Origin of the sequence: Nitrosospira briensis C-128, from assembly GCF_000619905.2 — a bacterium.
GTDB classification, from domain to species: domain Bacteria; phylum Pseudomonadota; class Gammaproteobacteria; order Burkholderiales; family Nitrosomonadaceae; genus Nitrosospira; species Nitrosospira briensis.
The window spans coordinates 1,382,663-1,440,333 of the sequence record NZ_CP012371.1 but is presented as its reverse complement, the minus strand read 5'-3'; the positions used below and the strand labels follow the sequence as shown (position 1 = coordinate 1,440,333).

At 52.1% G+C, this 57,671-nt stretch carries 43 protein-coding genes (2 of these 43 running past the window's edge); 21 read left to right on the top strand and 22 right to left on the bottom strand.

Annotation, left to right across the window (positions count from 1 at the left end; all coding sequences use genetic code 11):
- Nucleotides 1-956, bottom strand: partial view of an NAD(P)/FAD-dependent oxidoreductase gene (locus F822_RS06500; RefSeq protein WP_025041278.1) — the 5' portion only. It extends 223 nt beyond the left edge of the window; 956 of the gene's 1,179 nt are visible here — the first part of the coding sequence; it begins with the start codon at nucleotides 954-956; its stop codon lies beyond the left edge, outside the window.
- Between the two features lie 333 nt (nucleotides 957-1,289).
- Between F822_RS06500 and F822_RS06495 the strand changes: the two genes are divergently transcribed.
- The 9 genes from F822_RS06495 (at nucleotide 1,290) to rng (ending at nucleotide 11,389) form a co-directional block, all read left to right on the top strand.
- Nucleotides 1,290-1,946: a hypothetical protein gene (locus F822_RS06495; protein ID WP_025041277.1), complete on the top strand. Its 657-nt coding sequence runs from the start codon at nucleotides 1,290-1,292 to the stop codon at nucleotides 1,944-1,946.
- A gap of 201 nt (nucleotides 1,947-2,147) precedes the next feature.
- Nucleotides 2,148-3,005, top strand: a complete 858-nt coding sequence (gene folD / locus F822_RS06490; RefSeq protein ID WP_025041276.1) for a bifunctional methylenetetrahydrofolate dehydrogenase/methenyltetrahydrofolate cyclohydrolase FolD — start codon at nucleotides 2,148-2,150, stop codon at nucleotides 3,003-3,005.
- 50 nt (nucleotides 3,006-3,055) lie between these two features.
- Nucleotides 3,056-5,722, top strand: coding sequence for a pyruvate dehydrogenase (acetyl-transferring), homodimeric type (gene aceE / locus F822_RS06485; protein ID WP_025041275.1), 2,667 nt, complete (start codon nucleotides 3,056-3,058; stop codon nucleotides 5,720-5,722).
- 228 nt (nucleotides 5,723-5,950) lie between these two features.
- The gene (gene aceF, locus F822_RS06480; protein WP_025041274.1) at nucleotides 5,951-7,324 is read left to right on the top strand and encodes a dihydrolipoyllysine-residue acetyltransferase; all 1,374 of its coding nucleotides are present in this window, start codon (nucleotides 5,951-5,953) and stop codon (nucleotides 7,322-7,324) included.
- A 239-nt stretch (nucleotides 7,325-7,563) separates the two neighbouring features.
- Entirely contained in the window at nucleotides 7,564-8,238 is a 675-nt protein-coding gene (gene nadD, locus F822_RS06475) for a nicotinate-nucleotide adenylyltransferase (RefSeq protein WP_025041273.1), read from the top strand.
- On the top strand, nucleotides 8,235-8,717 hold the full coding sequence (rsfS, locus tag F822_RS06470; RefSeq protein WP_025041272.1) for a ribosome silencing factor: 483 nt from the start codon (nucleotides 8,235-8,237) through the stop codon (nucleotides 8,715-8,717). The genes nadD and rsfS overlap by 4 nt, the downstream gene beginning before the upstream one ends.
- A gap of 12 nt (nucleotides 8,718-8,729) precedes the next feature.
- Entirely contained in the window at nucleotides 8,730-9,200 is a 471-nt protein-coding gene (rlmH, locus tag F822_RS06465; protein WP_025041271.1) for a 23S rRNA (pseudouridine(1915)-N(3))-methyltransferase RlmH, read from the top strand.
- A gap of 61 nt (nucleotides 9,201-9,261) precedes the next feature.
- On the top strand, nucleotides 9,262-9,906 hold the full coding sequence (locus F822_RS06460; RefSeq protein ID WP_231623588.1) for a Maf family protein: 645 nt from the start codon (nucleotides 9,262-9,264) through the stop codon (nucleotides 9,904-9,906).
- A gap of 31 nt (nucleotides 9,907-9,937) precedes the next feature.
- The gene (gene rng / locus F822_RS06455; protein ID WP_025041269.1) at nucleotides 9,938-11,389 is read left to right on the top strand and encodes a ribonuclease G; all 1,452 of its coding nucleotides are present in this window, start codon (nucleotides 9,938-9,940) and stop codon (nucleotides 11,387-11,389) included.
- Between the two features lie 50 nt (nucleotides 11,390-11,439).
- Here rng and F822_RS06450 read toward each other — a convergent pair whose 3' ends face one another.
- On the bottom strand, nucleotides 11,440-12,654 hold the full coding sequence (locus F822_RS06450; RefSeq protein ID WP_025041268.1) for an ammonium transporter: 1,215 nt from the start codon (nucleotides 12,652-12,654) through the stop codon (nucleotides 11,440-11,442).
- Nucleotides 12,655-12,879: 225 nt separating this feature from the next.
- On the bottom strand, nucleotides 12,880-13,620 hold the full coding sequence (locus F822_RS06445) for a PEP-CTERM/exosortase system-associated acyltransferase (protein WP_025041267.1): 741 nt from the start codon (nucleotides 13,618-13,620) through the stop codon (nucleotides 12,880-12,882).
- A gap of 308 nt (nucleotides 13,621-13,928) precedes the next feature.
- Between F822_RS06445 and F822_RS06440 the strand changes: the two genes are divergently transcribed.
- Entirely contained in the window at nucleotides 13,929-14,804 is an 876-nt protein-coding gene (locus F822_RS06440; protein WP_036576084.1) for a ThiF family adenylyltransferase, read from the top strand.
- 186 nt (nucleotides 14,805-14,990) lie between these two features.
- Here the strand turns inward: F822_RS06440 and F822_RS06435 are convergent, their stop codons facing one another.
- Both F822_RS06435 and F822_RS06430 read right to left on the bottom strand, forming a co-directional pair.
- The gene (locus tag F822_RS06435) at nucleotides 14,991-15,992 is read right to left on the bottom strand and encodes a fatty acid desaturase (protein ID WP_025041265.1); all 1,002 of its coding nucleotides are present in this window, start codon (nucleotides 15,990-15,992) and stop codon (nucleotides 14,991-14,993) included.
- 281 nt (nucleotides 15,993-16,273) lie between these two features.
- A complete protein-coding gene (locus F822_RS06430; RefSeq protein WP_231623597.1) occupies nucleotides 16,274-16,987 on the bottom strand; it encodes an outer membrane lipoprotein-sorting protein in 714 nt (237 codons plus the stop codon).
- Nucleotides 16,988-17,092: 105 nt separating this feature from the next.
- On the opposite strand from F822_RS06430, the gene F822_RS06425 reads away from it, so the two are divergent.
- The gene (locus F822_RS06425; protein WP_025041263.1) at nucleotides 17,093-17,878 is read left to right on the top strand and encodes an ABC transporter ATP-binding protein; all 786 of its coding nucleotides are present in this window, start codon (nucleotides 17,093-17,095) and stop codon (nucleotides 17,876-17,878) included.
- A 220-nt stretch (nucleotides 17,879-18,098) separates the two neighbouring features.
- Nucleotides 18,099-19,517 (top strand): DUF1302 family protein, encoded by a 1,419-nt coding sequence (locus F822_RS06420; RefSeq protein WP_231623587.1) that lies wholly within the window; start codon nucleotides 18,099-18,101, stop codon nucleotides 19,515-19,517.
- 42 nt (nucleotides 19,518-19,559) lie between these two features.
- Here the strand turns inward: F822_RS06420 and F822_RS06415 are convergent, their stop codons facing one another.
- Together F822_RS06415 and F822_RS06410 are read right to left on the bottom strand one after the other, a co-directional pair.
- Entirely contained in the window at nucleotides 19,560-20,771 is a 1,212-nt protein-coding gene (locus tag F822_RS06415; RefSeq protein ID WP_025041261.1) for an ABC transporter permease, read from the bottom strand.
- A gap of 14 nt (nucleotides 20,772-20,785) precedes the next feature.
- The gene (locus F822_RS06410) at nucleotides 20,786-21,943 is read right to left on the bottom strand and encodes an ABC transporter permease (RefSeq protein ID WP_082204686.1); all 1,158 of its coding nucleotides are present in this window, start codon (nucleotides 21,941-21,943) and stop codon (nucleotides 20,786-20,788) included.
- Nucleotides 21,944-22,467: 524 nt separating this feature from the next.
- On the opposite strand from F822_RS06410, the gene F822_RS06405 reads away from it, so the two are divergent.
- The gene (locus F822_RS06405; protein WP_025041259.1) at nucleotides 22,468-23,541 is read left to right on the top strand and encodes a nitroreductase family protein; all 1,074 of its coding nucleotides are present in this window, start codon (nucleotides 22,468-22,470) and stop codon (nucleotides 23,539-23,541) included.
- Between the two features lie 562 nt (nucleotides 23,542-24,103).
- The gene (gene pepA / locus F822_RS06400) at nucleotides 24,104-24,976 is read left to right on the top strand and encodes a flocculation-associated PEP-CTERM protein PepA (RefSeq protein WP_025041258.1); all 873 of its coding nucleotides are present in this window, start codon (nucleotides 24,104-24,106) and stop codon (nucleotides 24,974-24,976) included.
- Nucleotides 24,977-25,752: 776 nt separating this feature from the next.
- On the opposite strand, the gene F822_RS06395 is transcribed toward pepA, so the two are convergent.
- From F822_RS06395 to F822_RS06370, 4 genes are all read right to left on the bottom strand, one after another.
- Nucleotides 25,753-26,538, bottom strand: a complete 786-nt coding sequence (locus F822_RS06395; RefSeq protein WP_407938231.1) for an N-acyl amino acid synthase FeeM domain-containing protein — start codon at nucleotides 26,536-26,538, stop codon at nucleotides 25,753-25,755.
- A 1,180-nt stretch (nucleotides 26,539-27,718) separates the two neighbouring features.
- Nucleotides 27,719-30,511, bottom strand: coding sequence for an XrtA/PEP-CTERM system TPR-repeat protein PrsT (gene prsT, locus F822_RS06380; protein WP_025041254.1), 2,793 nt, complete (start codon nucleotides 30,509-30,511; stop codon nucleotides 27,719-27,721).
- A 537-nt stretch (nucleotides 30,512-31,048) separates the two neighbouring features.
- Entirely contained in the window at nucleotides 31,049-31,831 is a 783-nt protein-coding gene (locus tag F822_RS06375; RefSeq protein WP_025041253.1) for an inositol monophosphatase family protein, read from the bottom strand.
- A gap of 3 nt (nucleotides 31,832-31,834) precedes the next feature.
- Complete coding sequence (locus F822_RS06370; RefSeq protein WP_025041252.1) at nucleotides 31,835-32,392, bottom strand: thioredoxin family protein; 558 nt, start codon at nucleotides 32,390-32,392, stop codon at nucleotides 31,835-31,837.
- Nucleotides 32,393-32,614: 222 nt separating this feature from the next.
- Here F822_RS06370 and F822_RS06365 point away from each other — a divergent pair, with 222 nt between their 5' ends.
- The 5 genes from F822_RS06365 (at nucleotide 32,615) to F822_RS06345 (ending at nucleotide 39,413) form a co-directional block, all read left to right on the top strand.
- The gene (locus F822_RS06365; protein ID WP_025041251.1) at nucleotides 32,615-33,382 is read left to right on the top strand and encodes a 16S rRNA (uracil(1498)-N(3))-methyltransferase; all 768 of its coding nucleotides are present in this window, start codon (nucleotides 32,615-32,617) and stop codon (nucleotides 33,380-33,382) included.
- A 129-nt stretch (nucleotides 33,383-33,511) separates the two neighbouring features.
- Complete coding sequence (argA, locus tag F822_RS06360; RefSeq protein WP_025041250.1) at nucleotides 33,512-34,852, top strand: amino-acid N-acetyltransferase; 1,341 nt, start codon at nucleotides 33,512-33,514, stop codon at nucleotides 34,850-34,852.
- 132 nt (nucleotides 34,853-34,984) lie between these two features.
- Nucleotides 34,985-35,257: an oxidative damage protection protein gene (locus F822_RS06355; RefSeq protein WP_025041249.1), complete on the top strand. Its 273-nt coding sequence runs from the start codon at nucleotides 34,985-34,987 to the stop codon at nucleotides 35,255-35,257.
- Between the two features lie 468 nt (nucleotides 35,258-35,725).
- Complete coding sequence (gene ppk1 / locus F822_RS06350) at nucleotides 35,726-37,807, top strand: polyphosphate kinase 1 (protein WP_025041248.1); 2,082 nt, start codon at nucleotides 35,726-35,728, stop codon at nucleotides 37,805-37,807.
- 34 nt (nucleotides 37,808-37,841) lie between these two features.
- Entirely contained in the window at nucleotides 37,842-39,413 is a 1,572-nt protein-coding gene (locus F822_RS06345; protein ID WP_025041247.1) for a CYTH and CHAD domain-containing protein, read from the top strand.
- Nucleotides 39,414-39,610: 197 nt separating this feature from the next.
- Here F822_RS06345 and fba read toward each other — a convergent pair whose 3' ends face one another.
- The 11 genes from fba to def all read right to left on the bottom strand — a co-directional run bounded on the left by fba (nucleotide 39,611) and on the right by def (nucleotide 54,385).
- A complete protein-coding gene (fba, locus tag F822_RS06340) occupies nucleotides 39,611-40,675 on the bottom strand; it encodes a class II fructose-bisphosphate aldolase (protein ID WP_025041246.1) in 1,065 nt (354 codons plus the stop codon).
- A 93-nt stretch (nucleotides 40,676-40,768) separates the two neighbouring features.
- The gene (pyk, locus tag F822_RS06335; RefSeq protein ID WP_025041245.1) at nucleotides 40,769-42,223 is read right to left on the bottom strand and encodes a pyruvate kinase; all 1,455 of its coding nucleotides are present in this window, start codon (nucleotides 42,221-42,223) and stop codon (nucleotides 40,769-40,771) included.
- 42 nt (nucleotides 42,224-42,265) lie between these two features.
- Complete coding sequence (locus tag F822_RS06330; protein WP_025041244.1) at nucleotides 42,266-43,444, bottom strand: phosphoglycerate kinase; 1,179 nt, start codon at nucleotides 43,442-43,444, stop codon at nucleotides 42,266-42,268.
- Nucleotides 43,445-43,581: 137 nt separating this feature from the next.
- Nucleotides 43,582-44,583, bottom strand: coding sequence for a type I glyceraldehyde-3-phosphate dehydrogenase (gene gap, locus F822_RS06325; RefSeq protein WP_025041243.1), 1,002 nt, complete (start codon nucleotides 44,581-44,583; stop codon nucleotides 43,582-43,584).
- 81 nt (nucleotides 44,584-44,664) lie between these two features.
- Nucleotides 44,665-46,680, bottom strand: a complete 2,016-nt coding sequence (gene tkt, locus F822_RS06320; protein WP_025041242.1) for a transketolase — start codon at nucleotides 46,678-46,680, stop codon at nucleotides 44,665-44,667.
- A 607-nt stretch (nucleotides 46,681-47,287) separates the two neighbouring features.
- A complete protein-coding gene (locus tag F822_RS06315) occupies nucleotides 47,288-48,538 on the bottom strand; it encodes a sigma-54-dependent transcriptional regulator (RefSeq protein WP_025041241.1) in 1,251 nt (416 codons plus the stop codon).
- Nucleotides 48,539-48,790: 252 nt separating this feature from the next.
- On the bottom strand, nucleotides 48,791-50,962 hold the full coding sequence (locus F822_RS06310) for a sensor histidine kinase (RefSeq protein WP_025041240.1): 2,172 nt from the start codon (nucleotides 50,960-50,962) through the stop codon (nucleotides 48,791-48,793).
- Nucleotides 50,959-51,585 (bottom strand): DUF4390 domain-containing protein, encoded by a 627-nt coding sequence (locus tag F822_RS06305; RefSeq protein WP_025041239.1) that lies wholly within the window; start codon nucleotides 51,583-51,585, stop codon nucleotides 50,959-50,961. Before F822_RS06305 ends, F822_RS06310 begins: the two co-directional genes overlap by 4 nt.
- A complete protein-coding gene (rsmB, locus tag F822_RS06300; RefSeq protein ID WP_025041238.1) occupies nucleotides 51,563-52,846 on the bottom strand; it encodes a 16S rRNA (cytosine(967)-C(5))-methyltransferase RsmB in 1,284 nt (427 codons plus the stop codon). Before rsmB ends, F822_RS06305 begins: the two co-directional genes overlap by 23 nt.
- Nucleotides 52,843-53,778 (bottom strand): methionyl-tRNA formyltransferase, encoded by a 936-nt coding sequence (gene fmt, locus F822_RS06295; protein ID WP_025041237.1) that lies wholly within the window; start codon nucleotides 53,776-53,778, stop codon nucleotides 52,843-52,845. The genes rsmB and fmt overlap by 4 nt, the downstream gene beginning before the upstream one ends.
- A 103-nt stretch (nucleotides 53,779-53,881) precedes the next feature.
- A complete protein-coding gene (def, locus tag F822_RS06290; protein ID WP_025041236.1) occupies nucleotides 53,882-54,385 on the bottom strand; it encodes a peptide deformylase in 504 nt (167 codons plus the stop codon).
- Between the two features lie 516 nt (nucleotides 54,386-54,901).
- On the opposite strand from def, the gene dprA reads away from it, so the two are divergent.
- Both dprA and F822_RS06280 read left to right on the top strand, forming a co-directional pair.
- A complete protein-coding gene (dprA, locus tag F822_RS06285) occupies nucleotides 54,902-55,984 on the top strand; it encodes a DNA-processing protein DprA (protein WP_025041235.1) in 1,083 nt (360 codons plus the stop codon).
- A 254-nt stretch (nucleotides 55,985-56,238) separates the two neighbouring features.
- Nucleotides 56,239-57,671: the 5' portion of a DNA topoisomerase III gene (locus F822_RS06280; protein WP_025041234.1), read on the top strand. Its footprint extends 1,108 nt past the window's final position; 1,433 of the gene's 2,541 nt are visible here — the first part of the coding sequence; its start codon is at nucleotides 56,239-56,241; its stop codon lies off the right edge, out of view.

Here is a 57,671-nt window from a genome sequence, read left to right as displayed (position 1 = left end):
AACAGGTCGGAATAAAAGAAAGGCTGATGACGATAGGTATCTGATTGCCCCGCCATATTCCGGCCTGCCATTTCACCCATCACATTAGCGTTATCCTCATGCTCCACGCGCATACGCTTATCCAATAGCGTGCTATGGAAGTTCGCCACGTCCCCCGCCGCGTAAATGTCCGGATTGCTCGTGCGCAACTGATCGTCCACGACAATGCCGTTATCCACCGCCAGTCCGGCCTGCGTGGCCAAGTCGGTGTTGGGTGATATCCCCAGTCCCGCAACGACGCCATCGGCGGAGATATCTGTACCGTTTGCCGTGGTTACAATTGTTTTGGCGCCCTCGGTCCTCACCGATTTAATCGTTTCTGACGCAAGCACGGTGACGCCTTTTTCGCGGTAGTATGAATTCAGGAATTCAGCGAGAGGCGGTGCATAAACACGCGCACCAATACCGCTTTCCGGGAAAATCATCGTCACCCGCTTGTTGTTCATCGCAAGCGCGGCGGCAATTTCGGAACCGATGAAGCCGCCTCCGATAACAACGAAGTCCGAACCATGCTGACTCAACTCCCGCAGCTTAAGGTAGTCATCCGCGGTTCTGTAGTAGATCATGCTCTCGCCAAAAGTCGGGAAACGCCGCACCGTGCCGCCAGTGGCAAGCAAGAGCTTTTCATACGTATAGATGTTTCCGGCATCATCCGTTGCGGTTTTTTTTGATGGATCGACGGCCACCACTTTTTTTGCCAGATGCATGGCAACATTCAGGCCGTGCGCGTTTCGCCAGATGGATTCATAAGCCGAGCCCTTCCAGAGAGACTTTGTCAGGGGTGGACGATCATAAGGCAGGTGCCGCTCCTCGCAAATCATGGCAATGGCCCCGTCTTGATCGATCTTGCGGATACCGTGAACAGCGGAATCAGCGGCCATTCCACCGCCGACGATAAGGTATTTATGATGTTTCATAATCTTCCCATTGATATACGCGCGCAAGCGCACATTCAGAATTGACCGGATTACGATATTTCAAAAAACTTTTCTTACTGTTCAGGAAAAAGGCCGCTACCGCATATTGGGGAACTCGGTATGGATCGCCTTATCTAATTGTAGATCAGTCTGAATTCTTTGGTGAATTCCTTTTGTTAGAAGCATGGCAGCACGCCGAATTTATCCGGAACCGGATCGGACAGCTGTCCAGGTGCGGGACGATTCATCCTTCTTCAACGAGCTTTTGCCAGTATATAATGCGTTCCTCTACAAATTCAAAGTTAAGGTTGGGCATGTCCCGTTATTACGACAATGAATGACACGAAAACTGACTCTGAAACGACTGTAACTGAAGTCTGCGTGCTGTGCGCGCGTGAGGTGCTGGAGTCTCAGCTTCCGAAAATTAAAGACAAAGGATATGATTTCGCGCCACAGTTCAGGCAGCTGACGATTCAGCTCTATCTGGTAGGTGTCATGTGGCGCCAGGGTGAGAATCTCGGTTTACCAGCCAATGCTCGCGACCATGCCTTTGCGGCGCTTGAGTCGATGCTCATCAGCGACGGCATGAAAAAAAAGGATGCTCAAAAACGAGTTGCATTTCTGAGTAAAATGTCAAGAGTGGAGGGCGGCGACGACTCGCTTGCCGTAAGCATGGGCTACCAGGCTATGCCCAACGATGACAGCATCGTGGCGGTTTTTGATGAATATCGAAATGAAACGCGCGTTTCCGGCTCATTGTGGCGACTGTATGAGCGTGGTAAAAAGATCATGGTTATCGGCGGCGCGGTGGCTGCTTTCCTGACGGTTTGGGTTGTCACTATTTTTCTTCCAAAAACCGAGGGAATTGACGTGCTGGCGGCTGGGCTCGTGGCTGCTGCCCTGGTTGTCCTTCCAACTTTTCTGGTGGGGCTGCTGATTTATCGAATGAAGATCAGAAAAGCAGACTCGCCGGGCGCGCGCCAATCTTGATCGTGGAGAACATCGGCATGGATAATGCCAGTTTGCGCTGATCACCCCTGGCTGTCTGAATACAGCCCGCCCTCATTTGCCTGCTGGGTGATCCGCTTCCAGTGCCACTACGGATCGGCCTAGCGCTCACACGGGCTTGTTCGCCGGTTCCTTGGCGTATAATTAACCATCCATTATCCGCTTAAGGCGATCCAATAAACGATGAATGCCAAAATTATGGATGGGAACGCGTTTGCCCGCGAACTTCGAGCTGACTGGAAGATTCGCGCCGCGCGCTTGACGGAAAAAGGTATGCAACCTGGGCTGGCGGTGGTTATTGCCGGTGATGATCCGGCTTCACGCATCTACGTGCGGAACAAGGCTAAAGCGTGTAGCGACACGGGGATTTATTCCGAAATACATGAGTTTTCCGAGAACACGAGCCAGGATGAGGTAATGGAGCGTATTCAGGAACTGAACCGGAATCCCAGAATTCACGGTATCCTCGTGCAGCTGCCGTTACCGCGACGCTTCGAAAGCGATAAAGTGATTGCATCCGTTGCAGTGGAAAAAGACGTGGATGGATTCCATCTTTACAATGTAGGATCGCTGGTTACGGGTAATGCGATATACCCGCCTTGCACACCTCATGGGGTGATCAAGATACTGGAAAAATACAGCGTTCCAATTGAAGGGCAGCACGCGGTGGTGGTGGGCCGCAGCAACATCGTCGGCAAGCCCATGGCGTTGATGCTCTTGCAAAGAGGCGCGACGGTTACCATCTGTACCTCAAAGACGCGTGATCTGGCCGAACATACGCGTCGCGCCGATATCCTGGTAGTGGCGACCGGAAAGCCGCATATGATTACCGCCGGCATGGTGAAGGACGGCGCAGCGGTGATAGATGTTGGCATCAACCGCATGCCGGACGGTAAACTGGTGGGTGACGTGGAGTTCGAGTCGGTCAAGGAAAAGGCAGGTTACATCACGCCTGTGCCGGGCGGCGTGGGCCCGGTGACTATCGCGATGTTGCTGTATAACACTATCGAGGCTGCCGAGCGCGCATACGCACGGGCTTAATTGCGACGCAGACCAATCACATCGGTAATCCCAACAATTTCGAGACGAAAATGGAACCCATTCCCGACATAGATCCATCTGAAACACAGGAGTGGCTGGACGCCCTGGAATCCGTGCTGGAGCACGAGGGAACCGAGCGCGCGCATTACCTGCTGGAAAGGTTGGTAGAAAAAGCCCGGCGTTCAGGCGCATACCTTCCTTACAGCGCCACCACGGCCTATATCAATACCATTCCACCAGGCAAGGAGGACCGCTCTCCCGGTAATCATGCGCTGGAACATCGCATTCGCTCTTATGTCCGTTGGAACTCCATGGCAATGGTATTGCACGCCAACAAGAACTCCAATGTCGGTGGCCATATTGCCAGCTTTGCGTCCGCGGCGACGCTCTATGATGTCGGCTACAATCACTTCTGGCACGCTAGATCGGAAAATCATGGGGGAGATCTGATATTCGCGCAAGGCCACTCGTCACCCGGTCTTTATGCCTATGCTTTCATGCTGGGAGAGTTGACGGAGGACCAGCTCAATAATTTCAGGCGCGAGGTGGACGGCAAGGGACTGTCCTCTTATCCGCATCCCTGGCTCATGCCGGACTTTTGGCAGTTCCCCACGGTATCGATGGGGCTCGGGCCACTGATGTCGATTTACCAGGCCCGTTTCATGAAATATCTGGATAGCCGCGGGCTGGTCAAGACCAACGGCCGCAAAGTCTGGGCCTTCATGGGTGACGGCGAAATGGATGAGCCGGAATCGCTGGGCGGCATTTCTCTGGCCACACGCGAGAATCTGGATAATCTGATTTTTGTGATTAACTGCAACCTTCAGCGCCTGGACGGGCCGGTGCGTGGAAATGGCAAGATCATCCAGGAACTTGAAGCCGCCTTTCGCGGTGTCGGCTGGAATGTCATCAAGGTGATATGGGGCTCATACTGGGATCCATTGTTTGCCAAGGATACCAAAGGCCTGCTGCAGAAACGCATGATGGAATGTGTAGACGGCGAATATCAGACTTTCAAGTCGAGAGACGGTGCCTATGTCCGTGAACATTTTTTCGGCAAATATCCGGAGTTGCTGGAAATGGTCGCCAATATGTCGGACGATGACATCTGGCGCTTGAACCGCGGCGGTCATGATCCGCATAAAGTCTTTGCGGCTTATGCAGCCGCGATACGGCATACAGGGCAGCCCACTGTGATTCTTGCCAAAACCATCAAGGGATACGGGATGGGTGAAGCGGGCGAGGCGCAGAACATCACCCATCAGCAAAAAAAGATGGGTACCACTTCGCTGAAAGCGTTTCGCGACCGCTTCGGTCTTCCAATTGCAGACGACAAGATAGACGATATACCGTATCTGACATTTGACAAGGCTTCGCCTGAGTATATGTACATGCATCAGCGGCGTGAGGCGCTGGGCGGTTTCATCCACCGGCGCCAGCGAAAGGCGGAAGCGCTGCGGATTCCACCGCTATCCGCATTCGATGCCCTGCTCAAGGCGGGCGGCGAGGGGCGGGAATCTTCCACCACCATGGCTTTCGTACGCATACTCAACATTCTGGTAAAGGACAAGAGCATTGGTAAGCGAGTGGTGCCCATCGTTGCGGACGAGTCGCGGACTTTCGGTATGGAGGGGATGTTTCGACAACTGGCCATCTGGTCGTCGACGGGGCAGCTCTACAAACCGGAGGATGCCGATCAACTGATGTATTACAAGGAAGACAAGAACGGCCAGATTCTGCAAGAAGGTATCAACGAGGCCGGGGCGATGTGCTCATGGATGGCGGCGGCAACGGCATACAGCAATCACGGCGTGCAGATGATTCCGTTCTATATTTTCTATTCAATGTTCGGTTTTCAGCGTGTGGGAGATCTTGCCTGGGCGGCTGGAGATATGCGTTGCCGTGGATTTCTACTGGGAGGCACCGCCGGACGCACAACGCTTAACGGAGAGGGTCTGCAGCATGAGGATGGCCACAGTCACCTGGCTGCATCCACTATTCCAAATTGCATATCCTATGATCCGACGTTTGCGTATGAGATCGCCGTCATTATCCAGGATGGCATGCGGCGCATGTATGAAGAGCAGGAGGACGTCTATTACTATATAACGGTAATGAACGAAAACTATTCGCATCCGGGGATGCCTGCCAACGCGGAACAAGGGATACTGAAAGGAATGTACCTGTTTCGGGAAGGTAATACGACAGGGGAAAATTCCGGTCTCCGGGTACAATTGCTTGGTTCGGGGACGATATTGCGCGAAGTGATAGCAGCGGCGGAAATACTGGAAAAGGAATATGGCATCGCTGCCGACATCTGGAGCGCCACGAGCTTTACCGAATTGAGACGTGAAGCACTGGATGTTACCCGATGGAACATGCTGCATCCCGCCGAAGCGCCAAGATTGTCCTATGTCGGCACGTGCCTCAAGGATCGGAAGGGGCCGGTGATAGCCGCCACGGACTACATGAAGATTTTTGCCGATCAGATCCGGGAATTTGTGCCGGGGCGGTATAAGGTTTTGGGCACAGACGGGTTTGGCCGCTCTGATACACGTGAGCAACTACGGCGGTTTTTTGAAGTGGACCGTAATTACATTACGGTAGCGGCGCTCAAGTCGCTGGCCGAGGAAGGTCAGATCACGGCAGATAAGGTGGCAAAAGCGATAAGCAAGCTTGGCATCGACCCGGACAAGCCCAATCCGGTAACAGTGTGAGAGACCCGGAAAATGACAAGCGCAAAATGCGCAAGTTGCATTCGAAGCGCAGGCATGAACCGATTCGCGCTTCAGTAATATTTTTTCCACTACATCGGTAAGAAACAGGACGGCGAGGGTGACGGGATGGGAGGTGCGGATATGCCGGACGCCAGAGCCGCAGATGAAGCCGTGCAGTTACCATTTCATTGAAAATATCGCACGTAAAACACGAATTAAGGAAGAGGCGTGGCAGAGACCAAACAGGTATTAATCCCCGACATTGGCGATTTTAAAGATGTCCCCGTGATAGAGGTTCTGGTGAAACCCGGTGATTCTGTCGAGGCGGAAGACCCCTTGATTGCGTTGGAGTCGGATAAGGCAACGATAGAAGTGCCTTCACCATTTGCAGGCATAGTCAAGGATGTATCTGTAAAGGTGGGTGATAAGGTTTCTGAAGGTACGCTCGTTTTGGTAATGGAAGTCTCCGAAACGGATAGTGCGCCACCTGATTCCTCATCTGCCTCAGGCACAGAACCAGCAGCGGCTTCAGTCTCAGTTTCTCAGTCGTCTGCCCAGCCTTCGCCCTCGGAGGCGCCTGCCGAGTCTCAGAGTGTGCCCGACTCTGGAACCCAGCCACCAGAGCCAGCTTTGACACGCCAGCCGGCTCGTTCATCGGTAAATCTTGCCTCCGAAACAGACGAAGCCAACTTTGCAAATGCTCATGCCAGCCCATCGGTCAGGCGATTTGCGCGGGAACTTGGCGTGAATCTCGGTCGGGTAAAGGGCAACGGCCGTAAGCAGCGCATCCTCAAGGAGGATATTCAAGCCTACGTCAAGGCTGAATTATCGAAGCCGCATGGCGGCGCCGGCGCGACACTTGATCTGCTGCCGTGGCCGGAGGTCGATTTCGCAAGATTCGGCCCGGTGGAGTTGAAACCGTTGTCGCGTATTCAAAGAATATCAGGAGCCAACCTGCACCGTAACTGGGTAATGATCCCGCATGTTACGCAGTTCGAAGGGGCTGATATTACGGAACTGGAGGCCTTACGCAAGAAATCCAACGCGGAGATAAAAGAAGAGGGTGTGAAAATAACGGTATTGGCCTTTTTAATGCGGGCATCCGCAGCAGCGCTGAAAAAATTTCCCGAGTTCAATGCATCGCTTGTCAGTGACGGTGGCGAGATGAGCCTGGTCATGAAGAAGTATTGCCACATCGGGTTTGCAGCAGATACACCCAATGGATTGGTGGTGCCGGTGATCCGGGATGTGGACCGAAAAGGCGTGGTTGCCATTGCTAAAGAGATGGCTGATCTGGCGGCGCTTGCACGCAGCGGAAAGCTGAAACCCACCGACATGCAGGGAGCAAGTTTTACTATCAGCAGCCTGGGAGGCATCGGCGGCACCGCATTCACGCCTATTATAAACGCACCCGAGGTTGCCATCCTGGGCGTATCCCGCGCCAGTATGCAGCCGGTTTATCGGGATGGACAGTTTGTTCCCCGTTTTATACTGCCGTTGTCGCTATCCTATGACCACCGCGTGATCGATGGAGCAACCGCCGCGCGCTTCACTTCTTTCCTGGCCGAGGCCTTGGCCGACCTGCGGCGATTATTGCTCTAACCCGGATGTTTCATAAATTGACGCGCGCCCTTGCTGGTCTTTTGTTTCGTATGAAAATTTCGTTCAGTCGGGCGTATGAATAACTACACCACTCTTTCACAAAATCTCCCTACAAAACAAAATCCTGCGCAATCATCACGCGAATTTATGAAACTTCCGGGCTAAAAAACTGCCATGATGAGGACAAAAATATCCTAAACAACTTTTCTCCGCTTCCATGTGTCTGATTTTATCGGCCCATGCATAGTTCCGGGCATTCGCTCATCGGTATTTTCGGCGGAACCTTTGACCCTATCCATTATGGTCATTTGCGGATAGCTGAAGAGATTGCCGAAATGATCGACGTGCGAAAAATGCATTTTATTCCTGCTGGATGTCCTCGCTTGCGCCGCTCTCCCGAGGCATCGCTGCAGCATCGGGCTGCCATGGTCGGTTTGGCAATCCAGAGCAATGCCAGGTTTATTCTGGATGAGCGTGAAATCCGGCGTCCCGGGGTAAGCTATACCGTGGAGTCGTTGCGCGAGCTCAAACAGGAATTGGGGAAGGATGTCGCGCTATGTTTTGTTACCGGAGCAGACGCGTTCATGAATCTTGCCGCCTGGCACAATTGGCGTGAACTGTTCGGGTTATGCCACTTTATTATTGCCGCCCGCCCGGGTCATATGCTTACGGTGAATCCCGATATCCTGCCGCAGGAATTAAACGCAGAGTGCGCGCGGCGCTGGGTATCAAGCGTGGATAGCCTCAAGCACGCAACCAGCGGCATGATTTTTATCGCTCAGACGACTTTGCTGGATATTTCAGCAACGGTCATTCGCGCACGAGTCGCCGCAGGGAAAAGCATTCGTTATTTGATGCCCGACGCCGCGCTCGACTATATTGCAGCAAATCACTTATATTCGGAAAAAGGATGACGCTCACTAAACTGGTGAAAACGATTGTTGCTGCCCTGGAAGAAATTAAGGCACGAGATGTTGAAGTGCTGGATGTGACAAAAATAACAGCATTATTTGATCGTATGATTATTGCCAGCGGGGACTCTACCCGGCAAACGAAAGCGATTGCGAATAATGTGGCGGAGAGCGTCAAGGCAGCCGGAGGTACGGTCTATGGCATGGAAGGCGAACAGAACGGCGAATGGATATTGGTCGACTTAGGCGATGTGTTGGTGCATGTCATGCAGGTGGCTGTGCGCGCGCACTACAACCTGGAAGAATTGTGGGCAGAAGGAATAAAAGTAAACAAGGCTTCCGCAAGGTTGGCCAGGAGCAAGGCTACTGCCGAGCCGCCCGCCGTCAAACGCCGCGCCGCCCCAGCTAAAGCTAAGGCGGTTTCCCCAGTTGAAAAAAATAAAGCCGCCAAGACAAAGCTGGATTCCTCTGACGAGGCCTGAACCTCTACCGTAATGAAGTTCATTATTTGTGCGGTGGGTCATAAAATGCCGCAATGGGTCGCGACGGGGTTCGAAGAATACGCCAAACGGATGCCGCATGAGGCTGCTGTTGAACTGCTTGAAGTCAAGCCGGAAAAACGTGTCGGCGGCAAAAAGGTGGAGCAGTTGCTGGCAGCGGAGGCCATCCGCATCCGGGCGTTGCTGCCGGCCAAGCATTATATCGTCGCATTGGATGAGTGCGGCAGGCAGCAGACCACCATCAAGCTGGCCGATTCTATTAACCGGTGGATGGCGGCTGGGGGAGATATCGTTTTTCTCATTGGTGGCGCGGATGGGTTGGACGCCAGCATCAAAAATTCGGCTGACGAAGTTCTGGCATTGTCCGCGCTGACGCTGCCGCATGGCCTGGCGCGGGTACTGCTGGTGGAACAGTTGTATCGTGCCATGTCGCTTATCAAAGGACATCCCTATCATCGAGCATAGAAAGGCCATGCTCGGGTAAGATCAGGCATTTCCTGGAGGAGGGTAATCCGGCTTATTCCGAATGTCTCTCAGCGCTCCCTACATGACTCTATCAGAAAATCGCATTTATCTTGCTTCCCGCAGTCCACGGCGGCGGGAATTATTGAAGCAGATCGGCGTGAATTTCGGAACCCTGTTGCTGCGTGAGGCCGCGCCGCGGGGAGCGGATATGGCTGAGGTCGTGCTGTCAGGCGAGGCGCCGGCTGATTACACCAGGCGCATCGCCGTAGCAAAGGCTGAAATGGGACGGGCCCGGCTTTTAGAGCGGAGGCTGACGGAGCTTCCCGTGCTGGCGGCGGACACGGCAGTGGTGCTGGGGGAGCGTATTTTCGGTAAACCAGAAAACGTCGCTGATGCAAAAGAGATGCTGCGCGCACTCTCCGGCCAGACTCATCAGGTATTGACCGCAGTAGCGGTAGCTGCACAAAATGGGATACAAGTCAGTATGTCCCGCTCTGTCGTGCGATTCCGCGATATCAGCGAGCACGAAATCCAATGCTATCTCTCTGTGGGCGAGGCGCTCGATAAAGCGGGGGGTTACGCAATTCAAGGGATGGCCGCAGTTTTTATCGCGGAAATTTCCGGCAGCTACAGTGGTGTAATGGGATTGCCGCTATTCGAGACAGCGCAACTGTTACAAGAATCCGGTGTTGAAATATTTCCATGAACTTGAAAAAAAAACGACAGAAAAATCTTTCATGAACAGCGAAATTCTTGTCAACGTTACCCCGCAGGAAACTCGTGTGGCCGTAGTCGAGCATGGGGCGGTGCAAGAACTGCACATAGAGCGCACCAGCAGCCGTGGAATCGTTGGCAACATCTACAATGGCCGCGTTACTAGAGTCCTGCCGGGAATGCAGTCGGCCTTCGTGGATATCGGCTTGGATCGTGCCGCCTTTCTCCATCTCGCAGACATTTGGAGATTGCGCCAGAGCGAGGACGCCGGCAAGCCCATCGAAAAATTGCTGCACGAAGGCAAGAATATTCTCGTCCAGGTAATCAAGGATTCCATTGGTGCCAAGGGGGCGCGGCTGTCTACGCAGGTCAGTATTGCGGGGCGAATGCTGGTTTATCTGCCCCAGGTATCCCATATCGGCATTTCTCAACGGATCGAGGATGAAACCGAGCGAAAGTCGTTGCGCGAAAAATTGAAACACCTGCTGTCCCCGGATGAAAAAGGGGGCTTCATTATCCGCACGATGGCGGAAGCCGCCAGCGACCAGGATTTGCAAACGGATATCGAATATCTGAATAAATTGTGGCACGACATCAAGGAAAAGTCCGCCACTGCTCAGCCCGGGTTGTTGTACCAGGACCTGAACCTCAGCTACCGCGTATTACGCGATTTCGTCAACGACCATACGGCGCGTATTTTGGTGGATTCGCGCGAAACCTCACAAAAAATGATGGCGTTTGCCCAGGTCTACATGACAAATGTTGTGGGACGAATAGATCACTATGCCGGGGTGCGGCCGCTATTCGATCTTTACGGGGTGGAAGATGAAATCGAGAAATCCCTGGCACGACGCGTAAACCTGAAATCCGGTGGATATCTGATTATCGATCAGACGGAGGCGCTCACAACCATAGATGTCAATACGGGAGGCTTCATCGGTATACGCAGCTTTGACGATACCATTTTTAAAACTAACCTCGAAGCAGCCCAGGTCATAGCGCGCCAGTTGCGCCTGCGCAACCTGGGCGGAATTATTATTATTGACTTTATAGACATGGAAAATGTGGAACACAAAAATGCGGTCCTGGCGGAATTCAAGAGATCGCTGATGAAAGACCGGACGCATATGACTGTGAATGGTTTCACGGCGCTTGGGCTTGTGGAAATGACGCGCAAGCGCACAAGGGAAAGTCTTGCTCACATATTATGCGAGACATGTCCCACTTGCCAGGGCCGCAGCAAGGTGAGAACCGCTCAGACGATATGCTACGAAATCCTGCGTGAATTGTTGCGCGAAGCCCGTCAATTCGACGCGCACGAATTCCGTATTCTCGCTTCGCAAGAAGTCATCGATCTATTTCTTGATGAAGAATCGCAAAGTCTTGCACAACTGGCTGATTTCATTGCTAAAACGGTCAGCCTGCAGGTGGAAGCGGCCTATACGCAGGAACAGTATGACCTCATCCTGATGTAGCAGCCTGCTATACGCTACACCAGAAATTTGGCAATTATCCGGCTTGCTCCTCAGGTTCGTGTCTCGACTTCGAGTTCTATATTCTCGATATCCGGCGTTTCACAGTGAGCGAATTCCTCACTATCCTCATAGGCCAGTCGCGTAGTGCCTGTGGCTTTGATCGCCGCACCGGCGATGAGTCCGGTCACGAAGGCGAACACGACACTGAAGATAATGCCGATGAACTGAGCAGCCGCGATACCGGGCATCACCACGATGGCAGTCAATGCACCCAACAATCCAGGCATTCCGTGAAGATTATGGACGCCGCAGGTGTCGATGATTTTGAAGTGTGCTTCCAGCCTGGGCTGGATAAACACATAACCGATGACGCTGACAGCGCCGGCCAGCAGGCCGATTGCGAAAGCGCCTGTCGGTGAGACAATATTGCATGTCGATCCTATGGCTACTCCTCCAGCCAGGGCCGCATTTGCCATGTCGACCATTGACGTTTTTCCCTTGTGAAAATACGTGCTCAGGAAATAGGTGCTGAGGGTGGCGCCGCATAACGCAAGTACCGTGTTGACGACGGTTTGCGGCATCTCTTCAAAAGGAACAATGGCTGTGGCGAAGCTTGGCCAGAAAATCCACAATACCATGGAGCCGAGCATGGCAAAGCGATCAGAGGTGGCGTCTGATTCAATCGGTTGACTGCGTTGTCGCGCGGTGGTCAATGCGAGGGATAATCCCAAGCCAAAATAAGCACCAAAGGCATGGATGATGACTGATCCGGCAGTATCCTGATAACCTTTAGTCAAACCCATCCCATTGTCCAGTACCAGCCATTCGTTCATCAGATACGCCGGAATGAGGAAAAGTGCCAGTAATGCATATTGAAAAACCCGTAGACGTCCCAGTACGGCTCCCATGGCAATGAGCGCGGCAGCCACGGCGAATTCGGCAAACAGGAGCGCCTTGATTGTGTTCGGAGCAATTTCATGCGCAAAAATACCATTTGCGCGCAGGAGCATGTAAAGGGGAAGGCCGACGGCTACCACAAGATAAGTGCCGGTCGTGGCGCCAAACCCGTATCTCCTGACGAATACCATCAGAAAACCGAAACCCACCAGCAACATCGCCAGGATGTGAATAACATAATTATACTGAGCCACTTGCCGAGCCTCATTGAGCTCGAAACCAGCGCCGCTCTCGCTCGCCCAAGCGCTGAAACACAGCAGAAACAGATTAGCTACACCACACAGCGTCAAGCAGAGTTTTTTTTTCATTTTGACTCTCCCCATATTTCGCAATAATCGGTCTACCCACGCAAAGTGTGAACCTCAATAGCCTCGAATACAATAGGGATATTTTGAATAAAATGGAGTCGTTGAAATATGGAAATTGCCGCAACGCAGAACATGCGCGGGATCAATAATTGGCGGCACAGGTGACACACGCCGGATGACAATGAGAGAGAGCCTCTCCGGCCCAAGAAGGCCCTTGGAGTTCTGTTACTGTGACATGTTTCTCTTGATATCCGCCGCTATAGTTTGATAAAGCGGGCGAAAGAAAGTACGCATATTGACGATGATGTCGTTGACATTCATGACGGCGGGCACACGTGGACCTCGATGTTCTACCGGCTTACCCACGACATGAAGTTTGACGCCCAGTTTGCTGAAATGTGTGACCTGCCGCTGCTCCGCCAGGACGAACAGCGTAGTGATTCCGTTGATGCGCGCGAGTTCTGTGGTGCCGAGATATAACCCAACGGGGATAAATGGAAAACGTGGTTGCTTCGACGTGCCAAAGTCGTCATTCGAGATGCTGATTGCCCGGTTTGCTTCATCTTTGCGCCTGCGATAACTGCTTATAACCGCAAGGCGAGACACTTCGGCCATACTGTGACGCTGTAGCTGGATAGGATCCATGATAGATCGATCAAGCATACCTGAACAGGTCACTTCGAAAGGCAAAGGGTGCTGCGGATTTTCAAGACGGGGACGGACAATACGGGTACAACCCACGAACTCGTTTGTCTTTATACTGCGCATCAGCAGATGCAGCGAATAGGAGTCATGTTCATCGACTTCCCGTTTATCCGCTTGAATCGGCTCATATTTCAGATCTTCACAATAAACCTTATGTCGTAATCGATACACTTCATCCTTCAGTTTGCTCGAGTATGCCGGTACAATTTCAAAATACTGTTTGAAAACATTGCCCAGATTGAAAATTTCTGGCAAAAACATAAGAGCTCCTGCAGGATTTTCAGGTAGTTATTAAAGCATTCCCAGAAGGACGGCTTTAAATGAAACATCTATCGAGTTTACTACTAAAACAATCCGTGCGAAAACCTTGAAAATCAACCGATACGATTAATCTCATCTAACTCCGGTACTTCTTATATTACGGCTATTAAGATGATTTCTGAAGCAGGATCTCTATATTAGGTTGATCCTTATTTTTTTAAACAGTTGGGTCGCAATCTGTATCTTTCACGATAGGCCACTCCAAAGATTTGAGATAGTAGTGAGTCCGTTAGAAAGGAGACAACCTCATTTTTGATTACGACGCCGCTTTTAACCGAAATATCGGCTGGGTCACAGAAGCTGAGCAATTACTTCTTCGCCAAAAGCGGGTAGCTATCGCCGGAATGGGAGGTGTGGGTGGCGGGCACTTGCTTACATTGGCAAGGCTGGGGATCGGAACGTTCCATGTTGCCGATTTTGACACTTTTGAAATCGCCAACTTCAACCGGCAAGCAGGTGCGGTGATGTCGTCGCTTGAGCAGCCTAAAGTGCACGTGCTGGCGCAGATGGCACGCGACATCAACCCTGAATTAAACATCGTGCAATTTCCGGAAGGTATAACCTCGTCAAACGTAAATGATTTTCTGAAGGATATCGATATTTATGTAGACGGCCTGGACTTCTTCGCCATGGACGCACGCCGGGCGGTTTTTGCGGCCTGCTTCGATTTGGGTATCCCCGCAGTTACTGCGGCCCCACTTGGCATGGGAGCAGCAGTGCTTGTGTTTTTGCCGGGTGGAATATCTTTCGAACAGTATTTTTGCCTGGAGGGTTGTGACGAAGAAGAGATGGCAGTTCGCTTTCTGCTCGGTCTCTCACCTGCCATGTTACAGCGCGGTTACCTTGCCGACCCGTCTCGAGTAGATTTCAAGAATCGGAAAAGCCCCTCTACTATCGCGGCCTGTCAGATCTGCGCCGGGTGTGCGGCTACTGACGTACTGAAGATTCTACTCGACCGTGGCGGGACCGTTTCCGCTCCACGGGGCTATCACTTCGATGCGTACCGCAATCGATACGTGACAACTTGGCGACCGGGAGGCAATAAAAATATTCTACAGCGTATTGGCCTGTGGATAGCTCGTCGGCATCTCGCACGCATAAAGGCCGGAAAAAGCCCTGCCTGAGTGCAGAATCTCAGTCGATATCTGATGTTTAAGCGAAACGATTATTCGAACGTTTGATCTAAAACATGGAATATTTGTAAAAAAGTAACGATCCCGACTCTGATTCCGCTCAAACTGAATTTCCTGGCAGCTCAGCTCTTACGGTCTTGTCATAGGAAGAAAACATTATGTGAATAACATTTCAAGCTATGCACCGCGGGTGCCGCGACTGGATGATCCAGCTAAAGTTACAGGTTTCTGTTGGGAAGATTGCAGGTATTTCAGGTAGGCCCAGTATCCGTAAAATACATTTGATTCATTTACCAGCTTCTCGCGCTTGAAGATATCATGTATTCTGGGTAAATTGAGCCATGCCACCCCTGGGTAAAAATGGTGATATGCGTGGAATGTAAAATTGAGGTTGGGCAATAAAAGCTTTTCCCACCATTTTTGAATAATTAGTGGCGAGGACTCGATGACACTTGCTCCGGGCATATTGTAAACGTGCTCGCTAATCGCACCCAAGCGGACGATAAGGGGAAAAACCGTGAGTAACGGTACCACCCAGTACATCACAAAAATATTCCACGTTCCCGTATAGGTCAACAATCCCGCTATTACCAAATAAAAGAGGTATCGTAACCATAGGGGAGAAGGATGTGGTCGTTGAAAAAGCTTCGTGCTTTCGTGACGCTTTCCTCTCAGGAGCTTAATAAAGCTCAAGCCCACGATATCGCTTAAAATAAGTTTGGCAAGATGCAGAGAAGACATCGGAAAGGCCCAATCTACCCCGGCCTTCCGCAAGTGATCGGGATCTTTGTTGGTGAAATAAAATTTGTGATGCGACAGATGGACTTTAGCGTAGTTTTTTATCGTAACGCCCAACAACGGATACGCCACTATCAGATCTGCGATGGCGTCTCCATACCGTCCGCGTAAACCTAGAAAATGTACCTGTTCATGGACGAGCAGGCCAAAAATATTAAACCGGGTCGCTATTATTATTATGGCTATAAGATTTATTAATGCGCTATCCATGTAATTGGCGAAAGCAATCATTACAACGATTACCATCCATGCGCGGAACGCCTGTCCTAAGAATGCCAATGGGTGAGCGCCGTTTAGATTAAGTATCTCTAGCCGTGCCTTATCAGATAGGTTACTTTTGTCGCCCAGCAAGGCGTTCGGGAGACGTTCTGGCTGATTCATAAAGACTGACTCCTAACTAAACTAAACCTCTCGATAAGCGGGAGGCGATGACGTGATCTCGGATTTTTGCGCCAAGAGTAATGAATTTACTACTTTCACAGTCGCCCTTGATGTGAAAACAGAATGGATAAGAAGCCGCTTTTTCCAGTATCGCCTCAGGTTGTCGTGAGTTATGCTTAAAAATTGTATATGACATTCGATGAAAAGACAGCGCTCCTGATGGCCGATCAAGATCCAATCTTTTAAGCTGCGGTACAAAAAATTTGGCTATAACTTGGTTGTCATTGATCGAGTTTTTTTAGATAATCCTTGGTAAAAGTCTTGTCGGGCAGGTCGCGCAGTTTCATTCCCGAGTATTCGAGCACGGACTCTTCACCCTGCCGTAGCGCATCTTCCATTACCAGGCGCGTAGGCCGGAGTTTTCCAAGACTCATCTCAAAATTCTCGTAGCGGCTGGTTTTGAGCATGCGATTGGATAGCGAGTAGAATTCCGCGCGATGGGGCCAGAAGTTTGATTGCCGTACCCAGTACAAGACTTTATGATACGTGACGCTTCGATCAACTCCGATGAGTTCCAGTACCCAGTACTTCTCGCCGCCGATGTTGTCGGTGCGCAGAATCGTGGGAATATAGTCACCGGTAAAATTCGCGCGAGCCAGATCGCCATTGGCGACCTGGCCTGTAAGGCGTTGCGACAAGGATAGGCGCACGGGTTGCGAAACGCTGGGCATGAATATCCAGAGATCGCGCCCTTTCATCAATAAGATCTGGCCGCGCTCGGAAGCGGGTTCCGTAGTCATAACCACACTGTTTTCATTGCCTTTGGATAAAACCCGGAACTTATGCATGTCTGCTGGTTGGTCGGGTGCCGTGGTCACAACGGAGACGTCCACCTGGAAGCTTTCGCGCGGAAAGCGTATCTGGTCCGACTGTTCCAATATATCACGGGCTAGCCTCGCGTCATCGGATTGGACGGGAGCAATGGCTCCAAACATGCAAATTATCGTAACCACGCATTGAAGAAATTTTTGCATTCTAGTTTCCATAGACCCTGCTGCGGTTGTTATTCACTCCTGAGATTAAGCCCTTAGTATTTTCCCATGAGCATCGTACGACTTGAGCACGTTTATAAGGAATATACACTCGGTGAGCAGCAGGTGCAGGCGCTCAAAGACATCTCGCTGAGTATTGAAGATGGCGCCTTTGCCGCCATCGCCGGCCCATCCGGCAGCGGCAAATCCACGTTGCTTAATCTGATCGGGTGCATCGATACCCCATCGAGTGGAAAAGTTTTTATAAACGATCAAGATGTCAGCGGGCGAACGCCGGACGAGCTTTCTGATCTACGAGCTCGAACTATAGGTTTTATTTTCCAGACGTTCAACCTGTTTCCGGTGCTTTCCGCTGAAGAAAACGTGGAATACCCCCTGTTGCAATTCAAAGACCTAAGATCAGCGGAGCGCCGCACCCGGATCTCGAAATACCTTGCCATCGTAGGTCTGTCTGCATTTGCCCACCATCGCCCTAACCAGTTGAGCGGGGGGCAACGCCAGCGGGTTGCAATTGCGCGCGCATTAGCGACGCAACCGAAGATCATACTGGCTGACGAACCGACCGCAAATCTGGATCACAAAACGGGTGAAGGTATCTTGCAATTGATGAAAGAAATCAATTGCAATTTCAAGACCACCTTTATTTTCTCTACCCATGATTTGCGAGTCATGGAGATGGCGGATCGATTGATACATATCGATGATGGGCAGATCACGAGGCCTGATTTCAACAAACGGAAAAAACCGGATGTAGTGATTGAGAGACGTTGTGCAAATAATAGCCTATCCGCTCGGGGTGCCGATCAAAGCGAGAAGGATGGAACGCAGACGTAAATTCAAATGTTTGGTTCTAGCGGCGGTATTAATGGTTGTTCTTTCGCCATTGCGTAGCTTTGCTGATGCCGCACCAGCTCAGCTCCCAATCCCCACGATACCAGAATCAACGGATCCGCTGACCGATAAGGCCGAGGGGGACCCTTTGTTTTTGTCCTTGTCATTGTCTATGTCTTCGCGTTCTGTCCACCAACCAGCTGCAGGGATGGAAAAAAATGTCATGATCAAAAATGATGTTCAATTTTTTGAGGCTGAAGATGAACCCTTATACTTACCGATGTCTCTATCCATATCCACATCATTAATCCGATTTGCCGAGCAAAGTGACGAGGATGTCGCTGTTTCCGAAAAATCGAGCGATGAAATTGAAGTCAATTCCCGAGAATCATTATTTGGCGAGGCTGTGGCGCCAACCCCTCCCCCCGAGACCGTCTGGAGCACGCTCATTACCGGCTGGAAGGGGTTTTCGCAGCTCGAAATCGCAGATAACTATAGTAGCCCCCAGCATTTTTCCAAGGCAAAGCTGAGAACCGAGTTATCGCGCACCGGGCGATTCAACGAAAACATAAAATGGAAGATAAGTGGTCGATTTGACTATGATGCCGCCTACGACTTATCGGATTTCTATCCGTCTGCAGTGCGGCACGACCAACGTTATCAATTCTTCGTGCGCGAAAACTATCTTGATGTTTCAGCGGGCGATTTTGATTTTCGCGTCGGCCGACAACACGTAATATGGGGTGAGATGGTGGGCCTGTTTTTCGCGGATGTGGTGTCCGCCAGAGATATGCGTGAATTCCTTCTGCCTACGTTCGATATCATGCGCATCCCGCAATGGGCGGTGCGCGCTGAATACTCGAAGAATGACACGCATGCTGAGGTGCTGTGGATCCCGGCGCCCACTATCGATGAAAGCGGTAAGCCGGGCGCCGATTTCTATCCTGGCCCGCTGCGGGGCATGGCCTCTTTCGTCGGTGAAGACCGTTCGGGACGAAACATCGGCAACTCGAATTATGGGTTCCGCTTATCCCAGCTTATACGTGGTTGGGATATCTCCGCATTCTATTATCACAGCCTTGATGTCGCTCCGACGTTTTATCGTGTCAGCGCACTGACCGAGCCGCTGGTTTTTCAGCCGCGACATGACGAAATCGATCAGGTTGGCGCAACCGTTACGAAGGATTTCGGCACAGTAGTGTTTAAGGGTGAAATGGTTTATACGGATGGGCGCAAATTCAATGTGATGACACCTGCCGCAATAAATGGCCTGGCCAAACAGAATACCCTCGATTACGCGCTCGGCCTGGATTTCAATTTGCCTGCTGAAACCCGTTTGAATCTACAGTTTTATCAGCGTGTTTTCTTTTCGTATAATCCGACGGGTTTTACCGACAGGGTGGAGAACGGGGCCAGCATTCTACTTAATGGAAAGCTCTGGCGCAATGTGGAAGCGCAAGCCTTACTGATACATAGCTTGAATCGTAACGACTGGATGTTCCGGCCACGGTTAACCTGGAATTTCGAGAGAAATTGGCGCGCGGCGGTGGGGGCGGATATTTTTGGAGGGCAATCCACCGGATTCTTTGGCCGTTTTGAACACAATGATCGTGCCTATACGGAGTTGCGTTATTCATTCTGAGGCCTCGCAGAATCAATGATGCGTTTTTGTGATATCTGAAAATCAGAAATTCTGTCTCAGAGCTTCAACGATCGGCGTGCGGGAAACGCGCCGTGCCGGAAGGATGGCAGCCAGAATTGTGGCTCCGATGCCAACGGCACAGGATACCAGTAATACTTGCAGAATAATCTGAATATGGGCCGTATACCCGAGATTGGCGTTCGGCGGTGGCGGCATCGGAATACCAATTGCAGAGATAATAAGCGCCAGCACTATACCGAGTACAAGCCCGACAGCGCTGCCGATTACGCCGAGCAATATGCTTTCGATCATGATCAGCCGAAATATATGACGCCTCCGGTTGCCCAGCGCCATCATGGTACCGAACTCTCCGGTCCGGTCGAAGATGCTCATGTTTACGCTGTTGGCAACGCTCAATAAAACCATGACGAGAATTATCAGTTGCAGAACACCGAACTGACCCTTGTACATTTCTACTGTTTTCTCGTAGAAATCGTTCAGTTCAATCCAGGTTTTGATCTCCAGGCCGGATTGGTCGAGTTGCGCCGCTAGCATGGTCTTTACAAGATCGGTATCCTCTGTTTTATGCACCATTATGACGAATGCGTTCACGCTTTGCGTTCCGAGCAATTCCTGGGCCGCGATGAGAGGGATTTTTATCGCCCGCGCGTCATAATCATTCGAGAAGCTCTGGAATACGCCGACTACTTCCAGATCGATGCTGTTCAATGCGCCCTCGAGCGCATTTGCAAGTAATGTGACATGGTCACCGGGCTTCAATTTCAGCCCCTGAGCCACACCATATCCGAGCATGATTCCGAAAGCATCCTTATCGTTCAATTGGCGCCCAGAGGTAATCGAGACGGAACTCCCAAGTACTGCTTCTGGTCCCGCCTCTACGCCTTCAGCGATGACCGGCAGGTCGCTACGGCCATTGCTGAGCAACCCGGAAAAGTACAACCGGGCCATTACATCGACAACGCCTGTGTTGGTGGCGATCTGTTGCCTGACTGTGTCGGGTTCTTCTATCAGGTATTTTTCCGGTGTGCGCGATCCTGCAGCAAAAAAGCCCTTTTTGTATACCTGCAGATGCCCCGACTGTGAATGGATAAGGGCTTCGGATAGCTGCACGAAAACATCGTTTATCCAGCCACCTGCAACGATCAATCCGGCCACGCCGCATATGATCGCAGCCAAAGTCATGGCAGTGTGTAATTTCTGCCTGAGGATATTACGTAACGCCAATCTGAACATGATAATTTGGCCAGCTACCGGTTATGTCGCAAAGCATCGACAATCTGCATTTGCGACGCCCGCAAGGCTGGGTAGATACTTGCAATCAGTGTGGCGCCGATGGCAAGCGCCAGCGAATCCCGTATGGTCTCCCACGTTACCAGGATCTGTCCTGTGTACCCATGCGTCATGCCGGGTGGCGGCGGCATGGGAATTCCGATACTGGAGATTATGTACGCGAACAAAAGGCCCAGCAGCACACCGAATATGCCGCCTATGCAGCCGATAAGCACTCCTTCACTCACGAACAGGCGCATGACGCCTGCGCGTTTTACGCCGAGCGCCAGCGACGTGCCGATTTCGCCGATCCGCTCCATTACGCTCATAGTCATCGTGTTGGTAATGCTGAGAATGATGATAACGGCAATGATCAATCTGATCCCATGGATTTGCTTGGTGAACAGTGTCACCGTCTTATTGTAGAAGTCTGCCAACGCATACCATGGAACGATCTCCAGGTCCTTTTGCAGCCTGGAGCGTAAGCTTGCAAGCATGCTATCGGTTTGTGCAGTGTCATTCAGCATTACCGCCCAAACATGGGATCCCTCCGTGCGAAGCAAGCGTCGAGCTGTTTCGATGGGTATGCGTAGAGCGGCATCATCATAAGATTTCGTCACGGTGGAGAAGAGGCCGCGAATGGTCACCTCCACCGCGTTTGTTCCTCTTGACGCTGTGGTAGCCAGTAAAACAACCTTATCGCCAACATCGACGCCGAGATTGTGCGCAAGCCCTTCTCCGATGATGATACCCAATGGATCGCCGGCAGAAAGGTTTTTGCCAGCCGAGATTCGCAGGCCATCACCAAAATCCCGCTGTCGCCTGGGATCATCACCGTCACCAATGAATGAGATGGTGGCTTCATCATGGCTGATGAGGCCGCTGAAGGAGATCCGGGGAACAATTGACTTGATTTGATGTGGTTCGCCTGGCGTTTCCAGTTCAGGTACGGCGTCGGGAAGCAGAAAGGCGAAGGGGTTCGCTTTCCCCGAATCGTGATAGCCTGGGCGCACGATCTGCAGATGACCTGATTGCGATTTGATTGTGGATTCCCGAAAATCAAAAAAAATCCATTCAATAAAACCATTCGCCAGGATGAGCGCCATGATGCCAAACGTAACAGCGCCTACCGCCATGGTACTGCGGCGTCTTTGGCGTACAACATTACGAAATGCCAGTTTAAAGTCAAGCCAGAATACATTCACTGTGGCAGCTTCATTTTCATCAGTAACAAATCAGTAACAATCTCATATTTATTGTCCATTTCGCAATGTGCCCTTGCTGGAGGTTGGGCAAACAGCGGGTGAGCGACGCTTCGCAATGATTATCATGACACTATTCGCGTGGCTGCACAAATAGGTCTGTAGTAGCCGCACGAGTTTACATATTGTTTTTTATGGTAAAATTTAAAATCCCGAGAGTTACTGGAAGCTAGGAGCGAGTGAGGCAGCTTCGCCTGATCGCACTTCTGACCTGCATAAATCTATTTGGTTTCGATTGAATAACTCATCCTTGCTATTGAGTGCACATTAAATTGCAGCGAATATCCAATAAATTACGTTAGTGACTGATTTGGTATCGAAAGATAATCCAGTATGCTGAGATACAGCATTTAGTAAACCGCGCGTAGATGTTTCGCGCAAAATATCAGTGACGCATCATGTCTGACCGTGAAACTATCCTGAAGATTCTAGATCTGGCTCGTTGGGCGCCAAGCGGCGATAATGCCCAGCCCTGGCGCTTCGAAATTATCGATAACAATCACATTGCGGTTCACGGCCATGATACACGTGAGTGGTGCTTGTATGATTTTGAGGGCCGGGCCAGCTATATGGCCCATGGGGCGCTTTTAGAAACACTCCGCATTGCAGCAACCGCTCACCACCTCCGCGCAACCTGGATACGGCGATCAGCTACCCCCGACACGGCACCAATTTATGATGTCACGCTCGATTACGACCCGGAGCTGGATGCCGACAGTCTTATATCCTCTATCAAAGCACGTACCGTCCAGCGACGACCAATGCGGATAACCCCGCTGACCAGCGCTCAGCGCGGCGCGCTATCGGTTGCTCCAGGGCACGAGTACGGTGTGCTTTTTTTTGAGTCCTTCGCCAAACGCCGTGAAGTTGCGGGATTGCTTTGGGATAACGCCCACATTCGCCTGACGTGTCCCGAAGCTTATCACGTGCATAAAGAAGCTATCGAATGGGGGGCTCGTTTCAGCAAGGATCGTATTCCAGAGCATGCGGTCGGTGTGGACCCGCTCACTGCGCAATTAATGGGTTGGGTAATGCAGAGCTGGCAGCGGGTGGATTTCTTTAACCGATATATGTTCGGAACAATTATGCCGAGGCTGCAATTGGACCTTTTGCCGGCTGTCTGCTGTGCCGGACATGTTCTGATCTATACTAAAACTCTACCAGAAAACCAGCGCGATTACGTGCTGGCGGGGAGCGCCATGCAGCGTTTGTGGCTGACCGCAGACACAGTTGGCCTACACCTACAACCACAAATGACGCCGGTAATCTTTCATTGGTATGCGCAGATGAATCGGAAAATTTCGGCATTATCACAAATCGATCGAGCTGCGTATGCACTGGCGGAACGATTCAAGAGTCTGGTAGGCGAACGCGCGGACGGTGGATCAATATTTTTCTGTCGCGTTGGCCGATCGGCGAGAGTCAATTCACGTTCGGTTCGCAAGGAGCTTGGTGATTTGCTGGTGCCCTGAAATCGAAATAACATTTCTTCCGTTCCGACGTCATTGGAGTTCGCTTTTGTAAGACGTCAGGCGGAGGTGTCAAAGCTTTTGAACCGAGATGCCTCATTGGCGGGTACCGCGCGAAATTTCGAATCAACAACGGCGTAGACATCAAAGATCAGAGACATTATACGGAAACGGGAATTGGTGCAATTGCATGGTTCTTTGCAGGCTCAGGGTGATTTCATGAAGTCGGAAGCAAGTCCTGTTTACGGCAATCTGTGCTGCATGCATGACGTAGTATCGGATCAGCAGTGCCGCTCGATGCGAGGTCGAATGCGTCTGGTGATTCGGTGGAAGAATTGTATATGGCGAATCGTTTTTGCGTTTACCCACGTGAAATGCCGACGACCTCAGATTTCGTCAACTAAAGAAATTGTCGAATTTTATTACACATTACTTTGCTCCGAATAAGTATTTCATCTAACATATTAAAATATATACGATTTTTTATCTGGCACAGTATATGCTTATATAAAAATACCGAAACTGCCCGGACATAATGGCAGCTAATACAAAGAAGGAGCGGACGATGCACAGATTCAAGAAACTTATAATTGCCGCCAGTGTAATGATGGCGTTCTCCGGCGCTGCGTCAGCGGCTACGGTGCTGAATAACTGGGAATTTGATCCGAATGGCCCCGCCGGAGCCGGACCCGTGACAGTCAATGAATATCTTGATGTCAATGGCAATGGTTTTATCAAGATTACTCCGACTGGTGATGGTAGCATCGGTAGCGCTTATACTTTTACTCAATTCTCGGTATTTAATTCTGTTCAATATGACAGCCTGGGACAGCTGTTCCCTGTAACGCATGGGGTGACAATCACAGCGGTAGCGGAAACGACGGGTACTGGAGTTTTTGGTGGCAGCTTTGTTTTCGATGCCGGGGGTACGTTCAAGATATATTCTGATTCAGGGAATAATTATGGTTCTACCGCAGGGATATTTGGCGCCAATGTTGGTAATCTGATCGGTAGTTTTACTACCCTGGCGGGCGGTGGTGGAGTGGTTGATGGATCTGGTTCACCCACTGGTAATGGGCAGATCACGATAGACGCCATAGCAAAGCCGGGAGATCTGACACCGGGCTATTGGTTTGCGCCTGGTGGATCACCCGATTTAACCGATTCAACAGTGCTGAGTTTTGCGTTTACCAACGCCAACACGACTGGCAGCCCGACTAGTACAATGATAAGTGAAATTATCTGCCAAGGCGCTGGGTTTACCGGTGACGGTTGCGGAGCGGGTACTTACGCTAATGTGGGCGGCGACCATTTTTTTGTAAGTAATAACGGTCAGTTTAAAATAGCCTTGATTCCTGAGCCCGCATCGCTGGCACTACTGGGTGTAGGGCTGCTCGGCATGGGTTTGACAAGCCGTCGCCGCAAGGCAGCTTCATAAGAAATTGAGGTTTACTGTTTTACCAAAGTCCCGCAATCGCGGGACTTTTTTTATGTGCGTCCAGCATAGGCGCACTCTTGTGGGTGAAAATTCCACCGAAAGTTGATCCACAGCAAACGAAGTATAGTGCCATTGTGACGGTGACTGAGCGTGGGGAGGAAGCATGAGCGAACTGATGAACAAGAGCCGGATAGAAGGTGCTGGCGACCACGGCGAGCGGACATGAAACCACGATTTTGTGATTAAGGGGCAGAAACATAGGCCCTGCCCGATTGAGCTGGCCGCGCAGTATACCCGTACCTATAAAGGGTGTCCCAGTTCGGTGCGGACATGAAGTCAAGCTGGTAATAGGCTGCGAAACGAACCAGTCTCAGCATCCGGCATTACCGAGTGACAGTTAAATTATGGGACCGGGTAGTCATTTTTCTGCGCTCAGCAATTCCGCCTTGGTGGGTACGTATTCAGAAAAATCATTCGCAAACAGTCAATCGCCCCTTCTTGGCGTGCAATGCCTTCAAATCAACAAGTCGTTTCCGTCACAGTATCTCCAGCGCCAAACACGCCGGAGTCCATCACTCAGTTGCCGTTTCCACCCGGTAAGCACGTTAGGGTGTACTTCAAGCGTCTGCGCTAGTTCGGTCAGCGCCTTGCCGCCCGCCATTGCTCCAAAAGATATGTCACACACAAATCTATCGGAAGAGTTTCGGGGAGTCAAAAAGAGAATGCTATTTATGCGTAAAACATGCTTCAATTTAATTTTTTATTTCTCTGATCAATCAGTTAATATGCCGTCGAAGCGTGGCGGCTAAACCCTCTTCTTCATGCCGGGGAAAGAAATAGGAATATAGAGATCTATCTTTGTATTCGTGCGTATCTGCCAAAGATGCAATTTTGGCATCGACGTATTCCAGATCCAGATGCATTAGTACAGCAGGCGCATCGACGCGTTCGCAAGTATTAATTCCGCTAATCTGGTGAAACCCCAGCATCCGTTTGTAAAAACTCGCATGGCGCGGATTAACTTCGATAAACGCGTCATCCGCATTATGCAGACTGCGCGCGTAAATATAGGACAGGTGAAATAACGAGGCGAGTACTTCCTTTGATCCATACTGAGAATCAATGGCAAATTTTGACAATTCGCATACCTTTCTCTTTTTTTTCCGAAAGTTGTTGATCTCATCTCTATGAAGCTTATCAGCCAGTAAACCTTCCTCCCCATCAATGCCGAGTGTTAATGTCCCGACCAGTTGCTGCTGGCTGGATACCTCAAACGTCATCCAATTACTATTATTGACAAACATCTCCTCACTCGAAGTGTCATAACCACGCCATGAATACATGCGTTGAAGGAGAGCGCTTACGGCACTACGATGTAAAGATGAATTCACAGACCGAATGCTATAGCCATCACGTCTTAAAATGCACCCCTGATTGTATGTTTCTTCCGATAACCCTATGGATGATCCCGAGCCTGAGGTCTTACATCTGTCAATTTTTTTGGCGTTCGATCGCGCATTACGTTTCTGAGGAAACGATATCTCATCATTGTAGAGTTGCATGTTTAGAGTCCTAATAGTGATTGAACCGATGCCATTACGGTAACTATGATTAAAATGAGAAACAGCAGAACTCCGTTCGTGTTGGCTGAGAACGAGAGAAGAAAGCTGCGGCCGTGCGTGGAATTGATCAATTTGGCAGAACGAAAATGAAAAATTTGCTTGTGTTGTGCCAGCGTAATAACAATGCCGGTGCTGATGAAGTTCCCGATTTAGATCGGGCTTGCTTGCTCCAAAGCAAAATTCATGCCACATTTAACCCGAGTGTAATCATTGAATTGGCGCAGCCGCGATTAAGTGGCTGTCGTCAAACTAGACGGAATATTATTGTTTTTATATAATTCTTTGTTTTTTAAGACTTTATATTGTCGTTAAAAAGCGACGAGTTTGAGGTGTTTTTGTTAATGCAGGCTCTGAATAACTTGCGGGATAGTTTGAAAGCGAAGCGTATCACCATCTCCTCATCCGTATCCATCAGGTGGACGTATACTGCGAGCGTTACCTGGCCTACCAGACGTTTGCCGATGCCGTAAGCGATCAAAGCGTGCTTGAAAGGGTGGCGTCACTGGGCGCCGGGATATGGTTTCCCATTTGGTGAAAAATCGATGATTATTTATTGCCAGGGCTCGGGTGATCAGGTCGGCCTGGCGAAAACTGTTGAAACGATGCTCAGCCAGATATTGGAGGCGCAGGTGACGGAGAGTCTGAGGGCCGATCGATACGAGCGCTCGGCGGCGGTTAGCGCAAATTCAGTGAGCGGTTTCTCAAGACGGCAGCCAAGGCGGTGGCGCGCCTGGAGGCCGGTTTTGAAGATGCGAGCTGTGAGGGTCCTGCCGGAAGAATTCTGCAAGCAACTGCGCACCACGAATATGCAGTAGCGATTGAACGAGGAAATGCGCTGCCGGGGAAAGGGTGATCGCATCTTCCTAATAACGATTCCGCTCCGCGGCTGATAGGCGCCTTGCTGACTGAGCAAAATGAGGTCTGGCAGGAACGCTGCTACCTGGATATGGACGAATTCGCACAGTGGGTTACTGAACGTGTCATCATCCACTGAAACAAAACGTTATTGAACCGACCGAAGTGAATTTACAGCAAAGTTTGGGCTTGATTTTTATTTGTCACGTTGTGCTCCTATCAACATCATTTCATGATCTTCCTATAGAATAATTGTCATCTGCGCCTACTGTATTTGTTTCAGCAATGTTCTGGCGTCATCAATACCAGGAAAATTCTTCCCCGTGCTTAGCAGTTGTTCCAGTTCCTTGCGAGCGCCCGCTTTATTGCCCGATTTGTTAAGTCCAACTGCGAGATGGTAGCGGAATTCGGCTGATTCAGGCACGAGGGAAGTCGCCTTCTCCAGCAGCGGGAGACCTCGGGTAGTATTACCTTGTCCCACCAATACCCATCCGAGCGTATCCATTACCGTCGGATCGTTCGCGGTCACCCCATAGGCCCTCTCTGCATATTCAAGGGCGCGCGGATCTTTTTCCTGCTGGTAGAGCCAAGCCAGATTATTCAGCGCAGGCATAAAATCGGGAGCTTGCTTCAGAATAAGCTGATACTGCTCGATTGCGGCGCTATTATGTCGCTCTGCCATATAGGTTTCGGCAAGATACATGCGGGTAGTCGTGTCGGCAGGGTTTTGCTTTAGCCATTCAGTCAGCCGGGGAGTCGCTTCTTTACCTTTTCCGGCTTGGCTGAAGGCAGCATGCAACTTAATTAATATCGGCCCACTCTTGCCCAGAGCGAAGGCCTGATCATATGCTTTTACAGCAGCAGCGGGTTCTTTCTGCCTCATCAGTAAATCACCTTCCAGAACATAACCTGTGGGAGACTTTCCCTGCTGCTTTTGAATTTGTCTGGCGATAGCGAGAGCTTGCTCATCATTTCCTTTGCGTAGCTCTATCGCAGCTTGCGCCAATTGCGCATCCACATAATCCGGTTTTATAGCGAGCGCTTTTTTCAACGCCTCCGATGCTGCCGACGGATCCTTCAGCGCCACATAAATTGAAGCGAGACGCAATTGAGCGGGAGCGGATTCCGGCTGCACCGCGACAAGTTTTTTATAACTCTCCAGCGCGGCTTTCTTGTCGTCATTTGCGAACTGGGCTTGCGCCAGCATGTCGAGTGCACCGGGATCAGATGGATTTTTACTTTGGAATTTTTGCGCAAGGAGCAGAGACTTTTGTTTTTCTCCTGAACGAATATAATTCTCCACCAGAAGCGCAGCAGCCGGTTGTGATTCCGGGTTCTCCTGGCTTGCCCGTTCCAGCCACGCTGTAGCCTCTTTGCTCTGCTGCCGACTAAGAGCCAGCCGGGATAGCGCGGCCATGGCCTGGATGTTCTTCTTATCCTTCTCCAGGATGGCTTCAAAACGCCTTTTGGCATCGTCCGGTTTCTTTTCCAGCATATCAAGTTGAGCCAGGTTGAACGCCGCCGGATAGTAAGTGGGCTGGAGAGAAAGCGCTTTTTCAAAGCTGGCACGTGCGTTCGCGGCATCGTTTTTGCCCATGTAGATGCCGCCTTTCAGATTTTGAACGAGTGGATTGTCCGGATTTTCCTTTTCAACCATTTTTGTGGCGGCGAGCGCCTTGTCGAATTCCTTGAGACGAAGGTGGGTCATGATCAGCAGGATGCCTGTCTGCGACGATTTAGGGTCGAGTTTCGCCGCTGTTTCCAGCTCGGCCACTGCGCGACCGGTCTCGCCCTGACCCAGTTTGCTCATGCTGAGTGCGGTGTGAAGCCGCGCATTTTTTGGCGCGAGTTGACTGGCTTTTTCAAAATTTTCCGTTGCTTTGACGAAATCTTTGGATTGCATGTAGGCCTCGCCCGCCAAGGCGAGCAATTGGGGATCCGGTTGCCCGCTTTTGAGGGCCGGTGCCAATACGTCGATTGCCCGTTGAGGCTGGCGACTTTTCAAAAAGCTGGAAGCCAACAACTTACGTGCATAAAGGTTTTGCGGGTCCTTCTCCAGGTATTGTTTTAGATGCTGTTCGGCTTGTGGCGCCGAACCCAAAGCCATCTGAACTGCTCCAGCAAGCAATAGGCTGGGCATGTGGTCAGGTGCCTTGCTTAATATTTGCTGCAAAGAGTCTAAGGCGGCGTCGTGTTTGCCCTCGTTGAAATCCAGTAGCGCCTGGGCATAGAAAACCATAAGGCTGCCGGGCGCTACCTTGCGAGCCGCGTCGATATTCAGTTTTGCAACGTCGAATTTTCTGGCGCCGATTTCCAAAAGTGCTTTATCGAGGTAGGCGGTGGGGCTGTCTGGCTTTAGCTTGATAACCTGATCATAGGCAGCTAGCGCTAAATCAACTTTCCCCTGTACGCGCAGCAGGTTGCCTTTATAAAACCAGGCATCGGGGTTGCCCGGGTTTTTGACTACGGCTTGCTCCGCGAATTGGTTTGTTGCTTCGAGATCCTGATTCGCCAATGCGCATTTTGATAAACCGATCAGCGCATCGGAAAAATCAGGTTTGCCCTTGAGCGCGCCTTCGAACAACTCCTTGGCATCGTTAATCTTACCGAGCGCAAGTGATGCGTTTCCCCGCAATGCTAAAATTTCGGGTGAAGGCTTATCTTCGGAAAGCTGTTTCGTCTTGTCTAATACCTGCTGGAACTCACCCAAGCTAAGCAAGGTGTGTCCCAACTCAGGCATTACCGTTGCAGGACTCATTCCCAGGCTTAAAGCCTTCTGCAGCTCTTTCTCAGCCGACCGTAAGTCCCCGGTCTTGTTGTAGGACGTACCCAGAAGGTAGCGCGCTTCGGGATCATCCGGATTTTTCTGCAGCGCGTTCTTGAGCTGGATAATGGCAGCCTTGTCGTCCCCTTGTTCCTGATACTGCCGGGCGTCGGAAATCAGGGTCTGGGCGTTCCCTGATTTATCGCAACCTGCTGTGCCGGCACCAATCAGTGCCGCAGAGACCATAAGCGCCAATAGATTTTTCGTCGCCTTAAACTTGCTTACATTACGCATATAAAATTCCCCTTCTCTGCATTAGCGTTTCTCTTGAGAGCGGATCTTGGTGCAAGCTGATCGCGGCAGGTCTTCAATAAATAAATCAAGAATCCAACGGATATTTCTGTGGGTGGCGTCGAGCCAACAGAGTTGGGAGCCGGCATGGAATACCTCATTTCAGTTAATTACGGCTGGTGCGCAAGAAAGATTAGTCCTTGAAATAAGGGCGTCACGATACTCGAATCACCGAATGGTTATAGGAACGCAGGACGCAAGTGGCAGAGATCGAGTTGCGAGTTGCCCACTATATCCATGATTTGCCACGGCCTCAATATTGTTGTGCAGGAAGAACGTATTAATATATTTAATGGGCTTCTTTGTATCCGCTCGACCGACACAATCAAGCGTGGGCGGACCGCTCGAATAGGCGAGTCCACTTGCCGCAAAAAAATGAGCTGAATCCATTGAGTAAGGAAAACAGATCTCGCAGCCTCGATTTCAACCGGAGTCCGGCGATCCCGGTCGACCGACCCAAGGGTTGGTATATTTGATCAACTAACGATGTGCTCGCACCCAGTCCCGCCACTGGATAAACAGGCCCAAGTCAAGCGCAGCGATGGCCGAGCGTTGCCAGAGCGGCTCGGCCCAGAAATCATCTTTATCAAGACCACACATGTGTCCCCCGGCCTCTTGCAGAATAAGGCTGCCTGCAGCGTAGTCCCACAGTTTTTGTCCACCGTGCAGGTACAGGTCAAACCGGCCGGCAGCGGTGTAGCACCATTCCAGAGAGCAGGCGCCATAATTTCGATAGGAAGAAAAAGGGCGCAAGGTGCAGACGCTTTCCGCAAGTTTGGGTGTAAGCCGCTTGAAATCAACGTTCGCCATCGCGCCGCGCAAAGCTGAGGCATGCTCTTTGATCGGCAGCTTTTCACCGTTCAAGTAGGCGCCTTTGCCTCGCTCGGCATAGAACATTTCGTCTGAAACAGGATTATAAACCACGCCGAGCACACTTCTGCCGTGGCGCATCAGCGCCACCGAAACCGCGAAATAGGGAAGTCCGTTGACAAAATTCGAAGTGCCGTCTATCGGGTCCATGCACCACAGTCCGGCATCACCCGCATGCCAGCGATCGACTTGTTCGCGTTCCGCCATTTCTTCCCCAACCACGGGGCCTGCATAAATCTTTCGTAATTCCCGCGACAATGTTTCCTGCGTGGCGAGATCTGCTTCGGTAAACAGGCTGCCGTCCGCCTTGCGTTGCCGTGCCACCTTCAAATAGCGCGGCAGTATTTCCTGCTGTGCGACCGCTTTGACCGCAACGATGACCGCGTCGAGCACCGGTTATTCCGCCTGCCACTTGATCGAACACCCGATGCTGGGAATCTGTTCGTCAGGCCCCTGACCGGTTCGGGCAACCTGGAGCATACCTTCAAAAAGTTCGCGTCGCGCGCCGGGAGGGGCGGCCTCCTTGCGGGAGGCATCCAGCCGGCCACGGTACTGCAATTCGAGCCGGTCATTCAAGCCGAAGAAGTCGGGCGTGCAAACCGCCCCGTATGCTTTCGCCACTTGCTGGGTCTCGTCCCAAACATAGGGAAAAGAAAAATCGCATTCCCTGGCGATCCGCGCCATGTTGTCGAATGAGTCTTCCGGATACTCGACAGGATCGTTTGACATGATCGCGATGGCGCCTATACCGTGCTGGCGTAACTCCGTCACGTCCCGGACAATGCGATCCCGAATCGCTTTGACATAAGGACAATGGTTGCAGATGAACATCACAAGCAATCCTTTTTCGCCTTTTACGGATGCGAGGTTATACCGTTTTCCGTCCACCCCCGGTAAGTCAAAATCCGCTGCCTTCCAACCGAAATCGCAAACGGGTGTTTCCAGGCTCGCCATATTTTCTCTCCGGAATTAATAACAAAATAAATTGAGGTCTCACCGCACTTCAAAAATCAACGGTCGCAGCACCAATGAATACAACTTCGCATGCCAATATGGATTGATATAAAACGGCAAAAACCTCGAACAATATCGTTCTGCGAAATACAAGTCTGTTGATGCGCCATTATATTATCATGGGTCTGATTATTGGTTCTTCCTGCTCACTCCTCCTAAGCGATGGCACTTCCCCGTTTTTTTTCCCCCGAACGAATCAGTGCAGGCCAGGTCATCGAACTGCCCGCGGTTGCGGCGCATCATGCCTCACGCGTGTTAAGACTCCGGCAAAGTGATGAATTGATTTTATTCAACGGCAACGGTGGCGAATATAGGGCGACTATTGAGCTTATCAATAAAAGCGGCGTTACGGTGGTGGTCGAAAAGTACCTTGATATCGAGCGCGAGTCGCGACTCGACATCACGTTAGCGCAAACAGTGTGCGCCAGCGAGAAAATGGACTGGATTGTCCAGAAGGGGGTAGAGTTGGGAGTAACACGCATTCAGCCTCTGGATACAAAACGGGGAGTGGTGAAACTATCAGATGAGCGTGCCGAAAAACGCATAAGGCACTGGCAACAAGTTATTATTGCCGCTTGTGAGCAGTGCGGTAGAAATCGCGTTCCACCAATGATGCCGTTGATATCGATATCCAGATGGCTGGGCAATCAGGTTAGCGAGCGCAAGAATTCAAGCAGCGATTATCCTACGGGCTCATGTTTCATGCTCTCGCCCGCAGCAAAAAAAGGCTTGCGCGATTTTCCCGCATCTCTTGCCGCCGCTCCGCTAACGCTGCTGGTCGGGCCTGAAGGGGGGTTTACCGCGGAGGAAGAGGCTGCGGCCCAAGTGGCTGGATTTGTCCCGTTACGGATGGGTGAGCGCATACTTCGTACCGAAACCGCTGCATTGGCGGCAGTGGCAGCAATGCAGGCGCTATGGGGTGATTATTGAATTCCGGGATTCAAATGGTAGCATGTGCATGCATATTCGGTTTTGAGGCTTTGATTCAAGCATTGAACCGTAAGATTAGTGCAATACCCGCTTCATTTCTATTACATAATTGAACAGTGCATCTCCAACATGAGGCTAGACACGGATTTTGTAAGCTGGTTCCGCTCGGTAGCGCCCTACGTTAACGCTTTCCGCCATAAAATCTTTGTTGTCGCCTTTGGTGGCGAGGTCGTGGCTGATGGCAAATTTGTCGAGCTTGTTCATGACCTCAATTTACTGGCAAGCCTGGGTGTACGCCTGGTGCTGGTCCATGGTGCGCGCCCGCAGATCGAATCGCGGCTGGATGAAAACAACCTGCAGACGATATATGTCAGGGGCATGCGCGTCACTGACGGCGCGGCGCTGCAGTGCGTAAAGGAATCAATAGGGCGCGTCCGGGTTGAAATCGAGGCGCTATTGTCAATGGGTTTGCCCAATTCGCCTATGGCCAATGCCGCTATTCGCGTTGCCAGCGGAAATTTCGTCACTGCACGCCCGGTTGGCGTAATAGAAGGTATTGACCTGATGCATACCGGTGAAGTGCGGAAGGTGGATACCGCGGCTATCCGTTCGCGGTTGGAGCAAGGGGAGTTGACGCTACTTTCACCACTGGGCTATTCGCCGACGGGCGAGATTTTTAATCTGACACTCGAAAATGTTGCGGCAGAAGCAGCGATTGCGCTCAAAGCAGAAAAACTGATTTTTCTGATGGATGCCGGAAGCATGGAAAAGGAATCTCCTGATACGTCGGAGACATTGCTGCCGCGTGAACTGACTGTGGCCGAAGGCAAGGCGCTCCTGACGCGGTCTGCCGATGAACCCCCCAGGCTATCTGACGATGTCCGGTTGTATCTGCCGTTTGCGGTACGGGCTTGTGAAGGAGGTGTGTCCCGCGTTCACCTCATCAGCCGGCATGTGGATGGCGCTATATTGCAGGAGCTATTCACGCACGGCGGTATAGGAAGCATGATATCGGATGGTCCGTTGCAGAATTTACGGGACGCGAGGATAGAAGATGTCGGCGCTATCCTGCAATTGATCGGACCTCTTGAAGCTGACGGGACACTGGTACGACGGAACCGCGAATTGCTGGAGATGGAAATCGACCGCTTCGTAGTGGTCGAACATGATCGAATGATAGTCGGCTGCGCCGCACTCTATCCTTTTCCGGACGATAAGGCGGACGAGCTTGCCTGTCTCACAGTGCATCCGGACTATCGTAGTGCGGGGTGTGGTGATGCGTTGCTCAAGCGTATTGAAGCCAAGGCCAGGTCTCAGGGAAGTAAAAAATTGTTTGTTCTCACTACCCGAACCGCCCACTGGTTTGTCGAGCGAGGTTTCCTCGAGACTGATGTTCATGAATTACCTAAAGCAAAACAGGGGCTATACAATTACCGACGCCGCTCCAAGGTATTCGAAAAAAATATATAAGCGGTAGTTTGATCGACTGCTGTGCCAATTCACCGTCACGGAACCAGCGCCTTTGATTAATGGGCGAATACGGTTAAGGTTGAGGTACCCGATTACAAATTTATCTGCTGTCATACCTGGAGAAGAGCTCAAATGGCAAAATTCCTTAAATGCATCAAACTCGGGCGTGAAATGGAAGGATTGGATTTTCAACCTTATCCGGGTGAGTTGGGGAAACGCATATTCGATAACGTATCGAAAGAGGCCTGGGCCGGATGGATCAGGCATCAGACTATGCTGGTCAATGAGAACCGCTTGAATCTATCGGACATCAAGGCACGCAAGTATCTGGCTGAACAACTTGAGGCGTATTTCTTTGGGGCAGGGGCCGAGCAACCTGTGGGCTATGTGCCGCAGACGAAATAATAATCCTGAATCCGGTAGTTGACCGCTCATTTAATAGATCAGAGTTATGATTAATAACAATATTTCATATTATTTGACGCTCACCTTCCAGGTGAGGGCGCTACGGGGTGAATTGCACAGTTTTTGGGGCACATGGCTGCGTTGCAACCCCTTGGAATGGAACGGCGCCCCGAAGCGTCGCCCGAGGGACCCCGCGCAGCGGGGATCGGACAGCGCAGGGGATGCCGTGATCGCGTTCCACACGCAAGGGGCACCCTCATCCCGCTTCGGGGTCGCACCTTCCTGCGGAAGGCACTGTTCCGCCCTGCGCGGTCGCATTCCGCGTCGTTGCGCCTTGCCCTGCACCCCAAAAACCGTACACTTCACCTCGTCCAACCACCGGGTTTAGGATAATTCTGAAGTACGTCTTTCGCGAAAGATTCGATTACCCACTACTGCCGAAGCCGTGCAGGCAAAAGCTGTTTTTCCATGACAAATACCCAAACTGTTAGTCCATTTCTCAACCGCGAGCTGGGCCAGATAGAGTTCAACCGGCGAGTTCTTGCTCAAGCTGGAAACAAGGATACGCCGCTTCTGGAACGCTTGAAATTTCTGTGCATAGTCAGCAGTAATCTGGACGAATTTTTTGAGGTGCGCATTGCCGGGCTAAAGGAGCAGATCAAGCTGGATACGCCTGGTTTCGGGCCGGACGGGATGTTGCCGCGCCAGGTATTCAAGCTCGTTTCCGAACAGGCACATGCACTCGTGGCGCGACAGTACCAATTATTGAATCAGGACGTTCTGCCGGGGCTTGCAAGTGAAGGCATCCGCTTTCTACGCCGCGCCGCCTGGAACAAGGTTCAGCGCGAGTGGATCAAGGCGTATTTCTTCCGTGAGATGATGCCAGTTCTGACGCCTATAGGTCTCGATATTTCGCATCCTTTTCCACGCGTGCTCAACAAGAGTTTAAATTTTGCAGTTGAACTGGAAGGCAAAGATGCCTTCGGGCGCGGCTCTGGAACGGCCATCGTGCAAGCGCCGCGTGTGTTGCCGCGCGTGATTCCACTGCCGCCCGAGCTCAGCAGCAGCGAGTATAACTTCGTGTTTCTGTCCTCAATTTTGCATGCGCACGTGGGTGAATTATTTTCCGGTATGAGCGTCCTCGGCTGTTATCAATTCCGCGCAACCCGCAATAGTAATCTGTTTGTGGACGAGGAAGAAGTCAAGAACCTGCGTATCGCGCTGCAAGGCGAGTTGCCGCAGCGACATTTCGGCAACGCGGTACGGCTCGAAGTGGCGGACAATTGCCCGAAACACATGTCGGATTTCTTATTGGAGCAGCTTGGCCTTTCGCAAGACGATTTTTATCGGGTGGAAGGGCCAGTGAATCTGGTACGGCTGATGCAGGTTCCGGATCGGATTGAGCGTCCCGGCCTGAAATACCCACCTTTCATTCCCGGTCTGCCGCTAACGTTGCAAAAGAAAAAAGCTGTGGATATTTTTCAAATGATCCGGAAGAACGATATCCTCCTGCATCATCCGTATCAATCATTTCAACCGGTGATTCATTTCATTCAGCAGGCTGCGACTGATCCTGACGTCGTGGCCATAAAACAGACCGTATATCGTACCGGAACGGATTCGCTGGTCATGACGGCGCTTATCGCTGCCGCCAGTAGCGGCAAGGAAGTTACGGTAGCGGTGGAGTTGCTGGCGCGCTTCGATGAGGAGGCCAACATCAACTGGGCCAGCCGGCTCGAGGAAGTCGGTGCCCATGTCGTGTATGGGGTAGTCGGTTACAAAACTCACACCAAGATGGCAATGGTAGTTCGGCGTGAGGAAGGTAAGCTGCGGCGTTACGTACACCTGGGTACGGGTAATTACCACGCCGGCACTGCCCGTCTCTATACCGATTTCGGGTTATTCACTTCCAATGAGGATGTCTGCGCGGACGTGAACGAAGTATTCACACAGTTGACCGGCCTCGGCAAGGCAGGGAAATTAAGGCATTTGTGGCAATCTCCGTTTAGCTTCCACAGCCAGATGCTGGCGGCCATCAATGGCGAGATTCAAAATGTAAAAGCAGGGAAGCCTGCACGTATCATCGCCAAAATGAATGCCTTGCTCGAGCCGGAAATCATCAAGGCGCTATATGCCGCTTCCGGCGCCGGGGTAAAAATCGATCTAATCGTGCGCGGCGTCTGCGCCCTGCGACCCGGCATCAAGGGGTTATCGGATAACATCCGGGTGCGTTCGGTCATCGGACGGTTTCTCGAGCATACCCGGATTTTCTATTTTCGTAGCGGCGGTGCACAGACCATCTATCTTTCAAGTGGTGACTGGATGGATCGGAATTTTTTTCGCCGGATCGAGATATGCTTTCCGGTTCTGGAGGCGAGACTGAAAAAGCGTGTGCTTGCTGAAGGCCTTAATATATACCTCAAGGACAACAGACAGGCATGGGACATGGACGGTGATGGTAATTATCGCCTCAAAACGACCCGCAGAGGCAAGCGACTTTGCGCTCAGGAGATGCTGCTCGCGGAGTTGGCAACATCAAAACCAGGTTGAGATCAACCATGGAGCAAACCTGCAGGACCACAGTATGGCTACCGAAATCGAGCTGAAATTACGCCTGCCCTCGAACTGCGTTGCTCGAGTGCAGCGGAGTCCGTTATTGAAATCCCTGAGTATTTCGCCTTCCGTTACACAAAATCTTTACACCGTTTATTACGATACTTCTAATTTGGATCTTAGAGGTAATGACGTGGCATTCCGATTGCGTCGTTCCGGTAGACGCTGGATACAGAGCATCAAGGGTGGAGGCAGTGCGGCAGCGGGATTGCATCAGCGATATGAATGGGAAGCGCCAGTGCCGAAGCCACAACCTGATTTCACCAAAATCTCCGATCCCTCTCTTATCAAGTTGTTCGATAACGCCGATCTGCGCGAGCAAATGCGTCCGTTGTTTATCACCGAGTGTAAACGCAGGATCCGTACATTGCGCTTATCGGGTGGTGGTGAAGCAGAACTTTGCCTCGATCAGGGCAGGATCGTCGCTGGCGAGGCCAGCATTCCCTTTTGTGAAATCGAACTGGAATTGAAATCGGGCAGTCCATTACCGTTGTTTCAGCTTGCGCTGGATCTGCTGCATACCATTCCCCTTAGACTGGAAAATGCGAGCAAGGCGGAGCGTGGCTACACGCTTGCTTCCGGCATCAAATCTCCGCCGCTGAAAGCGACATCGGTTCAACTCATTGCCGAAATGAATGTAAATGAAGCATTCAAGGCAATCGCCTGGAACTGCCTTGGCCATTTGCACAGCAACGAAGCCGGCATGTTGCACGGTGGCGATATCGAATATCTGCACCAGATGCGCGTTGCTTTGCGTAGATTGCGTTCGGCTTTGAACGTTTTTTCCAGGGCGTTTTCCAAGGCCGCGTTTGCACCGATGGCACAAGAGTTAAGGTGGCTTGCCGGGCAATTTGGACCAGCCCGGGATTGGGATGTATTCGTGACGGAGACATTAGCCGATATCCTCCCGCATTTTTCCGACCACCCCGGCATCCTGCCGCTACAGGAGAAATGTGAGCAGATACGCCGGCGTCACAACGATGACGCGCGCAGCGCGGTGGAATCGGCGCATTATACGGAGCTGATGCTGAAGCTGGGGGCATGGTTGAGTGCGGATTCCTGGGTTACTCCGTCCGATCTGATGGGTTTGGATAATCGGGCGGGGATTGAGGGGCCTGGTGGTTCTGGCGGGCTCGGCGGGTCGGTGAAAGAATTCGCCGGAAAATTGCTGGCGCATCGGCACCGGCAACTGAAAAAGTACGGTAGAAAACTGGCGAAACTGAGTCCGCCGGAATTGCATGCGGTGCGTATCCTCGCCAAGAAGCAACGGTACGCAAGCGAGTTTTTCGCCGGACTCTATCCCCCAAAAAAAGTGAAAACTTACGTTAAATCCTTAGCCGAACTTCAAGATATTCTGGGCGTGGTGAACGACACGGCAATTATCGAACAATTGCTGAGCGAAGTGCCTGGCACGCGTGATGAAAGAGGTGAGCATGAAGCAGCGGGTATTATCCGGGGCTGGGTCGCGAGCAAGGCACTGGCGAAAAAGCTGGAACTGACCAATGCCTGGGCGAATTTCGATAAAAGCAGCCCGTTCTGGTAAGGGTATTCCCACGGTCCAGGTGGCACCTGAGCCATACCGAAAGGATGGAACGGACGGCGAACTCGCCCCTCTTATCAGCCCCGCTTTTTTTGCCCAACAAAAAAGGCGGTCATTGACCGCCTTTTTAGCCTTGCTATCCATCCACTCATCTTTTATGCCTAAAAGAGAGTGGTGTTTCCGGATCAGGTATTGCTGAGCTACTTGATAACTGCTTTCAAGTCACCTTTAGCATATTTATTGGCCATATTATCCAGCATGATGGGTTTTATCTTGCCTGCCTGACCGGCACAACCAAACGCTTCAAACCGCGCTTTACAAATATCCTTTGCCGCAGCGGTTGCATCCTTGAGGAATTTCCGCGGGTCAAATTCGCTTTTGTTCTTGGCAAGATGACGGCGGATTGCGCCGGTCATGGCGAGGCGAATATCGGTATCGATATTTATCTTCCGCACCCCGTGCTTGATGCCCTCCTGGATTTCCTCTACCGGCACGCCATAAGTTTCCTTCATTTCTCCGCCGTATTCCCGGATGATGTCAAGCCATTCCTGCGGCACGGAGCTGGATCCGTGCATGACAAGATGCGTATTGGGAATGCGCTGGTGGATTTCCTTCACTCGCTCGATGGCGAGAATGTCGCCGGTCGGCTTGCGGGTGAATTTATATGCGCCATGTGAGGTTCCGATGGCAATCGCCAAGGCATCCACCCCTGTTTGCTTGACAAAGTCAGCAGCCTGCTCCGGATCGGTCAGCAATTGATCATGCGATAGCTTACCCTCCGCTCCATGGCCGTCTTCCGCCTCCCCCATGCCCGATTCAAGTGAGCCCAGGCACCCCAGCTCTCCCTCGACAGATACGCCTACCGCGTGCGCCATCTCCACCACCTTGGCGGTGACCGCGACGTTGTATTCGAAGGATGAAGGTGTCTTTGCATCCGCTTCCAGCGAGCCATCCATCATGACGCTGGAGAAGCCGCTGCGGATCGCATTAATACATACCGCCGGGGATGCGCCATGATCCTGATGCATGACGACGGGAATATGCGGATAGGCCTCCACCGCTGCCGCGATGAGGTGGCGCAAAAAAGCTTCGCCCGCATATTTGCGCGCGCCGGCCGAACCCTGCATGATTACCGGGCTGTCGCATTCGTCGGCTGCCTGCATGATGGCCTGAATCTGCTCCAGGTTGTTTACGTTGAAAGCGGGCAGCCCATAGCCATTTTCCGCTGCATGATCCAAAAGTTGACGCAGTGATACGAGTGCCATTTGAGCCTCCTCCAAGTTAAAATCAGTTTATCGTGTATCGTAGTGATGAGCTGTCAGCAATGAAAGGCAGAAAATATCATGCCCGACCCGCGCTCAGGATCCCGGTTTTCGTTCATGTTTTCTGTGTTCTCCTACCTTGACGATCTTCATCGTGTTGGTCCCGCCAGCTTTGCCTACCGGCTCGCCAATGGTCATGATTATCAGATCGCCGTTGCGCACGACGCCGCGCTTGAGCAATTCGTTTTCGGCATGATTCAGGATAATCTCGGGATCGTTCGATCCGCCGCCGAACTTAACGGGATAGACGCCGCGAAACAATGTCATTTTACGGCGGGTATCCTCCTGGGGGCTCAGCGCGAAGATAGGTACGTTGGAGCTTCTGCGCGACATCAACAATACCGTTCTGCCGCTCTGCGTGAGCGCGGCAATGGCCCGAATTTTCAATCCCCCCGCAGTGAACATGGTCGCGCGGGCAATCGCTTCCTCTATCGTTTCCGGAAGGCCGCCCTGAAGCCGGCGGAGTTCGCTGCTCACCAGATACTCTTTTTCTGCCTCGAGACAGACTCTTGCCATGGCTGCGACCGATTCGACGGGATACTGTCCCGCGGCGGATTCCGCCGACAGCATTACCGCATCGGTGCCATCCAGTACCGCATTAGCGACATCGGACACTTCCGCACGGGTTGGAATAGGGCTGTTGATCATGGATTCCATCATCTGCGTAGCAGTCACCACGAGCTTGTTGTTGGCGCGTGCCGTGCGGATCATTCGTTTCTGCAAAGCAGGGACCACTGCGTCGCCCACTTCTACCGCAAGATCACCTCGCGCAACCATGATGGCATCGGAGGCTTCCAAAATATCATCCAACGCCAGAATTGCTTCGGAGCGCTCGATCTTTGCCATTAGCAGGCTTTTACCGCCGGCCTCGCGCATCACGTCTCGTGCCCAGCGCATATCATCACCGGAGCGCGGGAAGGATACGGCAAGATAGTCCGCTTTAAGCGCTGCCGCGGTCTTGATGTCTTCTACGTCCTTTGCAGTCAAGGCGGGTGCACTGAGTCCGCCGCCCTTGCGGTTGATTCCCTTGTTATTGGACAGTATTCCGCCCTGCTCAACCACGCAGTACACCTTGCTGCCCTTGACCTCCGAAACGCCCAGTACGATGCGGCCATCGTCGAGGATAAGCGTCGAGCCCGTTTCCACGTCATTTGGCAGTTCTTTGTAATCCAGACCCACCCGTTCCTGGTTACCCAGTTCACATTCGGCGTCAAGTATGAATTTATCGCCAATTTTGAGCAGAATATTGCCCTTTTCAAATCTGCCGACACGAATCTTCGGCCCTTGCAAGTCCGCCAGAACGCCTACGGCGTGTCCTGCGGCACGTGCCAGCGAACGGGCCAATTCGGCGCTTTCTATATGCTCTTCTCTTGTGCCATGCGAAAAATTGATCCGCACCACATCCACCCCGGCATTTATCATTCGTTCGAGTACCTTGGGGTCTCTGGATGCCGGACCGAGCGTTGCCACAATTTTTGTTCTTCGAATCATTTTGAGGTAGGCGTAGCGTAGTGGTACGTTAAATCGTGTGAATCACTGCGCTCGCTGTTCAAGTATTTCCACGGCAGGTAGTTTTTTACCTTCCAGAAACTCTAGAAAAGCACCGCCAGCGGTGGAAATGTAGGAAACCTTGTCATAGATGTCGTACTTCTGTATGGCGGCGATGGTATCGCCGCCGCCAGCCAGGGTGAAGGCCTTCGTATGGGCAATGGCCATGGCGATGGTCCTGGTGCCGGCGCCAAATTGATCGAATTCAAACACGCCAACTGGCCCGTTCCATACGACAGTACCGGCTTTCATGATAATGTCCGCCAATTCCTGCGCACTCTTCGGGCCAATATCGAAAATCATCTCGTCGTCGGCAACCGTATCGGCATCCTTCACCACCGCAGGCTCGCTGGCGTCGAATTTCTTTCCAACCACGACATCTACGGCAATAGGGATGGAAGCCTGGCGTTCTGCCATTTTATCCATCAGCATTCTGGCGGTAGGGACCAGGTCATCTTCACACAAGGATTTGCCGATATTTTTCCCGGCGGCTTTCAGAAAAGTATTGGCAATGCCGCCGCCAACGACCATTTGATCAACCTTCTCCGAAAGGGATTCCAGTACGGTAAGCTTTGTCGAGACCTTCGAGCCGCCAACGATCGCAACCATAGGACGTGCCGGGTTCAGGAGTGCCTTGGTAAGTGCGTCCAGCTCTTCCGTCAGCAGAATCCCGGCACACGCAACCGGAGCATATCTGGCGATACCATAAGTCGAAGCTTGAGCGCGGTGTGCCGTACCGAAAGCATCCATCACAAACACATCGCATAAACGCGCATATTTCTGGGCGGTTTCGTCCGAATTTTTCTTTTCGCCTTTATTGATGCGGCAGTTTTCCAGAACGACCAGTTCGCCTTCGGCAACCTCAAAATTCTTGTCGACCCAATCCCGGATCAAACGCACGGGTTTGCCCAGGCGTGCGGCAATATTGTCGGCGACCGGCTTGAGCGAATTCTCCTCGGACCAGACGCCTTCCTCCGGCCGGCCCAGATGGGATGTCACCATCACCTTTGCGCCCTGTTCCAGGCAATGGTTAATGGTAGCCATCGAGGCGGTTATTCGTGCATCCGATGTAACTTTGCCGTCCTTTACCGGGACATTGAGGTCGGCGCGGATGAACACGCGCTTGCCTTTGAGATCAAGGTCGGTGACTTTAATGACAGACACTGGGAACTCCAATTTGTGCGATGAAGGGATCGCTCATGAAAATCCCTCCGATGGGCAATCGAAAGGCAGAGCGGAAGGTCGGGGAAGAGTCCTAAAAATGATGCCATATCCAGGACTCTTCATTATGCTGCGACTATTTATTTGCCAGCAACGACACGAGCCATCTCCAGAATCTTGCTGGAGTATCCCCACTCGTTATCGTACCAGGAAACCACTTTAATGAAACTGCCATCCAGGGCCATGCCAGCCTCCGCATCAAAAATGGAGGTGCAACTCTCGCCGCGAAAATCGGTGGAAACGACTTTTTCGTCGGTATAGCCGAGTACACCCTTCATAGCGCCTTCCGATGCTTGCTTCATGGCCGCGCAAATCTCTTCGTAGGTCGCATCCTTATCCAGTTCAACGGTGAGATCGACCACCGAAACGTCAGAAGTCGGCACGCGGAAAGCCATGCCGGTGAGCTTCGTGTTCAGCTCGGGAATCACCTTGCCGACGGCCTTGGCTGCGCCAGTCGAGGACGGAATAATGTTTTCGAGAATGCCGCGACCGCCCCGCCAATCCTTGTTGGAAGGACCATCGACGGTCTTTTGAGTAGCAGTAGCGGCATGTACCGTGGTCATCAAACCACGCTTGATACCCCAGGTATCGTTCAATACTTTTGCGATAGGGGCAAGACAGTTCGTGGTACATGAAGCATTGGAAATGATGGATTGGCCATCATACGTCTTATCGTTCACCCCATATACAAACATGGGTGTATCGTCTTTGGAAGGAGCCGACATGATAACTTTTCCGGCGCCGGCAGCGATGTGTTTCTGGCACGTCTCCTTGGTGAGAAACAGGCCTGTGGACTCGATGACGACTTCGGCGCCGACTTCCCCCCATTTCAGCTCAGCCGGGTCCTTGATGGCCGTCAGCCGAATCCGCTTCCCGTTGACGACCAGCGTATCGCCGTCGATAGAGACGTCTCCCTTGAAGCGGCCGTGCACCGAATCATGCTGCAGCATATAGGCCAGATAGTCCGGCTCAAGCAGATCATTGATGGCGACGACTTCAATATCCGGAAAATTCTGTACTGCCGCACGGAATACCATCCGCCCAATACGGCCAAATCCATTGATACCGACCTTGATTGTCATGTTTTATATACTCCTTGGATAAAAAAAGGGGCCAGGCGAAGGAATTTTCTTCGCCTTGTTGTTCGTCACGACTGATTAGAATTAAATAACGCTGTTCACCGCTTTTACCACGTTCTCGACGGTGAAGCCGAAGTGCTTGAACAGATCGCCCGCGGGAGCGGATTCGCCAAATGTATCCATGCCGACTACTGCGCCTTCGAGTCCGACATATTTACGCCAGTAATCGGTAACGCCCGCCTCCACCGCAACGCGACCCACGCCCTTCGGCAATACGCTGCTTTTGTAGGACGGATCCTGGCGATCAAAAAGATTCGTGCATGGCATCGAGACCACGCGCACGTGGGTACCCGTTTCGGCCAACGCCTTTTGTGCCATCATCGCCAATCCCACTTCGGAGCCGGTAGCGATAATGACTGCCCGTGGCTTGCCGTCCGCAGCCTCGGACAGGATATAACCACCCTTGTCGATCAATTTGATGGTGGCGGCATCACGTTTCTGGAATGGCAGATTCTGGCGGCTGAAAATAAGTATTGATGGACCGTCCCTGCGTTCAATCGCTCGCGCCCAGGATACGGTTGATTCAACTGTATCGCATGGCCGCCATACGTCCATGTTGGGTATATAACGTAACGTCGCCGTCTGCTCTACCGGTTGGTGCGTGGGGCCATCTTCGCCTAACCCGATCGAATCGTGCGTGTATACGAACAGATTGCGAATTTTCATCAGGGCCGCCATGCGGAGTGCATTGCGAGCATATTCCGAAAACATGAGGAAAGTGGCGCCGTAAGGGATGATGCCCCCATGCAGCGACAGTCCGTTCATTATCGCGCTCATGCCGAATTCACGAACGCCGTAATAGATATAGTTGCCTCCGGCATCGCGGCCGATACCTTTCGAATTCGACCAGAGGGTAAGGTTGGATCCGGCCAGATCTGCGGAACCTCCCACCAGTTCGGGCAATTGCGGTGCCAGACCTTCAATGGCATTTTGCGAAGCCTTACGGCTGGCGATAGTTTCTTCCTTGGCATTCACGCGCGCGATCAGCGCGTCCACATGTTTACCCCAATCTTCAGGTAATTGACCCGATATCCGCCGGGTAAACTCGGCTGCCTCGGCAGGGTATTTCTCGGCATACTCGGCAAGCTTGCGATTCCACGCCTCCTCCAGCTTTGCGCCTTTCGCGCGGGCGTCCCACATTTCATAAACATCCTGGGGGATTTCGAATGGCGGATGGTTCCATCCGATATGAGGACGGGCTGCGGCTATTTCCGCGGTCCCCAGTGCGGCGCCGTGAACCTCGTGAGTATCGGCTTTATTGGGGGAACCCATGCCGATCACTGTTTTACAGCAGATCATCGAGGGCCGGTCACCCGCCTGTTTGGCGGCCTCTATGGCGGCCTCTATGGCCACCGGATCGTGACCATTGACGTTGGGAACCACGTGCCAGCCGTAAGCCTCGAACCGCTTCGGCGTGTCATCGGTGAACCAGCCTTCCACATGCCCATCTATGGAAATGCCGTTATCATCGTAAAAACAGATCAGCTTGCCCAGCCCCAGCGTACCGGCCAATGAGCAGGCTTCATGGGAAATACCTTCCATCAGGCAACCATCGCCCAGAAATACGTAGGTGTGGTGGTTGACAATGTCAAAACCGGGGCGGTTGAAATCAGCGGCAAGTATTTTTTCCGCCAGTGCCATCCCCACTGCATTGGTGAGCCCCTGTCCCAGAGGACCGGTGGTGGTTTCCACCCCCGGTGTGTACCCATATTCGGGATGCCCCGGAGTTTTGGAGTGAAGCTGGCGGAAGTGCTTGATTTCCTCCATCGACAGGTCATAGCCGGTGAGGTGCAGCAAGGCGTAAATCAACATCGAGCCGTGCCCGTTGGATAACACAAACCGGTCTCTGTCAGCCCATTTGGGATTCGCAGGATTGTGACGCAGATGATGAATCCATAATACCTCAGCTATTTCAGCCATGCCCATGGGCATGCCAGGGTGGCCCGAATTGGCTTTTTGCACAGCATCCATGGCCAATGCACGGATGGCGCTGGTCAGGTCTTTGAACACCGGCGCGTCAAAATCTCTAAATGCTCCCATGAATACGGACTCCCTCGCTCAACAGATATATGTAGGATACAAAAACACCGCTCCCCTAACCCGGGTAGCGGTGCGGGTCGGCAAAACCAATATTATCGCTTAAGATACGATGTCAGACAACATGACAAATCTCGGGCTGTCCATATCGGATGTGTTCGCGCTCCAGTAATCGGGAAATGAGGCCGGATGATCCTGGTTTTGTCGCATTATCCTAAATCCGGTAGTTGGACGGGGAGAGGTGTACGGTTTTTGGGGTGCAGGGCAAGGCGCTACGACGCGGAATGCGACCCCGAAGCGGAATGCGGGCGCCCCTTTGCGTGTGAAGCGCGATCGCGGCATCCCCTGCGCTGTCCGATCCCCGCTGCGCGGGGTCCCTCGGGCGACGCTTCGGGGCGCCGTTCCATTCCAAGGTGTTGCAACGCAGCCATGTGCCGCAAAAACTGTGCAATTCTCCCCGTAGCGGCCTCACCTGGAAGGTGAGCGTCAAATAATATGAAATATTGTTATTAATCATGACACTGATCTATCAAATGAGCGGTCAACTACCGGATTTAGGATTATCGAGTTGCTGATTACGGAAATACCGGCCCCTCATCATTTTTCGGTATCAGTTATTCCGCAGTTTTATGCCCAGCAGTTTAAGTTTGCGGTAAAGATGCGTGCGCTCCAGTCCGGCTCGCTCGGCAACCCGGGTCATATTGCCATTTTCCTGATCGATGAGTTGTTCAAAATACACTTTCTCGAACATATCGCGTGCTTCCCGTAACGGCATATTCAACGGGACACCAGCGACCGATTGTGCCGGCGATGACGATGCCAGTATTTGCTTCACATCATCCGCCGATATTTCATCGCCGGCGCTGGTCAACGCAAGGGAATGCACTGCGCCGGTCAGTTGCGCAAGATTGCCGGGCCAGTCGTGGTTCCGTAAACAATTGAGCGCAGCGGTGCTGAATTGCCGCAAGGGCACTTCGCCTGATTCAATATAGCGCGAGAGTATCTGGGCCGCGAGCTCGGGGATGTCTTCCCGATGTTCCCTCAGCGCGGGAACATTGATGCAAAGACCGCTCAATTGCTCATACAACCTCGGCTCATAGACACCTTGCGCGGCGAGCCCCGCCAATGGTGTTGTGGTAACGCATACGAGCCGGACACTGTATTTTTCGAGTTTGCCCAACAGTAGAAGCAGTCCTTTTTGCGACAACCTGTTGAGGTCTCCTATCTCCTTGAGAAACAGCAATCCGCCTTTTGCCTGTTCAAGCAAATCCAACGGAGCATTCGCCAGAGCGGAGAGCGTATCGGGCTCCACCCAGGGTGTGTTGGGACGATGCAAAAAGCGGGCGCATAGATCCACCCCAGTTCCGGGTTCACTGGTGAGCAGCAGCGGTGCGCGCAAGTTGACGACCTGTTCCAGCCGTTTTTTCAGATCTGCGATCAAGGGTCCCCTGCCTAAGCTGGCGAGGGGAAGCATTATGCTCGGTTTGACCTGGCCTCCGCGCAGCGCGCGCCCCACTGTGCTCAAAAGTTTTTGCAGCGGCACCGGTTTCTCGAGGTAGCCGGCTGCGCCCATGCGCGTGGCCTCTACCGCGGTGTCTATGGTCCCGTGCCCGGACATCATCACTACCGGCATGGTGAGAAGCCCTCCGCTGGCCCATTCTTTCAGCAGGGTGATCCCATCGGTATCCGGCATCCATATATCCAGCAGTACGAGGTCGGGCCGTGTTTGTTTGCGCCAGTTGCGCGCTTGACCCGCATTTTCCGCGAGGGCCACGCGATAACCTTCGTCCCGTAAAATTTCGGACAAGAGCTCGCGTATGCCGATTTCATCATCAACAACAAGTATGGTGTTATTGCTCATAATTCAGAAAATCAATAATACGTACGATAGTGGTGGAATTCAGAGCTGCCGATATCCAGATTACGAATTATCAATGGATGCTCGCCGGCATGTTCGGTTCCTTTATCCTGAATCTCGTAGTTGGACGGATTCACCCCGTAGCGCTTTCACCCGGAAGGTGAGCGTCAAATAATATGGAATATTGTTATTAATCATAACACTGATCTACTAAATGAGCGGTCAACTACCGGATTCAGGTTTATGGCTGGTTAATCATGTGGCTGTTCGATAAGCCCCCAAATTGTCTTTCCCCGCAATCGGCAGAATCAGTGATATGCATGCCCCATGGGGTCGAATACTTTCAATTTGAATGATGCCGCTGTGTTCCTCGACTATTTTTTTGACAATGGGCAGCCCCAGTCCTGTGCCTTTGGACTTGGTGGTAACGTATGGCTCGAACGCTCGAGCCCTGACTTGTTCGGGAAAGCCCCCGCCGTTATCGCTTACGCTAAACCGTACACCGCCGGATGCGATTTCAGTACGTACCATGATCGCAGGTTCTGCAACACCGATCAGCGTATCCAGCGCGTTCTGCAGCAGATTATGGATAACCTGGCGAAGCCGGGCGGAATCACCTCTCACCATCGGCAAGTCAGGAGCCAGGGCCAGATAAATATGTGGTTGGGGATTATCGGGTGCTGCGGCGCTTGCGGCTTCATAGAGTGCGAGCACTTCCCGTACCAGTCCGTTGAAGTCCAGCAGATGAAATTCCAGTTCGGGCGCTCTCGCATACTCACTGAATTCATTGACCATTTTTTTTAATGCTTCCACCTGGTTGACGATAGTCTCAGTGGATCGCCGCAAGATTTGTGCATCATCGTCATCCAGCTTCCGGGCGAGTTTGTGCTGCATGCGTTCGGCGGAAAGTTGTATCGGCGTCAGCGGGTTTTTGATTTCATGGGCCAGGCGCCGTGCTACTTCTCCCCAAGCGGCCGTGCGCTGGGCCTGTAATAAATTGGTTATGTCGTCAAAGACGACGACACCTCCACCGCCCGAAACAGATGGCAGGCGTGTGCCGCGTAACAGCAGAACCTGGTTGGCCCCATCCCTCGATCGTTCCAGTTGGCACTGCCACTCGCCCTTTTTACCCGAACGAAATCCTTCAAGAATCTCGTTTTTGAAAGAACTTAATTGAGGTTCACGCGTTGCGCATTCTTCAATGGTCAACCCCTCGAGACCCGATAGCGAAACATCCAGGATTTGTCCCGCGCTCAGATTTGCCGTACGCATGCGCAAGTTTTCGTCAAACACCAGAACGCCGGACGAAAGATTGGACAGTACGTTTTCCAGGTAAGCCCTGGCGCTCTCGACTTCTTGTTGATGACGATGAGCGGTCGTGCGGGCTTCTTCCAGCTGCTGAGTCATGAGATTGAACGATTCGGTCAGTACGCCCAATTCATCCCGGCTCTGTACCGGGTGGCGCCTGCTGAAGTCACCCTGGGCCACGGCGCGGGTACCTTCAGCCAGCATGCCCAATGGCGCACTCAGCCGTTCGCTGATAAGAAACGCGGCAGCCAAAGCAGAGAAAAGCGAGAGTAACAGCGCGATTGTAAGCGTTACACCGTATAGACTTTTCAATCCTTCACGAGATAGCAGCAGTTCCTGGTAATCGCGATACGCAGCCTGCACTATTTCCGCATCATCACCCAGTTGTTTCGGTACCTGCTGCAGCAGTTGCAAGATTTGGATATCTCCTTCCATGCCTGGTGCGTCAATCGATACTAGTGCCTTCAAATACAAACCTTTGCCGGAAATAGACTCAACCGTGCCGTACCATTTCTCCGCTTTCACCTGGGACATCACGGCTGCACTAGGCGTTTCGGGAACCAGCTCCGTTCCATCAGCCCGTAAAAAAGCGATCACGCTGCCGTCGTGATTAAACAGCGTCGCTTCCTGCACCTGTGATTGCTTCACGAGGTGGTCTAGCGTCGGCAATGGGGAACCGGGCTGCTCGGATAATGCAAGTGCAGCTGCGTGGGCCCTGCTGCGGAGATCCCCAAGAAGATTGTCGAGGATCGTGCGCCCCAGATTCAAGCCGCCTTCGAGCGCCCGATCCACTTTGACGTCGAACCAGGATTCGATGCTTTTCCCCAGAAATTGTACCGATATGCCATACACCAGCGCACCCGGAAGAATCGCCATCAGCGAGAAAATCAGCAACAGGCGCAGTGCTAATCTGGAGCCGAACACACCGGCGTTAAGCCGGCGCCGGAGTCTCCATAGCAGATACCCCACCACCGCCATGAGAAACAGGAGGAAACCGACATTGAGCCTGATCAGAAGCCGGTATTTGCGGTCAAAAAGCCCGGTATCGGCGCCTGCAGTCGCAAGCAGGAACAGCATGACTGCGCCTAGCGCCGCAGCGATGAAAATAACGTATTTCACGGCCTGCTGTTATCTTGAAGCTTAGGCATGGGCAGTTTCGTATTCCATCGCAGCAGGCCGGAGCTCAGATCCCACTCTCTCGACCCGAGCGTCTCTACCTGAAACGGTTTAGGCAAAGCCGATATGTCGAGCCGCATGCGCAATTCCACTGTATATTCCACATCGTGCCTTAATTCGGAACTGGCAATGATGGGTCGGTCGCGCACTCGACTCAAGGCCTGCAAGGCTTCCCTCAGCGTGCCGAAATTCTGCGATAACGTGCCGCGACTCAAACGGTATTGACGAGTGAGCGCATAATAACTCAGCCCTTCACGAACCCTGCTCTGGGCAATTCGCTCGTCCAGCCAGTACCAGCGTGAATTCACCAGGTTAAGCTCCGTTACAAAATAAAGCACGATGCCTTTCTCGAGTGCATTTTCCAGCTTATGATTGAGCGTTATCTCGAAATCGGCGTCAAACTGATAACCTTCCTCAGTGGCTTCGAGCGTTACCGACGTTATCTGTATGCCACCATCCGCATGCGCTGCAGCCGCCGGCAGCAGCGCCGCGGTCAGCAGTGCCATTGCGGTCACGCACACGCACAGCAGCCGCGCAAATAGATCAGGCTTTGTGAAGCAGGGCATAAAAAAAACCGTCGTGATGGGAATCCGGCAATAATTGCCCGTCAATTGCTTCAACCCCCGAAATAGGTACCAGGCGGGCATCTGCGTGGTGGCGCAAGAAATTTTCTACCTGCAGTTCATTTTCCTCGGTAAATACCGAACAGGTGGCGTAGAGCAATTTACCACCCCTAGCCAGAATCTGCCAAAGGGCATCCAGAATTTCCCTCTGCTTCGCAACAAATTGAAAAAGATCGCTTTCACGCCTCAGCCATTTAATGTCCGGGTGACGTCGCGTCACGCCCGAAGCAGAGCAGGGAACGTCAGCCAGAATGCGGTCGAACAGCTTTTCGTCCCACCACTCCGCCGGCTGAGATGCGTTGCCATGAATGATATGATTGGCCTTGAGATCCAGTCGTGTAAAATTTTGTGTTATGCGCGCGACGCGCACGATGTCATTGTCGACCGCGGTCAATTCTATGTCCGCCAGCTCCAGCAAATGTGCGCTTTTGCCGCCGGGCGCTGCACAGGCATCCAAAACACGCATGCGATCGTGTACATCCAGTAACCGCGCCGCCAGTTGCGCGCCCGCGTCCTGAACCGATATCAAACCCTCGGCAAATCCGGGCAATCGGTCCACCGCCACCGGTTGCCTCAGCTCGAGCGCATCATTTCCTGCCGGACATGCGTCCATGCCACTTTGGCTGAGGAGATCCTGATATTCCGCCATCATGATCCTTCGCCGATTGACTCTCAGAGTCATGGGGGGCCGTTTATTACTGTTCTCCAATACCGCCTCGTAGTTTTGAGGATATTGCGCGCGAAGTTTATCTATCCACCATTGCGGGTGGGAATACCGCCCTACCTCATTTTCAGCTACACGCTCGAGCAGAGCCGAGCGGTTACGTATGAAGTTACGCAATACGGCATTGACAAGCCCTTGTACCCCCCGAGCACCCTTGCCACTGAGGGTGCGAGAAACTGACACAGCATTATCCACAACCGCATGCGGGGCGGTCTTGCTGTATTCCAGTTGATATAATCCCACCAGTAATAAACAACGCAGATTCTGGTCCTTCAGCGGCTTTTTCAGCAATAAGCCAAGCAATACGTCGAGTTGGCCATAAAAGCGCAGTACGCCATAGCTTAAATCCTGAATTGCTCCACGCTGTTGAGCAGAGAGATCGGCATGGTTACGCCAGACACCCTGCAGCACGGCTGTCAGGCTCGAGCCTGACAGTACCTTTGCCACAATTGCGGCAGCCAAACGCTGAGTTTTGGTCATTCGCAGCTTTCAAAGCGATCGCCTGGCCGCAATGAATGACCCGAGAGAAATTCGGGGACGCTCAGCTTTTTTCCACCCGATTTCTGCACGACTTCCAGTACGAGCGAACCCTTGCCGCATCCCACCACAATGCCGTCGCGTCTTACTGCAACAATTTCACCTGGTTTGCCGGACACATCCGCGGCCACAGCGGCACGCCATATTTTCAAGGGTATTCCACACACCCGGGAATGTGCGCCAGGACGGGGATTGAATGCCCGCACTGTACGGCTGATATTTTCGGCGCTCAAGCACCAGTTAATTTCAGTTTCGTCTTTTTCCAGTTTGGGTGCGTAGGTGGCGTCAGCTTCATTCTGAGGAATGGCAAAAAGTTTTCCCTGGTCCAGACAGCCCAGCGCCTCTACGATGCAGCGTGCCCCCAGCAGGGAGAGCCTGTCGTGCAGAGTCTGGGTGGTGTCATCATGTTCGATTGCGATACCTCTCTGCAATAAAATGGCACCGGTATCCAGGCCCCGGTCCATTTGCATGATCGTGATTCCGGTTTCGCGATCGCCTGCCAATATTGCCCGCTGAATAGGCGCAGCACCTCGCCATCTCGGCAGTAACGAGGCGTGGATGTTCAGGCAGCCAAACCTTGGAATGCCCAACACAGAAAAGGGCAGGATCAGGCCATAAGCCGCAACAACCATGATATCGGCATTGATGGCTTCCAGTTGTGCCTGCAACTCGGGTTGCTTGAGCGAGTGTGGCTGCAACAAGGCAAGGTTTCGCTGCTGCGCCAGCGACTTGATTATGCCTGAAGTGGTTTTCATGCCGCGTCCCGCGGGACGATCAGGTTGGGTCAATACCAATGCAATTTCATGCCCGGCGTCTGCCAGGGCTTCAAGAGCAGGGGCGGCAAACGACGGCGTGCCGGCAAAAATGATTCTCATCGAAAATACACGAATTTACCCGGCGAAAGGCTGTTATCGCTTCGCTTCCTGATCCAGAGATTCCTTGGTTTTCCCACGTATTTGCCGATATGGAAACTCGATGTCACATCACTTTTCGACGCTGCTTCTTGAATTTGGACTGAATACGCAATTGCTTCATTCGCGACCAGTACTCGACAAATACTTTGCCTGACAAATGATCCATCTCATGCTGAATGCACACGGCCAGCAAGCCGTCTGCCTCAAGCGTAAATGGATTTCCATCTCGATTCAGCGCCTTGATGGTGACCTGCTCCGCACGTTGTACCTTTCCAAATACGCCCGGTACCGACAGGCAACCTTCTTCATAGTCAGACTCACCACTATGCGCGATGATTTCAGGATTGATCAGCACATGCAACTGATCATGTGTATCGGAAATATCGATCACGATGATACGCTGATGCACATCAACCTGGGTCGCTGCAAGGCCAATGCCGGGGGCTGCATACATGGTTTCCGCCATATCCCGCACAAAAGCACGAGTTTCCTCAGTAACTTCCGATACACGGCCGGCAACTGTATGCAATCGCTCATCCGGATACTGCAATATTTTTAGAAGTGCCATAAACGGGGCGAATCTTGAACGTTAACAGTCGAAATGCAAATTCAACCATATTGTTGCGATGTCGCATCACAACCTCTATAGGTAAGAGAAGGGTTTCCCGAATTCGATGCAGAGGTGCATTATATCCTGATTTGGGTACGAAATTCGGTTTCCAGCGCTTGACCGCTTTCCGATGGCAATATGAGGAACATCGGCGATAATCTGTCTCCCTTTCAAAAGATGATCTGACGGGAGCGCTGCCATCTCAGCTCGGAAACCATGGTTTTTCAGCATGCAGAAATACGGTCAACTCGCTAATCGCGGACGAGAAACGGTACACTGATGCGATGCGTCAAAAATGACGGGGTTGTCGCCATATCGGGTTGCTCGAGTGTATACGAATAACTATGCACGCCTCGTGCCTCGTGCTTCGCCTGACCTCAATTAGTCATTGTTAACGTTCCGCCATGGTTTATTATTTAAATCTGGTATACAACGCAACGGTATCTCTGTCTTATTACGTTCAAAAATGATGAAATGAAACCCATGCAGGAAATAGAGTCATGGCTCGCCCTTGGATTGGTTGACGGCCTCGGCGGCGAATCGATGCGGCGCTTGTTGAGAGCGTTCAGTACTCCTGCTGAAATTTTTTCCGCAAATATCACCGCGCTGGAGCGCGTGGTAAAAAGAAAGGTGGCGTATAACATTGTTCAGGGGGTAGACCAAAAAAGAATAGCTGCCACCCTCAAATGGCTGGAGGAGCCAGCGAATTCGATTATTACACTGGCAGATCGCGATTATCCGTCGCTGCTGCTGAACATACCGGATCCTCCCCCGCTTCTCTATTTCAAGGGAAGGCGTGAATTGCTGAATTCGCATACCTTGGCCGTTGTGGGCAGCCGCAATGCGACGCCTCAAGGTCTTGCCAACGCCGAGGCTTTTGCCGAAGCGGCAAGTAACGCCGGTCTTTGCATTGCAAGCGGCATGGCATCCGGAGTGGACGCTGCGGCACACCGTGGCGGGTTACGTGGTAGCGCCGCCAGCATTGCGGTAGTGGGAACCGGCCTGGATATCGTGTATCCGGCCGGTAATCGCCAACTTGCTCATGAATTGGCGGAAAAGGGCGCACTTATTTCCGAGTTTCCATTGGGCACGCCTGCCATTGGCAGCAATTTTCCGCGCCGCAATCGCATTATCAGCGGCATGAGCCGTGGTTGCCTCGTGGTGGAGGCCGCGTTGCGAAGTGGCTCGCTCATTACCGCGAGGCAGGCATTGGAGCAGGGTCGAGAGGTATTCGCCATTCCCGGTTCGATTCATTCGCCTCTATCGAAAGGTTGTCACGCACTCATCAAGGAAGGCGCGAAACTGGTCGAAAGCGCCGATGACATTTTGTGTGAGTTCGGTTATCGGCTCATGCAAAGTGCCACGCTTGATGCTGATGGACCGAAGGGCGAAGAATCGGTGCTATTGGCGCATCTCGGCCATGACATCACCAACATCGATACCTTGTGCGTTCGGAGCGGCTTGACGGTGGAAATGGTATCAGCGATGCTATTGGCGTTCGAATTGGATGGCGTTGTTGCAAGCCTGCCGGGCGGGCGCTACCAGCGGCTTCGGTAGATCGCCGCGACATGTGGCCATATAGTTATCTATAATAAAAAACAACTGAGCCGCAAACGATACATACGACGTAAATAATTTGTAGCGCCGGCAAGAATTTGCTGGTACCGGTGGCGGCAGGCGCGCTATCACGGCTCAGCTTCCTGCTATCCGGCAGGCTTTATTATCATACGTGCTGATCGCAGCAGTGACCCAGGTGGTTTATCCACCTGTTCGCACCTGCTGAATTATTCGCGAATGTTCACTGGAGTTTCATGGGTAAAACATTAATTATCGCCGAAAAGCCTTCTGTCGCTGCCGACATTGCGCGTGTCCTGGGCGGATTCAGCAAGCATACCGACTATTTCGAGGGCGATAAATACGTGTTGTCTTCAGCTGTGGGGCACCTGCTTGAGCTGGCCGTTCCGGAGCAATACGAGGTAAAACGCGGAAAGTGGAGTTTTGCCAATTTGCCTATTATCCCGCCGCATTTTGATCTCAATCCCATCGAGAAAACTGAATCGCGGCTGAAGCTCTTGACCAGGCTTATCAAGCGCAAAGATGTGGACTCCCTTATCAACGCATGCGATGCAGGGCGCGAAGGAGAGTTGATCTTCCATTACATTGCCCGTCACGCTGGAAACAAAAAACCGGTAAAGCGACTTTGGTTGCAATCGATGACGCCAGCCTCGATTCGGGAAGGGTTTACCAAATTACTCGACGATGAAGCCGTACAGCCGTTGGCGGAGGCAGCTGTAAGCCGCTCCGAAGCCGACTGGCTAGTGGGCATCAATGGTACTCGCGCGATGACCGCATTCAATTCGCAGGAAGGCGGGTTCCACAAAACCACTGTAGGCCGGGTGCAGACGCCTACATTGGCAATTATCATCGAACGGGAAGATATCATAAAGAAATTCGTATCCCGCGATTATTGGGAAGTCCATGCCACGTTTGCCGCAAGCGCGGGAGAATATAACGGGCGCTGGCTGGACGAGAAGTTTACCAAAGACAAAAAGGATAGTGAGCAAAAAGCCGAGCGGTTATGGGATCAGGAAAGTGCCGAGATTATTCGCGCCAAATGCCAGGGTAAACCCGGTGTCGTCAGCGAAGAAAGCAAGCCCACTACGGAAATCTGCCCGCTGCTGTATGATCTCACCAGCTTGCAGCGCGACGCCAACGGGCGCTTCGGTTTTTCTGCCAAAACAACACTCGGGCTGGCTCAGGCGTTATACGAAAAGCATAAAGCGCTCACCTATCCGCGTACTGACTCGCGAGCATTGCCGGAAGACTATGTCATGACCGTCAAGGATGTGCTCGGTTCGCTCGAGAAAACCCGCTATGGTATTTTTGCCAGGCAGATTCTTAAAGCGGACTGGGTGAAGCCCAACAAGCGAATATTCAACAACGGCAAGATTTCCGATCATTTCGCCATTATCCCGACTTCCCTCGAGCCCAGCGGGCTGAATGAAGCCGAAGCAAAGATTTACGACCTCGTCACCAAGCGTTTCCTCGCAATTTTTTTCCCTGCTGCCGAATTTCTCGTGACTACCCGTGTTACGCGTGTCGAGAACGAGCCGTTCAAAACAGAGGGTAAGGTAATGGTCAATCCTGGTTGGCAGGCGGTTTACGGCAAAGACGTGCAAGCTGCCGGCGCCGAGGGTGACTCGACATTGGTTAAACTGAATCTGGGTGAGGCGGTTCTTGCCGA

What these genes read in the sequence shown, in the direction of transcription:
- F822_RS06495 (WP_025041277.1), top strand. Translation starts at nt 1,290, where the DNA reads ATGAATGACACGAAAACTGACTCTGAAACGACTGTAACTGAAGTCTGC.
- folD (WP_025041276.1), top strand. Translation starts at nt 2,148, where the DNA reads ATGAATGCCAAAATTATGGATGGGAACGCGTTTGCCCGCGAACTTCGA.
- aceE (WP_025041275.1), top strand. Translation starts at nt 3,056, where the DNA reads ATGGAACCCATTCCCGACATAGATCCATCTGAAACACAGGAGTGGCTG.
- nadD (WP_025041273.1), top strand. Translation starts at nt 7,564, where the DNA reads ATGCATAGTTCCGGGCATTCGCTCATCGGTATTTTCGGCGGAACCTTT.
- rsfS (WP_025041272.1), top strand. Translation starts at nt 8,235, where the DNA reads ATGACGCTCACTAAACTGGTGAAAACGATTGTTGCTGCCCTGGAAGAA.
- rlmH (WP_025041271.1), top strand. Translation starts at nt 8,730, where the DNA reads ATGAAGTTCATTATTTGTGCGGTGGGTCATAAAATGCCGCAATGGGTC.
- F822_RS06460 (WP_231623588.1), top strand. Translation starts at nt 9,262, where the DNA reads ATGTCTCTCAGCGCTCCCTACATGACTCTATCAGAAAATCGCATTTAT.
- rng (WP_025041269.1), top strand. Translation starts at nt 9,938, where the DNA reads ATGAACAGCGAAATTCTTGTCAACGTTACCCCGCAGGAAACTCGTGTG.
- F822_RS06450 (WP_025041268.1), bottom strand. Translation starts at nt 12,654, where the DNA reads ATGAAAAAAAAACTCTGCTTGACGCTGTGTGGTGTAGCTAATCTGTTT.
- F822_RS06445 (WP_025041267.1), bottom strand. Translation starts at nt 13,620, where the DNA reads ATGTTTTTGCCAGAAATTTTCAATCTGGGCAATGTTTTCAAACAGTAT.
- F822_RS06435 (WP_025041265.1), bottom strand. Translation starts at nt 15,992, where the DNA reads ATGAATCAGCCAGAACGTCTCCCGAACGCCTTGCTGGGCGACAAAAGT.
- F822_RS06430 (WP_231623597.1), bottom strand. Translation starts at nt 16,987, where the DNA reads ATGTTTGGAGCCATTGCTCCCGTCCAATCCGATGACGCGAGGCTAGCC.
- F822_RS06425 (WP_025041263.1), top strand. Translation starts at nt 17,093, where the DNA reads ATGAGCATCGTACGACTTGAGCACGTTTATAAGGAATATACACTCGGT.
- F822_RS06420 (WP_231623587.1), top strand. Translation starts at nt 18,099, where the DNA reads ATGATCAAAAATGATGTTCAATTTTTTGAGGCTGAAGATGAACCCTTA.
- F822_RS06415 (WP_025041261.1), bottom strand. Translation starts at nt 20,771, where the DNA reads ATGTTCAGATTGGCGTTACGTAATATCCTCAGGCAGAAATTACACACT.
- F822_RS06410 (WP_082204686.1), bottom strand. Translation starts at nt 21,943, where the DNA reads ATGGCGGTAGGCGCTGTTACGTTTGGCATCATGGCGCTCATCCTGGCG.
- F822_RS06405 (WP_025041259.1), top strand. Translation starts at nt 22,468, where the DNA reads ATGTCTGACCGTGAAACTATCCTGAAGATTCTAGATCTGGCTCGTTGG.
- pepA (WP_025041258.1), top strand. Translation starts at nt 24,104, where the DNA reads ATGCACAGATTCAAGAAACTTATAATTGCCGCCAGTGTAATGATGGCG.
- F822_RS06395 (WP_407938231.1), bottom strand. Translation starts at nt 26,538, where the DNA reads ATGCAACTCTACAATGATGAGATATCGTTTCCTCAGAAACGTAATGCG.
- prsT (WP_025041254.1), bottom strand. Translation starts at nt 30,511, where the DNA reads ATGCGTAATGTAAGCAAGTTTAAGGCGACGAAAAATCTATTGGCGCTT.
- F822_RS06370 (WP_025041252.1), bottom strand. Translation starts at nt 32,392, where the DNA reads ATGGCGAGCCTGGAAACACCCGTTTGCGATTTCGGTTGGAAGGCAGCG.
- F822_RS06365 (WP_025041251.1), top strand. Translation starts at nt 32,615, where the DNA reads ATGGCACTTCCCCGTTTTTTTTCCCCCGAACGAATCAGTGCAGGCCAG.
- argA (WP_025041250.1), top strand. Translation starts at nt 33,512, where the DNA reads ATGAGGCTAGACACGGATTTTGTAAGCTGGTTCCGCTCGGTAGCGCCC.
- F822_RS06355 (WP_025041249.1), top strand. Translation starts at nt 34,985, where the DNA reads ATGGCAAAATTCCTTAAATGCATCAAACTCGGGCGTGAAATGGAAGGA.
- ppk1 (WP_025041248.1), top strand. Translation starts at nt 35,726, where the DNA reads ATGACAAATACCCAAACTGTTAGTCCATTTCTCAACCGCGAGCTGGGC.
- F822_RS06345 (WP_025041247.1), top strand. Translation starts at nt 37,842, where the DNA reads ATGGCTACCGAAATCGAGCTGAAATTACGCCTGCCCTCGAACTGCGTT.
- fba (WP_025041246.1), bottom strand. Translation starts at nt 40,675, where the DNA reads ATGGCACTCGTATCACTGCGTCAACTTTTGGATCATGCAGCGGAAAAT.
- pyk (WP_025041245.1), bottom strand. Translation starts at nt 42,223, where the DNA reads ATGATTCGAAGAACAAAAATTGTGGCAACGCTCGGTCCGGCATCCAGA.
- gap (WP_025041243.1), bottom strand. Translation starts at nt 44,583, where the DNA reads ATGACAATCAAGGTCGGTATCAATGGATTTGGCCGTATTGGGCGGATG.
- tkt (WP_025041242.1), bottom strand. Translation starts at nt 46,680, where the DNA reads ATGGGAGCATTTAGAGATTTTGACGCGCCGGTGTTCAAAGACCTGACC.
- F822_RS06315 (WP_025041241.1), bottom strand. Translation starts at nt 48,538, where the DNA reads ATGAGCAATAACACCATACTTGTTGTTGATGATGAAATCGGCATACGC.
- F822_RS06305 (WP_025041239.1), bottom strand. Translation starts at nt 51,585, where the DNA reads ATGCCCTGCTTCACAAAGCCTGATCTATTTGCGCGGCTGCTGTGCGTG.
- rsmB (WP_025041238.1), bottom strand. Translation starts at nt 52,846, where the DNA reads ATGACCAAAACTCAGCGTTTGGCTGCCGCAATTGTGGCAAAGGTACTG.
- fmt (WP_025041237.1), bottom strand. Translation starts at nt 53,778, where the DNA reads ATGAGAATCATTTTTGCCGGCACGCCGTCGTTTGCCGCCCCTGCTCTT.
- def (WP_025041236.1), bottom strand. Translation starts at nt 54,385, where the DNA reads ATGGCACTTCTAAAAATATTGCAGTATCCGGATGAGCGATTGCATACA.
- dprA (WP_025041235.1), top strand. Translation starts at nt 54,902, where the DNA reads ATGAAACCCATGCAGGAAATAGAGTCATGGCTCGCCCTTGGATTGGTT.